At 41.3% G+C, this 57,671-nt stretch carries 41 protein-coding genes, 1 tRNA gene and 2 pseudogenes (2 of these 44 only partly in view); 17 read left to right on the forward strand and 27 right to left on the reverse strand.

From position 1 onward, the window contains the following. Together BN4609_RS09950 and BN4609_RS09955 are read left to right on the forward strand one after the other, a co-directional pair. Positions 1-63 carry the final stretch of a DUF1015 domain-containing protein gene (locus tag BN4609_RS09950; RefSeq protein ID WP_068856551.1) on the forward strand. The gene continues 1,185 nt to the left of window position 1, outside the view, so the window shows 63 of its 1,248 coding nt (coding positions 1,186-1,248); its start codon lies off the left edge, out of view; its stop codon occupies positions 61-63. A gap of 85 nt (positions 64-148) precedes the next feature. Next, a complete protein-coding gene (locus BN4609_RS09955; protein ID WP_068856552.1) occupies positions 149-769 on the forward strand; it encodes an IMPACT family protein in 621 nt (206 codons plus the stop codon). Between the two features lie 1,148 nt (positions 770-1,917). Here BN4609_RS09955 and BN4609_RS09960 read toward each other — a convergent pair. From BN4609_RS09960 to BN4609_RS09995, 7 genes are all read right to left on the reverse strand, one after another. Continuing rightward, positions 1,918-3,957: a M13 family metallopeptidase gene (locus BN4609_RS09960; protein WP_068856553.1), complete on the reverse strand. Its 2,040-nt coding sequence runs from the start codon at positions 3,955-3,957 to the stop codon at positions 1,918-1,920. Between the two features lie 69 nt (positions 3,958-4,026). Next, positions 4,027-5,976 (reverse strand): ABC-F family ATP-binding cassette domain-containing protein, encoded by a 1,950-nt coding sequence (locus BN4609_RS09965; protein ID WP_068856554.1) that lies wholly within the window; start codon positions 5,974-5,976, stop codon positions 4,027-4,029. A 440-nt stretch (positions 5,977-6,416) separates the two neighbouring features. Next, on the reverse strand, positions 6,417-7,517 hold the full coding sequence (locus BN4609_RS09975) for a zinc ribbon domain-containing protein (protein ID WP_021994023.1): 1,101 nt from the start codon (positions 7,515-7,517) through the stop codon (positions 6,417-6,419). Between the two features lie 11 nt (positions 7,518-7,528). Then, positions 7,529-8,245, reverse strand: a complete 717-nt coding sequence (locus BN4609_RS09980) for a glycoside hydrolase family 25 protein (protein WP_068856556.1) — start codon at positions 8,243-8,245, stop codon at positions 7,529-7,531. An 89-nt stretch (positions 8,246-8,334) separates the two neighbouring features. Continuing rightward, on the reverse strand, positions 8,335-9,153 hold the full coding sequence (locus tag BN4609_RS09985; RefSeq protein WP_068856557.1) for a hypothetical protein: 819 nt from the start codon (positions 9,151-9,153) through the stop codon (positions 8,335-8,337). 206 nt (positions 9,154-9,359) lie between these two features. Continuing rightward, positions 9,360-10,646 carry a Na+/H+ antiporter NhaC family protein gene (locus tag BN4609_RS09990; protein ID WP_068856558.1) on the reverse strand — a complete coding sequence of 429 codons (1,287 nt, stop codon included), beginning with the start codon at positions 10,644-10,646 and terminating at the stop codon, positions 9,360-9,362. A 5-nt stretch (positions 10,647-10,651) separates the two neighbouring features. After that, positions 10,652-11,716: a LacI family DNA-binding transcriptional regulator gene (locus BN4609_RS09995; protein WP_068856605.1), complete on the reverse strand. Its 1,065-nt coding sequence runs from the start codon at positions 11,714-11,716 to the stop codon at positions 10,652-10,654. Between the two features lie 274 nt (positions 11,717-11,990). Between BN4609_RS09995 and BN4609_RS10000 the strand changes: the two genes are divergently transcribed. Genes BN4609_RS10000 through BN4609_RS10010 form a run of 3 tightly spaced genes read left to right on the forward strand, consistent with a single transcriptional unit; the run spans position 11,991 to position 16,735 of the window. Beyond that, complete coding sequence (locus BN4609_RS10000; protein WP_241033242.1) at positions 11,991-15,395, forward strand: sensor histidine kinase; 3,405 nt, start codon at positions 11,991-11,993, stop codon at positions 15,393-15,395. Beyond that, the gene (locus BN4609_RS10005) at positions 15,374-16,099 is read left to right on the forward strand and encodes a DUF5932 domain-containing protein (protein ID WP_068856560.1); all 726 of its coding nucleotides are present in this window, start codon (positions 15,374-15,376) and stop codon (positions 16,097-16,099) included. The genes BN4609_RS10000 and BN4609_RS10005 overlap by 22 nt, the downstream gene beginning before the upstream one ends. Positions 16,100-16,123: 24 nt before the next feature. Next, positions 16,124-16,735 (forward strand): hypothetical protein, encoded by a 612-nt coding sequence (locus tag BN4609_RS10010; protein WP_021993168.1) that lies wholly within the window; start codon positions 16,124-16,126, stop codon positions 16,733-16,735. 254 nt (positions 16,736-16,989) lie between these two features. Here the strand turns inward: BN4609_RS10010 and BN4609_RS10015 are convergent, their stop codons facing one another. From BN4609_RS10015 to BN4609_RS10035, 5 genes are all read right to left on the reverse strand, one after another. Next, positions 16,990-17,532 carry a TlpA family protein disulfide reductase gene (locus tag BN4609_RS10015; protein ID WP_068856561.1) on the reverse strand — a complete coding sequence of 181 codons (543 nt, stop codon included), beginning with the start codon at positions 17,530-17,532 and terminating at the stop codon, positions 16,990-16,992. 20 nt (positions 17,533-17,552) lie between these two features. Beyond that, on the reverse strand, positions 17,553-18,491 hold the full coding sequence (locus tag BN4609_RS10020; protein ID WP_021993166.1) for a ribose-phosphate pyrophosphokinase: 939 nt from the start codon (positions 18,489-18,491) through the stop codon (positions 17,553-17,555). A 27-nt stretch (positions 18,492-18,518) separates the two neighbouring features. Continuing rightward, on the reverse strand, positions 18,519-19,127 hold the full coding sequence (locus tag BN4609_RS10025) for a thiamine phosphate synthase (RefSeq protein WP_068856562.1): 609 nt from the start codon (positions 19,125-19,127) through the stop codon (positions 18,519-18,521). A gap of 222 nt (positions 19,128-19,349) precedes the next feature. Then, positions 19,350-20,003, reverse strand: coding sequence for a DUF4230 domain-containing protein (locus BN4609_RS10030; protein ID WP_068856563.1), 654 nt, complete (start codon positions 20,001-20,003; stop codon positions 19,350-19,352). Then, positions 20,000-20,668: a DUF4230 domain-containing protein gene (locus BN4609_RS10035; protein ID WP_021993163.1), complete on the reverse strand. Its 669-nt coding sequence runs from the start codon at positions 20,666-20,668 to the stop codon at positions 20,000-20,002. Before BN4609_RS10035 ends, BN4609_RS10030 begins: the two co-directional genes overlap by 4 nt. 19 nt (positions 20,669-20,687) lie before the next feature. Between BN4609_RS10035 and BN4609_RS16210 the strand changes: the two genes are divergently transcribed. Together BN4609_RS16210 and BN4609_RS10045 are read left to right on the forward strand one after the other, a co-directional pair. Further along, positions 20,688-20,984: a hypothetical protein gene (locus BN4609_RS16210; protein WP_241033243.1), complete on the forward strand. Its 297-nt coding sequence runs from the start codon at positions 20,688-20,690 to the stop codon at positions 20,982-20,984. A gap of 126 nt (positions 20,985-21,110) precedes the next feature. Then, positions 21,111-21,506 (forward strand): DUF4890 domain-containing protein, encoded by a 396-nt coding sequence (locus BN4609_RS10045; protein WP_068856565.1) that lies wholly within the window; start codon positions 21,111-21,113, stop codon positions 21,504-21,506. 1,027 nt (positions 21,507-22,533) lie between these two features. Here the strand turns inward: BN4609_RS10045 and BN4609_RS10050 are convergent. From BN4609_RS10050 to BN4609_RS10085, 8 genes are all read right to left on the reverse strand, one after another. Next, positions 22,534-22,719: a hypothetical protein gene (locus BN4609_RS10050; protein ID WP_068856566.1), complete on the reverse strand. Its 186-nt coding sequence runs from the start codon at positions 22,717-22,719 to the stop codon at positions 22,534-22,536. Between the two features lie 102 nt (positions 22,720-22,821). After that, on the reverse strand, positions 22,822-25,020 hold the full coding sequence (locus BN4609_RS10055; protein WP_068856606.1) for a peptidase domain-containing ABC transporter: 2,199 nt from the start codon (positions 25,018-25,020) through the stop codon (positions 22,822-22,824). Positions 25,021-25,038: 18 nt separating this feature from the next. Beyond that, on the reverse strand, positions 25,039-27,120 hold the full coding sequence (locus BN4609_RS10060; RefSeq protein WP_068856567.1) for a TonB-dependent receptor: 2,082 nt from the start codon (positions 27,118-27,120) through the stop codon (positions 25,039-25,041). A gap of 349 nt (positions 27,121-27,469) precedes the next feature. Further along, a complete protein-coding gene (locus BN4609_RS10070; protein WP_068856569.1) occupies positions 27,470-28,795 on the reverse strand; it encodes a radical SAM/SPASM domain-containing protein in 1,326 nt (441 codons plus the stop codon). Positions 28,796-28,908: 113 nt separating this feature from the next. Further along, complete coding sequence (locus BN4609_RS16555) at positions 28,909-29,196, reverse strand: hypothetical protein (protein ID WP_164071637.1); 288 nt, start codon at positions 29,194-29,196, stop codon at positions 28,909-28,911. Between the two features lie 415 nt (positions 29,197-29,611). Continuing rightward, positions 29,612-30,403, reverse strand: a complete 792-nt coding sequence (locus tag BN4609_RS10075; RefSeq protein ID WP_164071638.1) for a hypothetical protein — start codon at positions 30,401-30,403, stop codon at positions 29,612-29,614. Between the two features lie 477 nt (positions 30,404-30,880). Beyond that, the gene (gene ispE / locus BN4609_RS10080) at positions 30,881-31,723 is read right to left on the reverse strand and encodes a 4-(cytidine 5'-diphospho)-2-C-methyl-D-erythritol kinase (RefSeq protein ID WP_068856571.1); all 843 of its coding nucleotides are present in this window, start codon (positions 31,721-31,723) and stop codon (positions 30,881-30,883) included. A gap of 64 nt (positions 31,724-31,787) precedes the next feature. Continuing rightward, complete coding sequence (locus tag BN4609_RS10085) at positions 31,788-34,076, reverse strand: NADP-dependent malic enzyme (RefSeq protein ID WP_068856572.1); 2,289 nt, start codon at positions 34,074-34,076, stop codon at positions 31,788-31,790. Between the two features lie 116 nt (positions 34,077-34,192). Between BN4609_RS10085 and BN4609_RS10090 the strand changes: the two genes are divergently transcribed. Next, on the forward strand, positions 34,193-34,825 hold the full coding sequence (locus tag BN4609_RS10090) for a TetR/AcrR family transcriptional regulator (RefSeq protein WP_021993154.1): 633 nt from the start codon (positions 34,193-34,195) through the stop codon (positions 34,823-34,825). Here the strand turns inward: BN4609_RS10090 and BN4609_RS10095 are convergent. Then, entirely contained in the window at positions 34,820-37,030 is a 2,211-nt protein-coding gene (locus BN4609_RS10095) for a RelA/SpoT family protein (protein WP_068856573.1), read from the reverse strand. The two genes, BN4609_RS10090 and BN4609_RS10095, sit on opposite strands and share 6 nt — an antisense overlap. A gap of 124 nt (positions 37,031-37,154) precedes the next feature. Between BN4609_RS10095 and BN4609_RS10100 the strand changes: the two genes are divergently transcribed. From BN4609_RS10100 to BN4609_RS10135, 8 genes and pseudogenes are all read left to right on the forward strand, one after another. After that, positions 37,155-38,672, forward strand: a complete 1,518-nt coding sequence (locus tag BN4609_RS10100) for a DUF4301 family protein (RefSeq protein WP_068856574.1) — start codon at positions 37,155-37,157, stop codon at positions 38,670-38,672. A gap of 898 nt (positions 38,673-39,570) precedes the next feature. Beyond that, positions 39,571-40,506: a helix-turn-helix transcriptional regulator gene (locus BN4609_RS10105; RefSeq protein WP_042519994.1), complete on the forward strand. Its 936-nt coding sequence runs from the start codon at positions 39,571-39,573 to the stop codon at positions 40,504-40,506. Positions 40,507-40,646: 140 nt separating this feature from the next. Beyond that, positions 40,647-41,765 carry a site-specific integrase gene (locus BN4609_RS10110; protein ID WP_057259280.1) on the forward strand — a complete coding sequence of 373 codons (1,119 nt, stop codon included), beginning with the start codon at positions 40,647-40,649 and terminating at the stop codon, positions 41,763-41,765. A 242-nt stretch (positions 41,766-42,007) separates the two neighbouring features. Further along, complete coding sequence (locus BN4609_RS10115; protein WP_068856575.1) at positions 42,008-42,838, forward strand: transposase; 831 nt, start codon at positions 42,008-42,010, stop codon at positions 42,836-42,838. 210 nt (positions 42,839-43,048) lie between these two features. After that, complete coding sequence (locus BN4609_RS10120) at positions 43,049-43,423, forward strand: helix-turn-helix domain-containing protein (RefSeq protein WP_007758558.1); 375 nt, start codon at positions 43,049-43,051, stop codon at positions 43,421-43,423. Positions 43,424-43,428: 5 nt separating this feature from the next. Further along, positions 43,429-44,583 carry an AAA family ATPase gene (locus tag BN4609_RS10125; protein ID WP_057259283.1) on the forward strand — a complete coding sequence of 385 codons (1,155 nt, stop codon included), beginning with the start codon at positions 43,429-43,431 and terminating at the stop codon, positions 44,581-44,583. Positions 44,584-44,762: 179 nt separating this feature from the next. Continuing rightward, positions 44,763-45,875 carry a DUF6371 domain-containing protein gene (locus BN4609_RS10130; protein WP_068856576.1) on the forward strand — a complete coding sequence of 371 codons (1,113 nt, stop codon included), beginning with the start codon at positions 44,763-44,765 and terminating at the stop codon, positions 45,873-45,875. Positions 45,876-46,156: 281 nt separating this feature from the next. Beyond that, positions 46,157-47,560, forward strand: a pseudogene (locus tag BN4609_RS10135) (mobilization protein). 92 nt (positions 47,561-47,652) lie between these two features. Here BN4609_RS10135 and BN4609_RS10140 read toward each other — a convergent pair. Both BN4609_RS10140 and BN4609_RS17190 read right to left on the reverse strand, forming a co-directional pair. Then, a complete protein-coding gene (locus BN4609_RS10140) occupies positions 47,653-48,618 on the reverse strand; it encodes a CfxA family broad-spectrum class A beta-lactamase (RefSeq protein ID WP_057259305.1) in 966 nt (321 codons plus the stop codon). 514 nt (positions 48,619-49,132) lie between these two features. After that, positions 49,133-49,336 (reverse strand): annotated as a pseudogene (locus BN4609_RS17190) (transposase); the annotation flags it as partial. A 2,333-nt stretch (positions 49,337-51,669) separates the two neighbouring features. Between BN4609_RS17190 and BN4609_RS10150 the strand changes: the two are divergent. Beyond that, positions 51,670-51,744 (forward strand) — tRNA-Arg (locus BN4609_RS10150). Between the two features lie 1,225 nt (positions 51,745-52,969). Here BN4609_RS10150 and BN4609_RS10155 read toward each other — a convergent pair. The 4 genes from BN4609_RS10155 to BN4609_RS10170 all read right to left on the reverse strand — a co-directional run. Further along, positions 52,970-54,130 (reverse strand): aldose epimerase family protein, encoded by a 1,161-nt coding sequence (locus BN4609_RS10155; protein ID WP_068856578.1) that lies wholly within the window; start codon positions 54,128-54,130, stop codon positions 52,970-52,972. Positions 54,131-54,172: 42 nt separating this feature from the next. After that, positions 54,173-55,333 carry a galactokinase gene (gene galK / locus BN4609_RS10160; RefSeq protein ID WP_068856579.1) on the reverse strand — a complete coding sequence of 387 codons (1,161 nt, stop codon included), beginning with the start codon at positions 55,331-55,333 and terminating at the stop codon, positions 54,173-54,175. Positions 55,334-55,428: 95 nt separating this feature from the next. Beyond that, positions 55,429-56,763, reverse strand: a complete 1,335-nt coding sequence (locus BN4609_RS10165; RefSeq protein WP_021993748.1) for an MFS transporter — start codon at positions 56,761-56,763, stop codon at positions 55,429-55,431. Positions 56,764-56,818: 55 nt separating this feature from the next. Further along, positions 56,819-57,671 carry the 3' portion of an aldose epimerase family protein gene (locus tag BN4609_RS10170; RefSeq protein ID WP_068856580.1) on the reverse strand. 236 nt of this gene lie beyond the right edge of the window, so the window shows 853 of its 1,089 coding nt (coding positions 237-1,089); the start codon falls outside the window, past its right edge; its stop codon occupies positions 56,819-56,821.

Raw genomic sequence — 57,671 nt, forward strand, 5'->3', positions numbered from 1 at the left:
CCAAAGGCGACATGGTTTGAGCCTAAACTGCGTTCTGGGCTTGTCATACACAAGTTGTCTTAATGTAACAGAACACAAATTTACGAGATTTATGTCTCATTAATAATGGAGGGGCGAACCGCAATTCGCCCCTCTACAATATCATAAGATGAGTAATATTTCAGACGAGTATAAAACTGTCACATCCGAGGTAGCTGAAGGGTTTTATAGTGAAAAGCGTAGCAAGTTTTTTGCTTTTGTCCATCATGTGACGTCAGAAAGTGATATAAAAAACATAATCTCCGCTTATCATAAGTCACACTATGATGCGCGTCATATATGTTATGCATATGTATTAGGTCCGGATAAAGCTCATTTCAGAGCAAATGATGACGGGGAGCCCAGTAGTACAGCAGGGAAGCCTATACTTGGACAGATAATAAAAAATGACCTGACGGACATTCTTGTTGTTGTCATTCGCTATTACGGAGGTGTTAATCTTGGTACAAGCGGACTTATAGTAGCATACCGTACTGCCGCAGCAGATGCCATTTCGTCGGCAAAGATTGTATCCAAACAAGTTGAAGAGACTGTTAAACTTAAATTCCCTTATGAGTTGACCAACAGCGTTATGAAGATCGTGAAGGAATTATCCGCACGTATCTTATCAAATGAATATAACAATGATAATATGTGTGACATGACTTTATCAGTAAGGAAATCTCAGGCTGAGATTTTGAGAAGCAAATTCAAACATTTGACATTACTTCGTAATCTTGATGTCCGCTAAAATTATCTATATATAAAATGTCTGTTCGCAATACATAAACCACGTTCCAACAGACTTCATCTGTATTTAGTGTTGCTGTAATACCGCCTTCCGCTTTTCCCATATTCAATCCAACTAATCTTCTATATAAACAGAAAGCTTTCATTCAAAAATAAGTATGAAATTTGATAAAAGTGACGGTCGGTTCTGATAAGACATAAGATGTATATTTATGCAAGTGGAGCAGGCTATTTGAATATTTATATAATGTAAAATCGCTGAGAATCGAATAAAAACAAACAATAAAACATCGATCGTCATATACACTGTTTTCAGCATGTCAATATAACGTATTGAATATCAGTATTTTGGCTGACGTGACACTTCCGATATGTTTTTTCAACATACGACAAAGCCTTTTCCGGTATGCGAGAAAGCCTGTATGGACGTGCGAAAGAGAACGTTTGGGAGTATGATACAGTCTCTTTTGTAGTAGGAGAGCGATGTTGTAAGAGGGTTGGAATGATAAAAATTTATCATGATATAGCAAAATAATATTATTAAGACGGATATAGCTGTATAAGATGTGGGGTAGGATAGGACACAGACTAAAATAATACTGTTGTAGAAACGTATCCGGAATGTAAAGCCCTTTCTATTTTGTAAAAATTATATGTAAAGATTTTTTACTGTCTGTTCTGTATAAATATTCATTCTATTGAGTTATATTTAGATTACATATATGGCTGTATTGAACTTTATAATGCTTCCTGACTCTTAACCACGAATCTGCCATCAGACCGCCATAGTCTTGTTCTCACTTAATTTATATGCAGTTCATCCGTATTCCGCACAGCTGACTCCCATTTTGCTTGCCGCCTCTTTCCGATGTAGCCCGCTACATCTTAGACAAAACCAGGAACAAATCTGTCTGAAGACAACACGTAATACGGATGAAGTCTGATGACAGGTTCCGGTTAATCATAATAGAAATATGTTCTGTTTCCTTTGATTTATTATATATCCATCACGCATATCCGCTGTTCACAATTATAAATGTTTTATACAGACTTATCAATACTAAGTTTTATAAAACAAACAGTCTGCAGACGTTTTGTAATCACATCTGCAGACCGTCGTACATTTGTTTGTATATTATGTTATGTATCTTACCAAAGATTCAAACGGTTCTCTTTTGGAATAAACATCTTATCAGTGGATTTGATGTTAAACGCATCGTACCACGCGTCAATATGTGGCAGAGCACCGTCTACGCGCCAACATCCAAGAGAATGCGGGTCACTCTTGGTACGGTTTCTGATTTCCTCCGTAGTTATATTTGCAGCCCAGACACCTGCATATGCAAGGAAGAAACGCTGTTCTGGAGTAAAACCGTCAATTGTCGGTAGTTTCTCGTTCTTTGTGGCATTCTTGAACGCATTGAATGAAACCATCAGTCCACCGTGATCGGCGAGATTCTCGCCCAATGTCAGTTTTCCGTTCGCGTTAAGATCAGGAAGTACTTTTATCGAAGAGAAAAATTTATCACACAGTTCTGCACGCTTATTGAACTTCTCGGCATCTTCTGCTGTCCACCAGTCTGTCATATTGCCGTTTTTATCATAGTTACGTCCCTGATCATCAAAACCATGTGTCATCTCGTGACCAATGACAACTCCAATAGCTCCGTAGTTGAACGCATCATCGGCATTCATATCGAAGAACGGAACCTGAAGTATTCCTGCCGGGAAACATATTTCGTTTGTTGTCGGGTTGTAGTATGCATTCACTGTCTGCGGTGTCATGAACCATTCATCTTTGTCTACAGGTTTGCCCGCACGATAGTTGATGTCCCACTTTCTCCAGAAAATCTTGCAGTTCTGTACATTCTCATAATATGACAGATTCGGATCTATGGAAAGACCGGACATGTCTTTCCACTTGTCAGGGTATCCAATCTTGACATAGAAAGAATTGAGCTTGTCAAGTGCCGCCTTTTTGGTGTCCTCGCTCATCCAGTCCTGTTCTCTTATACGTTGTGCCAGAGAAATCTGTAGATTTTCAACAAGTTTTTCCATTCTTGCTTTGGCTGCTGCCGGGAAATAACGTTCCACATACATTTTGCCGAGAGCCTCACCCATCTGACTTTCAACCTGACTTGTGGCACGTTTCCAACGCGGATAGTTTTCCTTGCGTCCAGACATTGTTTTACCGAAGAAATCGAAATTGGCGGCAATGACATCATCACTTAGATAGTCCACGGCAGAAAGGATGACATCCCATTCCATATATGCCTTGAGCTCATCCGCTGTCATCGACTCTACTATTTTATTGGCTCCGCTGACAAAATCCGGCTGACCTACGACAAGTTCCTTGAAGCATGAATTGTCCACATCCAGCTTGCTCATATAGGCAGACAGCTTTATGGCAGGATAATTGCTTTCAAAGTCTTCAATTGTCATTTTGTTATAATTGGCTGCGACATCCCTCAACTCAGCACGTGACTTTGACACTTTGGCAAGTGCTGTCTCTATTTTCATGATGTTCTCCATTTTCTTTGTGGCTGATTTTTTGTCAAAGCCGAAGAACTGGAACATGCGTATGATGTGTTTTTTGTACGCATCACGTATGCCGGCTGTCGCAGAGTCATTGTCCAGATAATACTCTTTTTGTCCAAGAAACAATCCGCCCTGGTATATGTTAAGAATATTCATCCTTGAGTTTTTCTCGTCCGCTCCAAATCCGATTCCAAGAGGAATGCCGTATCCGAATGTAGCGTATTTAAATTGTATATCACGTAATGCTGACGTATTAGAGGCTTTCTCAATCTCGTTAATCAGCGGCATTACCGGTTTTACGCCATCTTTATTGCGACGTACAGAATCCATCGCCTGTTTATAGAAATCGCTCAATTTCTGTTCTGTACTGCCCGGTGTGAATGTCTTTGACGCCAGTTCTGCAAGAATAGTGTTTATACGCTTGTTGTTGGCTTGTGCCAGTTGGTCGAAGCTTCCATATCTGGAATATGCAGCCGGTAATGGATTGTTCTTCATCCATCCACCACAGGCAAACTGATAAAAGCTCTCACCGGGATTGGCTGTTCTGTCGAGATTCTCCAAACTAATACCCGATTTAAGCTGTTCTTGAGCAAATCCGAGTAACGGAGCACTTGCTATTACCATAATCGGAATGATTTTTTTGATTTTCATTTTAATTTATATATTATGTTTATGATATTTATACGAAATGATTAATTGACGTTTTGTATATCCGTAACATTAGTACGACAACTTGTTCTGTTCTTCCTCCAACTTTTCAGACAGACTCGTCCATGTGTTTTCTTCTTCTTCGAGCAAGCCTTTAAGAGAGGTATATTCTGCTATAAGATTCATATCTGCGGCACCTTCCGGAGTACATAATTTGTCGTTGATTGTTTTAATCTTATTTTCAAGGACTTCGATTCTTTGTTCAGACTCCTTTATTGTTTTCTCTATTCTGCGTATTTTTTTCTGTATTTCCTTGTGTTCTATATAATTGTTCTTTTTCTGTGATGATATTGTGTCTTGCAGAGATTCGCCTGCATTCAGATTCTTTTTAGGTGCTGCAAGTTCGTCAGGAGATTCAATGTTACGCTTGTATAGATAGTCATATATTCCTCCGAGATGTTCCGTAACGCTGCCATCTGCAAATTCATATACTTTAGAGACAAGTCCGTCCAGAAAATCGCGGTCATGACTTACGATAATGGCTGTACCGTCAAACGCTTTGATTGCTTCTTTCAACACCTCCTTCGACTGCATGTCAAGGTGGTTGGTCGGCTCGTCGAGAATAAGCAGATTAACCGGCTCCAACAGCAATCTTATCATAGCCAATCTGCTACGTTCTCCACCACTGAGCATTCTTACTTTCTTTTCAGAAGCCTCGCCGCCAAACATGAACGCTCCAAGAATGTTATTTATTTTCAGTCTTATTTCTCCCTTTGCCACATTGTCAATTGTCTCAAAAACAGACAGACTGCCGTCAAGCAGTTGTGCCTGGTTTTGCGCAAAGTATCCTATCTGCACATTGTGCCCTATCTTTAATGTTCCTGAATAGGGAATCTCTCCCATAATACATTTTATCAATGTGGATTTTCCGGATCCGTTACGTCCTACAAACGCTACTTTCTCACCGCGTTTTATAGTAAATGTAACATTTTCGAAAACGGTGTGTGTGCCGTATTGTTTGCCTACTTCATCACAGATTACCGGATAATCGCCGCTGCGAAGACAAGGCGGAAACTTCAGATGCATGGATGACCTGTCAACTTCATCTATCTCAATAGGTACGATTTTCTCAAGTTGCTTTATACGACTCTGGACCTGCACCGCTTTTGTCGCCTTGTATCGGAAGCGCTCGATGAAATCCTTTATGTCCGCAATCTCTTTTTGCTGGTTTTCGTATGCACGTATTTGCTGTTCTCGTCTTTCCGCACGCAGTTTTATGTATTCATCATATTTTACCTTGTAGTCGATAATCTTGCCGCATGATATTTCCAGAGTCCTGTTTGTCACATTATTTATGAATGCCCTGTCGTGACTTACAAGTATTACTGCTTTACTGCTTTGCTGCAAGAAACGTTCCAGCCATTGTATGCTTTCAATGTCAAGATGGTTTGTCGGCTCATCAAGAAGCAGGCAGTCAGGTCTGCTCAATAATATCTTCGCCAACTCAATGCGCATGCGCCATCCACCGCTGAATTCTGAGGTAGGGCGGTCAAAATCAGATTTATAAAAGCCAAGACCGGTAAGTATTCTTTCTATCTCAGCTTCATAGTTTTCTCCTCCCAACATGAGATATCTGTCATGTTCCTGAGTATATTTATCGACAAGGGCAATGTATTCATCGCTATCGTAATCGGTGCGTTCCGTAAGTTCCTTGCTCATCGCATCGATTTTATCTTTCATGTTTATAATGTCGGAGAATGATTTTCTTGCCTCATCTCTCACTGTAGTGTCATCCTGCAATATCATTACCTGTGGAAGATAACCGATTCTCATGTCCGATGAAATTGATATTTTACCGTCTGTAGGCTGTTGCTGACCACAGAGTATCTTCATTAGAGTGGATTTTCCGGCTCCATTTTTTCCTACAAGCGCAACTTTGTCATTATCGTTTATTACAAATGACGCATCTTGAAAGAGAGGTTTTATTCCAAATTCTACTTTTAATTTTTCTACAGAAATCATTTTATATGATATTTAAACATGCAAAAGATAATGAAAGATGAGTGCGACAGCAAGGAGGGAAAACTGAGTTTTACCGGACTTGATACTGCCGAATCGAATCTTATCTTATGCAAAGATGATGCAAATGAGCGGAAAGCGAGCTTGCTCTTAATTTCCCGAGTGCAGCTTATCTTATACAAAGATAATGCAAACGAGCGGAAAGAGAACTCGCTCTTAATTTCCCGAGTGCGGCTTATCTTATACAAAGATAATGCAAATGAGCGGAAAGCGAGCTTGCTCTTAATTTCCCGAGTGTAGCTTATCTTATACAAAGATACAAAATTTCAGATATTATATACTCAAAACATATTATATATGAGATACATGCATACTGAATATTAAAACTGTCTATAAAAACGCCTGATCTTGATATATGTGATCAGGCGATATTTATTAATAAACTATTGTTCTATTATTCGTCTCATATTAAATTCTTGTATTTTACCATCCGGACTGACTTTGGATAGGATTCTGAAATTGTGACGTTCTGTTGTTTCATCCGTATATTGAATGTCTTGAATGGCATTGAATTCTACGGTGTATTCGTATTGTTGTTCACCAATCTCCTTTTTCGATATCTTATAGTCTCCATTTGTATGCCAGTCCATGTGTGATACGTTACTCTTATAAATTTTGTTCATAAAAGAAAGTACATCCATGCGGGTTGCCCCCTGTTTACCCAAGAATGATGTCAGGACCGGATTGACGGAGTCTGACAGTGTGTTTTCATCTTTTGTGTTAAGACTTTGAAAGAAATTCCTGAAAATCATATCAATCATTATTTCTTCCTCCGGCTGCACTGTTTGAATCTTTATTTTCCTAATACAATCGGAAGCCTCATCATAATATTCGCCATTTGGCTGGTTTTGTATGTAAGTTTCGTACGATTCTATTGTATTTGATTGTTTAGCAGCAAGCCAATCGATTGAGTCGATTTTATGAACTGCTATGTTCTTATATTGAGAGTTTGGATATTCTTTAAGATATTGCTCCAAAGCACTTTTTGAATTGCTTACAATTGCATTTGTCCATGCGATGTTTGCCTCCTGCAATTCATTGAGCCGTTTTTTTATCATTAATATATGCTCTGTAGGAGCATCCGTGTCAGAATATGTCTCTATATATTTCTCTAAAACAGATATGTCACTGCTGGACAAGGCGAATTCGTACTCGCTTTTTTCCTTGTTTATATCATTTTGATTATTGTATATATATACTGCCGTAGCAGCTATCGCAATCAACAAAACAATTCCGGCAAAAACGGCAATAAGAATGTTTCTCTTATTTTTATTACCACCGGTTTCTATCTTATTTTCTATTGCAGATTTTTCTGATGTATTCGGATGATGGCACTCAGGGCAGCTCTCCTGGCTTGAAAGATATCTGCATCCGCATTGAGGACATACGGTTATGTTTCCAGATATTTCAACTCCACAAAACGGACAGCATGGTGCTTTGTCGCTTACATCATGACCGCACTCCGGACATTTTATTACTGACATCTCGTATGAATTTAATGTTTAAATCTTATTTCTCTCAAACTGTGCTTGCCCATGAACCTGCTTTTATCTACATATCCGTTTACACCGTCAATATGCCCTTTTCCGGTGTATTGCCACATGGTGTAATCCCGGTCGTCTTTAAGCACCGGCTCTCTTTCTGTATATTGGGCTATCATTATTTTGTAGTCATTTATTTTCCCGGCAAGATAATTATTATAGAAATTGGTAAAAGTGTATAATAATGGTTTTTGTTTATATGCAACCTCAACCATTTCAAGGAACTTAAACAGAGAATCACAAAATTCCTTTGTAGAAAGACCGCTTTTCGTTTCAATGTCTATCATCGGTATCAAGTCCTGATCGTCGGGTCTGCATTGAGTCATGAAATTTTCCAATTGTTTTGCCAATTCTGTCTTAGGACGGAAGAAGTGATACGAGCCGACTTTTATACCGTGTTTTTTTGCAAGTTCAATGTTGTATTCATATTTTTCATCAATGTTGTCGCCTCCTTCTGTAGCTTTAAGATAGACATACGCCATTTTCTTGTTATTTCCTACAGTTTCCCAAAAGACTTCTCCCTGATAATGGCTCATATCAATGCCATGTATATGTGTGCATGTGTCTTCACATTGCACATTTTCAGTATAAAACTCCTGAGCCGATGCTGTTGTCGGCAGGACAATATATAAAAACAGAATAAAAGATAAAACAGAATATACAGTCTTCATGATTGCAAAGTTAATAAAAAGGGAATAGAGTATTGGTTTGTCAATTGTAATTTTACAAATATTAATATATCCGGATGACAGTGTCTGGTCTATTCTTCTATTTCAGATAAACTGTTTGCCATTCTGTTAATCAGATTACTAATTGTTTCAAGAGGAGCATAATTGATATATTTCATAGAATGCCATATGTTATTGCGCAACAATACAGAATTGTTATGTAGAATTCCGCTTTTGCTTTGTCGGAAGTGCCACTCTAACTCTGAATCATTCTTGATTATATTATCCAATGCCTTTAATGCTCTGTTGTATGCTATTCTGTCTATATTGTGCACAAATGGAACTTCCTGCATATCGAAGCATAGAGTCGTGATAAGAATACTGCCTTCATACTGTGCCATTGCATGTAGTTTCAGATATTGCAACCAATGTTCCAATTTCACAAAATCCACCTTATCTCCTTTGTTTCTTAAATATTTGCCGATAAGCAGCAGATTGTTGTATGCTATTCCGTGAGTAAGAATTTTATTTGTGTTATATATTATAATATTTAGCAGGTCTAATGTTTCAATGGATGTGTCAATAGAATGCAATTCTTTGTGTCTTAGATTTGCCAGTCTTTTATTTAAAAACATGTTATTCAAATCAGAACGCGGAATGCAGACTTTCTCGTTTGTTGTTTCGTTAATGTCTATATTATAAGTTTTGAAAAATCCGTATACCGTTTCATAAGGAATATTTTCATAATTACAATTCTTCATTCCTTTTATGGCTACAGATATGACGTTCTGTGATATTATTATATTTAATAATTTGTTCCATTTGAATATGGACATAGCTTCAAATGGTTCTGTATCATTAAATGCCCCAGAACGTATAGCACGAAGAAAGTTTCTTTTTATGATATCCATTTTAAAACTACAGTGCGTTTATATATCCGTATACGGATGATGGTTTTATATTTATATATCAGTTGCGGCAAGCATATGTATACGTATGTATTTCTTATGTTATATTATGAGCCATGGTACAAATATATTGAATAATTTCGAGCTTTCAATAACTTGTCCATTGTTTTATACATACTTTTGTATTTGAACAAAATACAGCAAACTCTTTATTTCTTATTATATGACGCAGGAAATCTGAAATATATGCATAACAGTGCAAACACCCCCAATGCGTATGGATAATATAGATAAGGCATTATGTCTATTGGATTTATCCGTGCAAGATTCGCAACTGTCAGTATTTGTGCGCCATATGGAATTATGCCTTGCATACAGCATGAGAAAGTGTCGAGAATACTTGCTGTTTTTCTATTGTCAACACCGTATTTCAGACTTATTTTTCTGGCTATGCCTCCCACCGTTATTATTGCAACCGTATTATTTGCCGTGCAGATATTTACGGCTGCGACCATTATTCCGATTACTAATTCAGCTCCACGTTTGCCGTGTATATGTGATGTGATTTTACTTATTATATATTCAACACCTCCGTTTTTATTTACGATTTCGAAAAGTCCTCCGGCAAGCATTGTTATAATAATCAGTTCGCTCATTGATTGAATCCCTGTTCCCATTGACGCGAACCAGCCGAATATGTCATACGAACCATTAATAATTCCTATTATTGCTGTCAGGATAAGTCCGACCATAAGTACTACTATCACGTTTATTCCCAGTAATGCCGTAATAAAGACAGCCATATAGGGAAGTATCTTGGAGAATTCTGTTTGAGAAACAACCGGCGGCTTGTTTATGTCAAAGCCCAGAATAATATAGACAATGAAGATTATAAGCGCGACAGGAAACACGATGTATGAGTTTGCCCGGAACTTGTCTTTCATATTACATTCTTGAGAGCTTGTCGCTGCAACGGTAGTATCTGAAATAAATGACAGATTGTCTCCGAAGAACGCTCCTCCAATTACAATTGCAACCATGAGATTTATATTTACTCCGGTTGTCTGTGCCAAGCCTATTGCAATCGGAGTCAGAGCAACTATTGTCCCAACACTCGTTCCTATTGACAAGCTTATAAAACAGGTTGAAATAAACAATCCGGCAAGAATCATATTGTCAGGTAATACTGACAGCATGAAATTTACAGTAGCGTCAACGCATCCTATATCTTTTGCTGTATTGGCAAATGCACCAGCCAACATGAATATCCATATCATTAACATTATATTCTCCGTGCTGGCTCCTTTGCTGAATACACGTATCCGCTCATTCAGATTCCCGCGGCGGGATGACATGATTGCGTATATTCCGGAGATGAGAAACGCAGTGCTTATTGGAACTTTATAAAAATCCTGAGCTATGATTGATGTTACCAAATAAATTAATATAAAAACAATCAATGGACTCAGGGCAATGATACCTTTTTTATTATTCATATCTACTATAATTGAGTCCTACGATAGAACTCCATGTTTTCTTTTGTCAGCAATTCTATCGGCATATAGTTCACTGGCTGTACTTTTTCTTTCAAGACTACGGCTTTGAATAATGTATCGACACAGTTGAATCCCTGCTGATAACCATGTTGTGCAATAAGAAAAGAAATGCTTCCTTCCTTAAGGCACTTGGCGTTCTTTGCTACCATGTCGTATCCCATAATCTGTACGTTGCGTATATTGTTTCGTAAAAGATATTCTCCAACGATATGAGCTTTTGAATTAAGGGTTATACAATGATGTATCTGGGGATGGGCATCAAAGAACTCCTTCAATATTATGTCATATTTTCTTTTTGTACTTTTAAATGGAATCTGTAGCTCAACTATTTCTATATTTGGATAGTGATCCTTCATGTAATGCCTGAAGCCTACTTCTCTGTTACGTTGCTGTTTGCTTGTTACTTGTCCGTTTTTTACCTGTTTCAAAAGCATTATTTGTTTCTCTTCCGATGCAATAAGCATAAGCATTTTTGCGGCAAAATATCCGCTGCAGAAAGAGTCTTGACCCCAAAATGAAAGAGGCTTAAGGTCCGGCATGTATGAGTCTAATAATATAAATGGAATCTGTTTGTCGTGAAGTGAATCAGTGAATACTTTTGTGACATCCAATTCTACGGGAACTATTATCACACCATCCGGATTCTGTTCTATACATTTTTTATATTGTTCAATGAAAGAATCGTTATTAAAACGCTCATAATACATGATTTTTACATCGATGTGAAAATCACGTCTTGTTTCTATAGCTTTCTGCGCACCTTGTTCTATCTCTTCCCAATACGCTTCTGATTCATGAATCGGCATCAGTAAATAAAATGTGTACGATTTGTTATATGCCAATGCGCTTGCATATACATTAGGATGATAATTCATGTTTTTCAGCGCCTTCTCGACTTTTTCCCTTGCGGACTGCGATACATTGGCGCGATTATGCAATACTCTGTCTACTGTTCCGACTGATACTCCCGCAATCTCAGCGATATCTTTTATCGTAATTTTTTCACTCATATAATATGACTGGAAATACACTGCAAATGTAATAATAAAAAATGAGTCATTAACATTATGTATGTATATTTTATTCAAATATTACATATAAGCTGTCGTTTTTAGTAATTATTTTTTTTATATCGCCACATTTTGTTTACCTTTGCTTTATGACGAATTCAAACAGTAGTTTTATTCAATGTTGTTTATGAGAAAAGGAATCGGAACCTTTCTGTTGCTTTTTATAATATGTATTTTCATCTTTTTTTCATGCTCCAGACCTGAAAACCGGAACATGACAGATAAGTTGAATACAATTTCCTATGAATATCACTACCGAAATATCGATACTTCGTTAGTATATGCCCAACGTGCATACAATGCTTCCAAATCAATGGATTACAGTGCGGGAGAAGCCGAGGCTCTCAATAATCTGGCTTTTGTATATATGGCAAAAATGGATTATGACAAGGCTTATGATTTACTGAACAAAGCCCAGCAGATAACCGATAATCAGATTGAATTGTTGGTCTCTGATGTACAGTTCATGAGATTATGTCAGAGACAATCTAAAAATAAGGATTTCTATTTCTATCGCGAGAGTGCTCTCTCAAGGATGAAGCGCATAGAAGAAGAGTATGCGGGCTTGAGCGAACGCGAACATCAACGTTATGTTTATGCCCAAAGCGAATATTCCATAGTATTGTCTGCTTATTTATACTATATTGGTCTGACAGACCTGTCCGTCAGTGCTATTGAAAGTATTAATCCGAATGGTGACATCGTAGAGGACACAGCACAGTTATTGAATTATTATTATAACATCGGGTCAGGTGGTATAATAAAAAGTGATTCTGAAAAAAGTATATGTCAGGCGGAGTTCAACTATCTTATGAGGTGTTATCTTTTGTCACGACAATACAATTATCCATACTGGGAGGCAAATTCATTACAGGCGATAAGCGAGCATCTTATAAATAAGGAAAACAGAGAATTCATTATAAAAAATAATCCACAGGAAATAGATTTTATAAATGTGGATAAGATGCCGGACTCTCTTTTAGCCGGCAACATCGCAAGACGCTCATTGCTTTTATTCGAGCAATATGGAGACGTGTATCAGACTGCGGGTGCCTATCGCACGCTGGGAGAATGCTATCTTTCAATAAATGATTATGGTTCGGCATTGATTTGTCTCGATAATGCACTACATAAGAATATCGCGATAAACAAAGCTCCTGATCTTGTCGCTTCCATAAGAGAGCAGTTGTCGTTGGTTTATGCAGCGATTGGGGACAAAAACAAGAGTTTTCAAAATCGACGTATCTATCTTGAGATGCAGGAAAAAACCAGGCAGGACAGACAGTTGGAAGCCAGGGCTGAGCAGTTAAGCAAGTCTTCGAGACAGCTTAATATCATGCTTGGTGCTGTTGTTTTGATGATAATACTTGTGATTATTCTTCTGTTTATATTCAATTATCTGCGTCGGAAAAATGAAAATAAGTATTCTGTCAGTGGTTTTCTGCGTCCTTTGGAGGAATGGAAACATAAGAATGAATTGCAGGAAAAGGAATTCAACGAACGTTTTGAAGAATTGAATGAACAGATTGAAATTGCGAAACAGCAGCTTCTGTCAAATAAAAAACGTAATCTTGAGCAACGTGCCAAAATATCATTGGCTAACGGAATACTGCCTCTGATAAACAGAATGGAACATGAGGTAAAGAAACTTATGGCAACGAACGAGACTGAGGCAGTAAGAAAAGAACGTTATGAATACCTTTCAGAAATAACTGATATAATAAACGAATACAACGATGTGCTCACACGCTGGATACAAATGAACCGCGGCGAACTAAATCTTCACATCGAAAGTTTTGAACTTCAGAAAGTTTTTGACATCGTGTCAAAAAGCCGCATGGAATACAGACTGCGTGGCATAGACTTTGTCATAAAACCAACTACGTCTGTTGTCAAAGCCGACCGTGTGCTTACTCTGTTCATGATAAACACTATGGCGGAAAATGCAAGACGTTTCACTCCGCCTGGAGGACGCGTTGTTATAGACAGCCGGTCGGGGGATGATTTTGTTGAAATTTCAGTCACTGATACCGGTTGCGGAATAGAACATACGAAACTGGAGCATATTTTCAGCCATAATTTATTTGAAAACAATAGGGAAGATGCTGTCAAATCCGATGCCGGAAAACGTACTCACGGATTCGGACTGATGAATTGCAAAGGAATAATAGACAAATATAAGAAAATAAGTTCTCTTTTCAGTGTTTGTACAATAGCGGCAGAGAGCGAGCCCGGCAAGGGCAGCCGTTTCTATTTCCGGCTTCCTAAGGGAATGATGCGCGTTATCATAACCATTATGATGATTTCATGTCCGGCACTGTCATTCTCAATGAGAAATGCGAATTTACGCTTGGCTTCATCATTCTCTGACAGTGCTCATGTTGCAAATCTGAATGAAGATTACCATAAAACACTTGTTTATGCAGACAGCTGTATCAAACATCTGAACAAGTATTATTTAAGTCAAAAAAGCGGAGGACGTGACACTATGAAAGTATATTCTGACGCAATGTATCCTCCTGCAGAACTGGTATGGTTCTATGACAGCCTGCATACAGATTATAATGTCATACTGAATATCAGGAATGAATGCGCCATTGCGGCTATGGGATTGTATGAATGGGACCTTTATGAATACAACAACAACGCATACACAAAACTTTTCAGAGAGAGGAGCGCTGACAGCACTATATCTGACTATGTACATGTCATGCAGGAATCAAGAAACAATAAGAACGTGGCGATTATCATGTTGTCATTTTTATTCATCATGATATTCCCGGCATACTATTTCTTATACTATCGTCACAGGATATATTACAATCTTTATGTAGAAAGCATTGTGTCTATAAATAAAGTTCTATTATCGGATGTTACACCAGATTCGAAGTTGGAACAAATAAATGACATCTGGAGTAAGTGTAATAAATTTTCTGTCATGAACACGCGTCTGCAGATGCTTGACGGTGTCGTGAACCAGATAAAACATGCCTTACGTCAGAAAATAAACCTTATTTCAGAGAAACAGACCGACCTCGAGTATGCCAAAGACGAGCTTCAGAAAAACGAACTCGAGAATTATAAGATGCATATAAGTAATAGTGTTCTCGACAATTGTCTCTCTACTCTGAAACACGAGACAATGTATTATCCATCAAGAATAAAACAGCTTTTAGAGGGCAGAGACGGCAATCTGCTTGCAATTAACGAGACCTTGTCTTATTATAAAGAACTGTATACCATTCTCAGCACACAGACTTTGCGCCAGATATATGTCAGCAATGCGGTAGACTATCAGATAGTAGGTTACATGTTCGACATTCTGAAAAAACTGAATGGCGGCGTCAGACCGGATATTACCTTTGATGATTATAATGTGAGATATGTTCTTGTAAAGGTCTTTATGACATCAATGAGACTCTCTGAAAAACAACTCACCGACTTGTTTTCTCCTCTTACGTGCGACATTCGTTTCTTGCTGTGTAAGCAGATAATACGTGAGGTGGGGGAGATTACCAACGCACGTGCATGTGGAATTCAGGCTGTCGGAGGAGACAACGGAAGTACAATTATAGAAATAATACTTACAAAATCGATATGGACAAATTTAAAGTTATAATAGTGGAAGATGTGCCTTTGGAACTAAAAGGTACGGAAGGTATATTACGCAATGAGATTCCTGAGGCGGAAATAATCGGAACGGCAGATAACGAGCAACATTTCTGGCAGCTTATAAAAAAACAGTTGCCCGATCTTGTACTGCTCGATTTGGGACTTGGCGGTTCCACCACCGTCGGTGTAGAGATTTGCCGTCAGATTAAGGACCGGCATCCTGGCGTGAAAGTGCTTATCTTCACGGGTGAGATACTGAATGAGCGTTTATGGGTAGACGCGCTTGATGCAGGGTGCGACGGTATTATACTGAAGAGTGGGGAATTGCTTACACGCAGTGATGTCGCAAGCGTTATGGATGGCAAGAGAATGGTGTTCAACCAGCCTATTCTCAATAAGATTGTAGAACGATTCAAGACCACTATAAACAATCAGATATTCAGGCAGGAAGCACTTATACAATATGAGATAGACGAATATGACGAACGCTTCCTCCGTCATCTTGCTCTTGGTTACACAAAGGAGCAGATCGCTTCCCTGAAAAACATGCCTTTCGGCGTGAAAAGTCTGGAAAAACGTCAGAACGAGCTGATACAGAAATTATTTCATAACGGAAACGGAGGTATCGCCGTCAATGCCACACGTCTCGTCGTGAAGGCTCTGCAATTGAGAATCATAGATCTTGACAATCTCATGCCTGATGATGATTGACATGACAAATATAAAATAAAGCGGATGAGAGACAAAACTGACAAGATAATATCGTGGATGGCATTGTCTGTGCTGATATTGCAGATTATGCTTTTTATTCTGTCGTGGATAGTTACGGCAACCAATCCTGATCTTAAAGTGCGTTCTTTGCTTAGCGGGGAAGGCGTGAGGTGGTTTATCGGTGCTTATGTGGACAACCAGAGTAATTTCGTACTTGTATGGCTATTGCTGCTGTCAATATCGTTCGGGGCAGTCAGGCAAAGCGGCTTGCTCTCTGCTGTCAGGAATATCCGACGGCTCGGATTCCGTGAGCGACTTGCCATCCGGTTTGTGTCCATAGAGCTGGTATTGTTCATTATAGTGCTGTTCTTGCTTACATGCGTTCCTCATGCGGTCTTGCTGAATGTGGCGGGAAATATCTATCCGGGCAGTCTTTCTATGGGATTTGTGGCATTGCTTTCATTCGTTTTGTGTACGTTTGCCATAACATATTATAATGTAGTGGCAAACAGAATCTCTCTTAGCGGTATATTCGGGTTGCTCACTGCCGGTGTGTCTTCCGCGTCTCCGTTTTTTGTGCTGTTTCTCCTTGTCTCGTGTCTTTATCACTCCATTTGTTTTGTGTTCTTTCTATGACGGTTTGCAAAGATTCATATTATCATAATTCTAATTTGGCTTATTCCGCATCCGGCATGCTTTCGGTCATCTTTTTTGTTTTATTATGTTCTGTATGGATATAGATGGAGCACATGCAAATATCCGAAAATATATATAGGAAAAGTTTAAGTATTAATCGTGGCAACTTGTAAGACAAAATGTCTGCAAATATATATGGGTTGCCCATATATATTTACAGACATTATAAGAATACTCCGAATGCAATTCAGATATTAGTGAGGAGTGTTGAAATAATTCTCAATGAACTTCTCCAACTTTTCTCCACGCAGTCCGGTAGCTATGATTTTGGCATTCCGGTCCACTACGATTGTGTATGGGATGGCTGTCACGTTATATTCCTTGGCAGCATAGCTTTCCCATCCTCTGAGGTCAGAGAGATGAGTCCACGACAGGTTGTTGTCTGTGATGGCTTTTTCCCATGCGTTGTAGTCTGAATCAAGCGATATGCCGATGATTCCCAGACCATGGTCTTTATATTTGTTATAGATGTCCACCATTAAAGGCATCTCAGCCCGGCATGGTCCGCACCAGCTTGCCCAGAAATCGATTATGTTTATCTGATTTTTGCTTATCTCGCTTTTCAAGGATACACTGTTTCGTTGCAGGTCACCAAGTTCTATGTCTGTAAGCGTCGGAGCCGATACTTCTTTCTGCTCCTTCTCAGCATTCTCCGGTTTCCCACCATGCTTTATCTGACATGAGAGCAACAGGCACATTGCCGTCGTTGCCACACATAAATTACGGAATATTCTCATATGATTATTTTATTTTCAGTTTATACCAGATACTGTGAACTTATGCTTTCGTTGTTTATGACACGTCTTATTGTCTCTGCAATCATGTCGGCTACAGAAAGCTGTTTCACCTTCGCACAACGGTTTGAGTAAGGGATGGAGTCTGTGAATACAATCTCCTCGAGTGCCGAATCCTGCACACGCTCAGAAGCGGGACCGCTCATGACGCAGTGTGACGCACACGCTCTTACGCTCTTGGCTCCAGCCTCTTTCATGATGTCAGCAGCCTTTGTTATTGTACCGGCGGTGTCAACCATATCGTCCACTATTATAACATTCTTGTCTTTTACATCACCGATAATCTGCATGCTTTCCACCACATTGGCGCGTGCGCGTGTCTTGTTGCACAGAACGAGCGGGCAACCGAGATACTTGGCAAATGTGTTCGCACGTTTTGAACCGCCTACGTCTGGAGACGCTATAACGAGATCCTTCAGATGCAGACTCTGAAGATACGGCAACAGTACGCCTGAAGCATAAAGATGGTCGACCGGTACATCAAAGAAACCCTGAATCTGGTCAGCATGGAGGTCCATTGTTATAAGCCGGTCAATACCTGCCGCACTCAAGAGATTAGCTACAAGTTTTGCACCGATGCTTACTCTTGGTTTGTCCTTGCGGTCCTGTCTCGCCCAGCCGAAATATGGTATTACTGCGATAATTTGTCGGGCAGACGCTCTTTTTGCTGCATCAATCATCAATAGCAGTTCCATCAGATTGTCTGAATTAGGAAATGTGCTTTGTACAAGAAAGACATCGCGTCCGCGAATGGATTCCTCATAGGAAACAGCGAACTCTCCATCAGAGAATCGTGTTACCAACAGATTGCCTAACGGGCAACCTAAGCTTGAGCAGATTTTTTCTGCAAGGTATCTCGTGCTTGTGCCGGAGAAAACCAAAAAAGAGTTTTTTGCACTCATTTCTTTTTTATTAATGATGTATATAAATTAACTGATTATCTTCCTTAGACGTTCAAAGTGGTTTATCAACTCTTTATAGTCATTCTGGTTGTGTATGTCGAATCTGTTCCACAAGTCACCGCATATGACAACGCCTCCGAATCCCAAATCTCTGGCAATCTGCAGATTGTCCGTGTTCATTCCGCCGAGTGCATAGACTTTCTTGTCTATCAGTCCGTTGTCTGCGGCTTTCTCCAGATCGTTCATTGTGAAATCTGATTTCTGCTCCGGCTCTGACTGGCTGTCAAAGATATTTCTCAGAAAAACATAGTTTGACTGTTTCTTCATTTCCTTCAGCTGTTCGAGTTTCGTGCATGTACGGCTGATATGTCCTTTGTAGTTGAGAGGCGGTGTGAGGGTAGGTGTGTCTATATGAATACCGTTAAGCCTGTATTCTTCTTTCAGATAGAAGTGGTCGTGAACAGTTATCTTGTTATAGAAGTCCTCCGGTATGAGTGAGAGCAGACGTTCTGAGTAAACAGGTGAGGTTAGTGGTTTGTAAAGATGCAGATTGTCCATCCCTTCTTCAAAAAGAGTAACAAGAATTTTATCTTCTTCTACGAAGAATGTGGATTTTGTCATGATAATTAACTTCATTGCCTGTTTCTTTTGTGTTGCAAAATTATTAATTTTCTGCCAAACTTACAATCATATTATATGATAAAATCCAAACGGCTCTATATTTTTGTATTGATTGACCGGTATCTGCCGTCAGTCATCATCAGTGTTCCGTGCTGATGTTATGTATATTTGTTCACTTTTTCATCGGATGTGCGGCGGACCGCATTGAGAAATAGTGTAAGACAGTTGCCTCTCGGCTCATTTCTTTTTATGAGTGTCCTGCCGCTCAAATCTTATTTTTATGTGGTTGAAACCCATTGAATGCATGATGTTGTGGAATTGCGTAACCGCATTCTGTTCGGCGCTTCTTATGTTCGACTCTGTGAGGCAGCGTCTCATCATGATGTCTTTCGCCTTTTGATAAAGTGCAGCCCGTGCCTGATGGCTCCATTTCCCGCTTTCAAGAAACGCTCTGGTGCGTGTCTCGTCAATGAAATCATCGTCAAGCAGTCTTATTGGCGGAAGCGTCACAACGACCGAGTCGCCTGATGTCCTTATCCAGTTTTTTCCGGTTTTATGCAAATCAATCCCCAGACGAAGTGTCCCATAATAGATTCTTACCAGTTGGTCGTCCCCGAACAGACCATGCCTTACGGTGTCAACTATCTCCTCATCGCTGACTGCCAGAAACTCCCACTCGCCAATATCTTTTATCGATTCTATCAGATTTGGTGTTATGTCTATTTTGTTGTTTGTGTATATATCCGCACTGTTGTCTTTTCCGCAATGAATTATCGCGGTTATGGTTATCAGCAAAATTACCACACCTCCTGCTGCAAGCAGCCATGGAGCCATTGTCGTACTGATGATGTGATTTATGAATTGTCTTATGCTGTTATTCTTATTTTTCATTGTGTCACATTCTTGTTTTCAATTAACGAACTGATGTCTTCCCGGGTGAAATCCTTTCTGAATGTTATCGTAATGTCGCTTTCTTTATATCCCATTTGCTTTATCAGTGGAATCAATGTGCGTGCCGCACTTTCTCTTGCCATGTCTGTAAGTCCCATGTTCGGTATATCCGCCACTATAGCCTGCCGTCCCTGCCTTTCATAGTCAGACAGTTCCTCGTCACTGAAACGCCGCCGTGTAAAAGCCACATATTCTTTGATTTCGTCGTGGTTGACTGTTGTGCCGGTTATGGTTATTTTAGGATCAGGCAGAATAATATTTATTTTGCCGTTCGATTTTTCCACATTCGCATCCGAAAATCCTTCAAAGTCTATGTACGCTTTCACTGTGGCGTCGATAGGTATTGCTATCTTTCTTTTGCCGAGAGGAAGGTCTATGTCATATTCTTTCTTGAAGAACTTACCTTTAAGGCTTATTTTGTCGTCGTGCGTTATAATCTTATGTATATGATATTCTGTAGTGTAAAGACGCGAACATTTCTTTATCTGCATAATAAGCATCGGGATTGTATCAACAGTCCCGGTTGATGCCGCCGTCTTTTCTTTCCTGCATGAAGAAAAAAATGCAGCCGTAAATAGCATCAGAATAATTAATGTCTTTCTCATTCGGGTATATATTTTTTGTATGGCAAAGATAATGCAAGGCGAGTGCAACGGCAAGATGTGGAAACGAAGTTTTACCAAACTTGACACTGCCGAGCCGCCGCTTGTCTTATGCAAAGACAATGCAAACGAGCGGAAAGAGAGCTTGCTCTTTATTTCCCGAGTGCCGCTTGTCTTATGCAAAGACAATGCAAATGAGTGGAAAGAGAGCTTGCTCTTGTTTTCCCGAGTGCAGCTTGTCTTATGCAAAGATATAAAAAAAACGTCAAATTGGTTTGTTATATCAATTATTTTGACCGACTTGTTAAACCATTGGTGATTTGCGACGTCATATTATCAAAATCGTACGATTATGACAGGAATAAGAACTTATAAAATTTTAATTGATATGAGAAAATATGTAATGGCTTTAGCGTTGTTTCTTTGCATTGGAAACACATGCTTGATGGCACAGACAAAACAGGACAGGAAGATGCCCGACAAGTCGGAAATCATACAGAAACGTACTGACCGCATGGCAGAGCGTTATGGACTGGATGAGAATCAGAAAAAGGAGTTGCTTGAGTTGAATAAGCAATATGCGGACAAGATGTTCATGGGCGGGCGTCCCGGACGTGGAAACAGACCGCGTCGTGCCATTGGCGGAGACTCACTGAGTATGAGGAAACGACCGGATAAGGCTCAGATTGAGGAGATGATGAAAAAGATGAAGGCTACGCGTGAGGCTTATAATAATGGTCTGAAGAAAATAATGAATGACAGCCAGTTCTCTAAATACGAAGAGGAGCAGAAGAAAATGATGCAACGCCGTCCGCGCAACAACAATCGTGGAAACCGTTAAAAATGCATTAAGAATATTTTATTTCAACATTTGTTCATAATTAATTAGTTAGGTTAGATTTTGCCATTTGCCTGTTTCCCTCTTAAAGGTAATGGCGGTGACGTTGTCCTTAAACTTATCGGGCAACGTCACTTTTTAGTATATGTCCTGAATTGATTGGCGTTTAACCCGAACCTGTCATTAGACTCCGGCTCGATTATGCGTTAATGTAGAGTGGATTGCCTGCCGTTCCGACTAAGGTGTAGCGGGCTCCGCAGAGACTGAACGGTAAGCAAGACGCCGACAGAAAAGCGTAAGCAGACCTGAGAGCATGTGAAATAAAGATTTATTAAAATATATACGTTCTAATGACGATTTGGGTTTGATTTTATCATATCGGTAAATTCAGAACGACTGATTATCGTATCGGCAGATTATGACCGGCAGCTTATGAGTTCTATCCTTACGTTTCTATTCCGGTTAACCTTATATTGCATGTTTATGTAACAATATGCTCACAATATGAATATTTATACAATGGCAACTCGCTGAGAATCGCGTAGAATCAAAAATAATTTTTTCGTTACCGTATACGCCTGCTATTCGTATGTTTGTATAATGTGTTGTATGTCAGTATGTTGTGTGGAATACGTTTCGCGCGGCTACGTTCCGTCATGCGAAAAAGGCTTTTCGGGCACACGGGAGAGGCTGTTCCGGCAATCGGAAAAGCCCGTTCGGGAACATGAAACATGCTTTTCCGGAAAACAATATGCCTTACATAAGAGGAGTAAGCGTATGTGGAGGAGACGGAAAAGAGCCGGAATGGCGTATGGAGTATGTCTGTTGCAGACTAAGAGTAGGGGTAGGGCGTGGGCTGTAGGATAGGACTCTCGTTAAATATACGTCTTTCCGGCTTGCCGCGTTTCTGTTTTATAAAAAAACACGACAGTTATTTCTTACCACAAAGACTGTATAAATATTCATTTTATGAATCGTGTTTTTACAAATGCGTACGGCATTCGTACCAAAATAAACGCATTATCCTGATTCACACTCTGAATATGAGCGAGAACAGACGCTCACCGTCTATCCTGACAAGCCATAAGCATACAGCCAATAACGCGCATACAGCGACTATCACGCCTGTACCCACTCTCACCAGCCTCGGAGGTATTTCTCCTATGATGTGGCGCATTTTCTCACTTCTCAATTCTATATTTTCTTTTTCATCCATAGTTGTTTCTATTATCAATAGTCATATTCTGCAATATTCTTATCATACATAACGCACTCGCTGGCTTTGTGCTGTTTATGGCGGCTGCCATGTCATGCCATTTCAATTGCCAAGCTCAAGCTGATTCTTCACAAGTTCATAATACAGTCCCTTCTGACGGGTGAGAGTCTCGTGAGTGCCGGTCTCTGCCACGCGCCCTTTGTCAATTACTATTATCTTGTCCGCATTTCTTACGGTACTCAACCTGTGCGCGACGATGATTACAGTGCGGTCTTTACAGAATCTGTCAAGATTCTCCACTATTTTCCTCTCATTGTTCGCGTCAAGCGAGTTTGTCGCCTCGTCAAGGAATATGAAGTCCGGATTCTTGTACACCGCTCTTGCTATCAGAATGCGCTGCTTTTGTCCTTGGCTCAGTCCGGTGCCGTCACGCCCTATCTTTGTGTCGAACTTAAGAGGCAGGCTCATGATGTAGTCTTTAATGCATGCCGTCTCTGCTGCGTTCACCATCCGTTCCTTGTCAATGTCGCCGTCGTCTACCGCTATGTTCCTCGCTATCGACTCGGAGAAAATCACACCGTTCTGCATCACCACCCCGCACCGCCTGCGCCACTCGTCAAGGTTGAGCCTTGCTATGTCTGTACCTCCAATGTCTATGCATCCCTCGCTTACTGGATAATAGCCAAGCATCAGTTTCACCAGTGTCGTCTTGCCGCTTCCTGATGCCCCGACTATTGCAGTGACCTTTCCTTCCGGGATTTCTATGGATATGTTGTCTATTGTCTTCCATGGAGAATGACGGTCGTATTTGAAGCTGATGTTGTCGAGCCTTATCGTTTGCGGTCCGTCAGGTGGCATGTGCCCGTGACTGTCTGCATTCTCGTCTTTAGTCTTGTGTATCTCGTTGATGCGCTCCAGGCTTATCTTTACGTCCTGCAGGGAGTAGAGGAAAACCATGAGCTGCTCCACCGGAGCGTTGAGCTGTCCTATGATGTACTGCACGGCAAGCATCATTCCGAGAGTCAGTTCACCATGGATTACTGCCGTTGCCGACACCACCGTAATAATGATGTTCTTAAGTTCGTTGATGAATATGCTGCCTGCCTCCTCTGTCTGCTGAAGCTTGAGACTTCTCATCTGCACGTTGAAAAGGTCTGCCTGAGTGTCCTCCCATTCCCAGCGGCGGCGACGGCGGCAGTCTTGAAGCTTTATCTCCTGCATGGATGTGATGAACTCATAAGTCTTGTTGGTGTTTATCGCCTGCTGCTCGAACAGTTCGTAGTCGAGCACCTTGCGGCGTCTGAGAAACGCTGCTATCCATAGGGCGTATATGGCACTGCCAACCATGAATATTGTGAATATCATCACGTTGTACATAAGCAATACCACACCGAATACCACGAGACTCAGCAATGAGAATGCCACCCCGAGCGTCTGTCCTGTCAGGAAACTGTTGACTCTGGCATGGTCGTTCATCCTTTGCATCAGGTCGCCCATAAGCTTGGTGTCGAAGAACGACATAGGCAGTTTGAGCAGCTTTATGAAGAAGTCGCTCACCAGTGATATGTTCACCCTCATACTGATGTGCAGCAACAGCCAGCGGCGTATGAAGTCGAGTGCCGTCCGGCTTACCGTCAGCATGAGTTGCCCGAGCAGCACGAGCCACACGAATCCGATGTCATGGTTCTTTATGCCCACGTCCACTATAGCCTGTGTGAGGAATGGCAGCACGAGCTGCAGCAGGCAGCCGAGGGCAAGTCCTACGGCTATCTGTCCGAAGTGTTTACGGTATTTTTTCAGATAACCTGCCAGAAAACGGAACGACCGGCTCTCTCCTTCGTCGCTTGAAAGTCTCATGCGTTCGTAAAAAGCCGGTGTGGTTTCCATAATCATAGCCACTCCCCGGTCACTGCCTTTCGCGCTTGTACTCACCCAGTGTTCCTCCATGTCTCTCAACGAGCGTGTCACCTGTCCTTTTCCGGGGTCGGCTATGTGGAATCTTCTGCCGTTCCTGCTGATGCGGTGCAGCACCACAAAATGGTTCTGGTTCCAGTGCAGTATGCAGGGTAGGGGAACTGTGGCGAGCTGTTCTATGGTCAGCTTTCCGCACATGCTCTGCAGTCCCAGCTTTTCCGCTGCCTCACACATGCCAAGTAGCGACACCCCTTCGTTGGTGGCGAAACATAGCCGTGAAAGATATTCGGAGCTGTATTCGGCTCCGTAGTGCTTACACACCATGCGCAGGCATGTGATGCCGCATTCCATTGAGTCGTGTTGTCTGTAGGTCTTGAATCTGCTCATTGCCTTCCCTCTTTTCATTTACCTGTTGCCCAGAACGCTTGTCTTGGTGCTGCCGTCGAAGCTTGCTTCGTTGCCGCGCTCGGTCTTGCGTCCGAAGTCGAGAGTATATCTCACGGAAAGACTGAAATATCTGCCTCTCCTCGGGCTTGACACATATTGGCTCCATTGCACGTTGTCGCTGTCAAACCACGATTTATACCATCCTTTTTTTCTCAGTACCGACTCTACCGACAGCATGGCATGCAGATTGCCTGTTGTATATTGCAGGTTTATTCTCATGCTGTTGCATAACCGTGACAATTGTCCGTTGCCGCCGCGCATGAATCCCTTGCTGCCTATGGCACCCATTGCGGTTGCGGAGAAATGTTTGTTTATGTTGTAGCTAAGATATGGATATATGCCGTAGTTGTAGAATGAGAAATGTCTTATGCCGGTGTGCATCTCGCGTGATAAGACTATCTGTGAACGCATGTTGAGTTTGCTGTTCAGTAAAGACAGCGACGGCGTGAGTCTTACGGATATAATGTCGTAGTTGCCGCTGTTCACGATGTCCTGCACCATCATGTTGCCGTCGGGATGCCATGACGGCACTATGTCGTGCATTATCTCTTCCCACGACAGGCTCGCGCTCAGTGAGAAGCTGTTTGATGGCATCCACGAGTAGGATGCCAGTGTCGACACATATCGCTGTGGCTTCAACGTGGCGTTGCCTTTTGTTCCTTCTATCTCGTTGTCCTGACGTATTACAGTGTTATAGAATGTAGGTGTTATCGCCATCTGGTATATCTCTGCGTTAGCATATATGGAGTGCTTTGTGCCGACTCTGCCGTTCAGTGTCAGATCGCCGTTGACGTATGGCGTGGTGTTATATTTTCCGTCATTCACTTTGTATGAATTGACCGGCACCTTCAGAAATGTGCTTGCCGACCAGTTGTCATTGAATCTGTGGTTGTATCTGAGTACTGTGATAAGGTTGTTGTTTATGAGTTTCTGCCTGGTGTTGTCTGTCCCGGTGTAGCGTGTCTTATATATCTCAGAATAGTATTGCACAGAAAGCGTAAGATAGTTGCGTTTGTATATCGGGAAAGCATAAGCCGCCCAGATGTTGGGAAGATACACGTCTTCCTCGGTGGCATTGAATATCGGTTTGTCGAAAGTGTATAGTGATGAGGCGTCGTTGTGATTGTATGAGAACGATGCCTTACCGTAAAGAAAGGAGTTGTGAGGAAGTTTCGGGAACTCGAAATAGGCGTCTGCGTATGGAGCCGCACTCTTCGAGGACGACCTTGTGCTTGCCGTGCCGTCTTCCGGGACGTTGTTGCCGTTGTAGGTTACGCTCATGTCGGAGTTGCTGACAGGCGTGCGGTCATAGCTGAATCCTGCCGATGTGATAAACAGAAACTTGTCACTGTTGTATATGGCTTTTGCTGCTGATACTGTTCCTCTGTTGTGCTGCCGTTTCTTTTCTTTTGTGCTGCGGTTTATTATGTTGTCGGGACTGAATGTGTATCGTGTGTTGGTGTTGCTGATTATGTCGTTTATGTTGCTGTAGGATGCCATTGACATACCGGAAAGAGTCCACTTGCCGGTGTTCACCTTTATAGCCACATTGTAGTCACCACTGACGGGTTTCACAAATGTCTGACCTGCTTCGCCGAGTACATATCCGCCATACTTATATTTCTTCATCACGAGATTCACCACGGCTTCGTAGTTCTTATATTTCGGATCGGAAGGCGATTTAAGGTAATCCACATGCAACACGTCTTTAGGGCGCAGTGCCTTTACTTCCCAATCCTGCGCCTCCACACCGTCGATATAGAAGTGAACGTCGGCTCCATATGTTGTCGACACCTTGTCGCTGCTTAAATCTACAAGCAATCCTGCTACCATCATTCTTGCCAAAAGGTCGCTTATGTTGAAGGCGTGCCTTATAGCCTCCTTTGACGGAATGTATACCACTCCGTCTGGTATGGCATAACTGCGTGTGGCGTTGACCACCACCTCGTCTATATTGTGTACTTTCGCTGAATCTTTCAGCTCCTGTGCGTTGCCTGCAAGATTAAACGATAACAAAGAAATAATAAGAATGTTTCGCATAGTTATATGTTTATGTTGTTTGTAAAGCGTTTTTGGGGTTCCATTTATGTTATGTTGTTTTTCTTAAACAATCACGTATATTCTTTGCAAAATATATCAGTTTATATGGTTCATGCTATTGTGTATTTTTCAGTTATGGGGTTTTGTGTATGTTAATTTGTTATATGTAAATGTGATTAAGGAATTTTTCCATCAGTTTAAATCGTATATTTTTATATGTGACAATGCATATTATATGTTTATGATTACCGAACATTACACTCTTTTGATTGGCGGGATATATGTTCGCGGCATCTGAAAATAAATGTGTAAAACTGTACTTTGATTATTATATGTGTACACTAATAACTTACATGCAATGTTGAAGCACATATCGCATCTCAAATTCCATTTTCAGATAGTCTTCTAATGAAATGTCGATAGATTTCAAAGAACAGATGTTGTCACATATCTGTCCGGTCTCCAAGAGTTTTTGACTGCATGGTCCCAAGCATAAGGGAAGAATCTTACAGTTAAGGCATCTTGCATTGTCGAACGTTGGTTTATTAATGCGTTTTCGAATTTTTTCCTCGTCCCATAGGATGCCACCTTCATCTGTCAATAATCCTTCGCTTGTCTCCGGTGTAAGTGTTCTGCCATTGCATTTATACAGTTTGCCATTGTAATTTACTATCATAAAGTCATGAGTGTCAGACGGACATGAAACTTTCTTTCTCCTGAACACTCCGTGGGTTATAGTATAGCCGGCGTTGATAAATTTTCTGAAAGTGTCAATCAACAATTCACGTTGTTCGTCGTCAACAAGATGGCGTGTCTGCCATACTCTTTCAAAATGTATTATGACATTATTCTTGTTTACACCTTCTAAATCTGCAATAAGACTGTCTATTTTTCTTAGTGTTTGATTGTCGTAGTTTATTCTTATTGTTACAGTCGGATCATCCGTGAAAGTGTTTTTTATGGAATTAGAGATTATTTTAACTGCGTTTATAATTGTATCATAAGTACCTTTATTATCCTTTTTCCATATTCTTACACTGTCATGTTTTTCCTTAGTCCCGTCAAGTGTGATTTGGAATAAAGGGTTTATATCATGCAGTTTACCAATCATATCCTCATTAATTAATGAGGCGTTGGTCACGAAGAATGTAGAGAATTTTATTCCGTTACTCTCGGCAAACTCCTTGATTCTGATAGACAAAGGATATGCAATATCATCAAAGTTGGTTAATGGCTCTCCTCCAAAAAAACCGATTAGAAGTGATTCATAATGTTTTGTTTTTAATTTGTTTATTACTGCATTGTATGTTGTCTGCATTACCTTCGGAGACATTAACGAGTTGGCAACATGTGACTCATAACAATACCAGCATTTGAGATTGCAGTCTTGAGTTGGATAAATCATTATATATAAGCTGTCATCCCCTCTGACTGCTTTATCATAATTTGACTTTATTATTGATAATTCATTGGTGTCATCGTCAATAATCATTCCTAATGATTTTAGATTCTCAAAAACAGCCTTGTGATTATAATGAAACTCACTGAAATCTTTTGTTTCATTGAATTCCGTAGCAATTCGATTCGACAGACCGACAAACTTATCAGTAAATGAATTGTATATTATACAAAAGCCTTTTGCAGGAATCAGTATATTATATTTACTGTGTTTCATATGTATCTAATTTAAAGACATAAATTATTAACGAATACAGACATAAAGTTTATGATATATTTGTAAATAATTTATGTCTTGATTCATAATTTTTTCATGTAGGATAGAACTTCTCACTCGTGTTCTGGTGTACCAGGATTAATTGGTGTACCAGGATTAATTGGTCCAGTCGGTCTGTCTGGTTTAATAATAGGATCAATATTTTTTATAAATCCTCCACAGTTGATGCCGCATGAGGTTCCACAATTTGATCCACAATTGTTTCCACAATTACTTCCACAACTGTTTCCACAACTCATGCCACAATTTGATCCACAAGTAATTCCGTCGCTGACTCCTCCTCGAATGTTAATCAATTCCTCTTCATCAAGAATGATAGAATCTAAAAATTTAAAATCCATAACTTTTGATAGTTTTTTTGCTCTCTAACAGCTTCGAGCGTTGCTACTTTTTTACTATATGTTCTGTTATTATGTTTCTGCATGTATAAACAGTCTGTGCTAATTACAATATTTCTACTTTAAATTTGCGGATGTCGTATAACTTTTCATCGAAATTTTCGATTTAAAGGTAATTTATTTATTTGTTGTATACGAAGATTCTGTGTTTCAATTTCCACGAAATTTATATATAGACTGAAGTTTTGTAATCTTTGATTAATATAGTTTTGGCTTTCTTATATCGCAAAGTAACGTTAAATTCGTATATGAAGCAAATCAAATGTCAGTTTATATTTCACAAAAATTTCACAAAAAGGTATACTATCGGTTGTCAAATGATTAACTGTTAGTAGAGCTTAATGTATTAATGGTTTGATTATAAGCTGATTATATATGTGTCAAAATCTTTAGGAGAGCCGTCAATACCTGTTAATTTCATCAACAGTCTTTTACGGATATTCGATATGTTGGATTGTGACAGGTCTGTCAATATGCTTATGTCTGATGGAGTAAAGCCTGTCCTGACCAGCAGACATATGATATATTCATTGTCATTTACAATGTTTTCTATTCTACGGAATTCAGGTTCGTCAATGACGACTTCTTTCAGCATCGCCATTTCTTCACTTGACATGTGGACAAAATCTTTCCTTGCATGGTGCTTTAATTGTTTTACTATAGTTTTGTCAGCGTATTTGTCAATATTGCAGCCCTTCGCGTTTATCTTTTCATATTTTTTGTTTTTACGGTTAAGCTCTTCTATTAAGGCGTCCTTTTCCTTTATTATATTGATATACTCGGCTTTCTGCCTTTCGCCAAGTCTGTGAAGTCTGTCAATTGACTGTTCAAGTTTGTGTATCTGGCGTTTATTGTCGTCGTTGGTTTTTCTCTGCAGTTCTATTTCTCTACATTTCTCCGTGATTACATGTGCCATAAGCTCTCTTCTGTGTTTATGGATGCTGCACAGTCCAATACGTGTTTTCTTAAGAGTGTCAATTTGTTTTTTATAATTCATCACATCTCTTATGTGTGCCCGCCTTTCTATCCTTATATAAGCCCAAAAGGCTAATGCTACAAGTGGTACCGTGATTATAATGGCAATTGTAGTCCCGGTCCTGTTGAAAGTGTATACATTGGCTGACTGCTTATCTACTGTACATTCATTCATGTGTTTCTGTTGCAGATGCACCGATTTATTATATCTGACATATTGCCGTTGATTCGCTTCTGTCAATGAGTCAGCATATGGCGTGTTTCTCGTCAACGTATTATCTCCACACGAAAATAGCGTAATAAACGCAAGCGATAGTGCTATGTGTGTTATTATGGTTTTATAATATACAAAAAAGTGGGTCTCAGCCATCTTCATACTTTCTTGCTATGATATTATTGTTTACGTTTTGTTTCAAGCAAAGATAGCAATTTTACATCAGATTGGAAATAATATTTACAGTTTGTTAGGCAAGATGTCGTATATCTATCCATCTTTCCGTGTTATGTAACAATGATGTGTGATTCGGTCCGTCGTTTGATATGCTTTCCGGTAAGAATAAGGCAGTATGTCTTGAAGATTGACGCTTCAGGAAACAATAGGTTTTGTCTATAATGAAAGTAATAAGAAAACAGTTATTCTATATGGATTCTATTAATATTGCAGTTTAAGGGTTGTTGTATAATAATGCTTGAACAAACTCTCAACAGAGTAGGGGTGTTCTTTGAAAAGTCCGAACATTGCGCTTCCACTTCCGCTCATTTGTGCATACACGGCTCCATTACTGTACAGCGTGTTTTTTATTTCCTGCAATTCAGGATAATCCTTGAATGCCTGTTCTTCGAAATCATTTGACAGCAGGTCTTTCCATGTCTCCACCGGCTGTCCTACAATGTCACGGCAACACATCTCAGGATAATGAGGGTGTATGTGTGCATATGCCTCTTTTGTAGATATTGCTACGGAGGGCTTTATTATAACGGCATAGTAGCCTGTGAGTGTCGTTGCCATATTGACAGGTGTAAGACAAGAGCCTATGCCGGTTGCAAATGCAGGCTTTGAATCGATGAAGAACGCGCAGTCAGCTCCAAGTCTGGCAGCATATTCTTTCAGTCTGTGGTTGCCGATGTTTAGCCCAAACAAATCATCAAGTGCCCTTAGCATGTATGCGGCATCGCTCGAGCCTCCGCCCAAACCAGCCTGTGAAGGAATGTTCTTGAACAAATGCACATGTATACGCGGTATGTCATAATCAGACGCAATAATATTGTATGCCTTGACAATTATATTGTCCTTATCCTCACAGTCTATTTTATTTCCGGAAATCTTTATGTCACATGCCGTTTCAGAAGGAAAACGTTCGTCCATGACATTTATTTCCAAAGCATCGTATAATGGAACAGGGATAAATACAGTTTCCAGATTATGATAGCCGTCCGCACGTCTTTCTACAACATTCAGACCGAGGTTTAACTTTGCACAGGGTGATACCAGCATGATGATTTAGTATAAGATTATGGTTGAAGCATTAAGCTCCAACCATAATGATGTGATATATTGTTTATTTATTTGATTTTATCTTATCCACATATGCGTCTATTACAGCGATGGCAGTCACATTTACAATGTCGCGTACTGAACTTTCGAAATCTGTGAAATGTATCGGTTTGTTCAGTCCCATCTGTATCGGACCGATTATCTCCGCATCCGGATCTAAAGCCTGAAGCAGCTTGTAGCTTCCGTTGGCACTGCTCATGTTCGGGAAAATGAGCGTGTTCACATCAAGTCCTTTCAGACGTGTGAACGGATATTTGTCGTCTCTTAGTTCTTTGTTTAATGCAAAGTTTACCTGCATTTCACCGTCTATTATCATATCCGGATATCTCTGTTGCAGTTCAGCTACGGCGTTGTGAACTTTCAGCGGACTGCCTATGTCGTCTGTTCCGAAGTTAGAATAGCTTATCATCGCAATGTGTGGCTCCTCGTTGAAGAATCTCACCGTATGTGCGGAAAGCCTTGCGATATCAATGAGCACACTTTCGTCTGGATGACGGTTTATCAGAGTGTCCGCAATATAATATGTTCCTTTCTTTGTATTGAGGATGTGCATAGTCCCAAACGTGTTGTATTCCGGACGTATGCCTATTACTTCCTTTGCAACCTTTATGGTGTTTGAGTATTTGGTGTACAAACCTGTGATAAACGCGTCTGCCTCACCTGTCTCCACCATCATCATTCCAAAATAGTTGCGTTCATACATTTTGTCGTATGCTTCCTGGAATGTGTAACCTTGGCGTGCACGTTTTTCGGCAAGGTGTTTTGCAAATGTGGCACGGCGTCCCTGCTCCTGGTCCGCACGCATATCTATGAGCTGAATGCCTGTCAGGTCAAGCTTAAGACGTTGTGCAAGGCGATTCAGTCTGTCCGGATTGCCTAACAGAATTGGAATGCAGATGCCTTCCGCTTTTGCCTGCACGGCAGCTTTCATCATTGTCGGATGCGCTCCTTCCGCAAAAACAACACGTTGAGGGTGCATACGGGCTGTGTCATGCAGGTTGCGTGTAAGCTTTGTCTCCTGCCCAAGCAACTGCATCAGGTTCTTTTTGTACGAATCCCAGTCAGTTATAATGTGGCGCGCAACACCGCTTTCTATAGCACTTTTTGCAACAGCTGCACTTACTTCTGTGATAAGGCGCGGGTCAACCGGTTTGGGAATGAAATATTTCGGCCCGAACGTAAGGTCGTTTACATGATATACTTCATTAACAACGTCGGGAACCGGTTGTTTTGCCAAATCTGCAATAGCATTCACAGCAGCCAGTTTCATTTCCTCATTTATCGCTTTTGCGTGTACGTCAAGCGCTCCACGGAATATATACGGGAATCCTATGACATTATTTATCTGGTTAGGATAATCGCTTCTTCCTGTTGACATAAGGACGTCGGGGCGGCTTGCCATCGCATCCTCATAACTGATTTCAGGGACAGGATTGGCAAGAGCAAACACAATAGGATTATCATTCATCGAACGTATCATGTCTTGGGTGAGTATATTCCCTTTTGACAATCCTACAAACACGTCTGCTCCATTTATAGCCTCTTCCAACGTATGTATGTCTGTGCGGTCTGTAGCAAACATCTTCTTTTGCGGAGTCAGGTTTTCCCGATCCTTAGTGATGACTCCCTTGGAGTCAAGCATAACGATGTTTTCTAACTTCGCTCCCAATGCAACATACAGTTTTGTACAGCTGATAGCTGCCGCACCGGCTCCGTTTACAACAATCCTTACTTTTGATATGTCTTTGCCGGCAACCTCCAATGCATTCCTCAGACCCGCTGCGGATATTATGGCTGTTCCATGCTGGTCGTCGTGCATTACGGGTATATCAAGGGTTTTCTTTAATCTTTCCTCTATATAAAAACATTCAGGAGCCTTGATATCCTCAAGGTTAATACCGCCAAAGGTTGGGGCGATTTTCTCTACCGCCTCGCAGAATTTCTCCGGGTCTTTCTCGTCTATCTCGATATCAAAAACATCGATTCCACCGTATATTTTGAACAGAAGACCTTTGCCTTCCATTACAGGCTTGCCGCTCATGGCACCTATGTCACCAAGTCCGAGTACAGCGGTTCCATTGGAAATCACTGCGACAAGATTACCTTTATCCGTATATTTGTAAACATCGTTCGGATTTTTTTGTATTTCAATACACGGATAGGCTACGCCTGGTGAATATGCAAGACTGAGGTCTGTTTGTGTATGATATGGTTTTGTTGGTTTTACTTCAATTTTGCCCGGACGTCCGTTCATATGATAATCCAGGGCACTTTCTTTTGTTATTTTTACCATATACTTATATTTGATGATTTTCTTTTTATTTGAATACGAACGCAAAGTTAATAAAAAACTGACAAAGCGATTTCGGTTTCACATTTTTTTATAACTTTGTCACAAAACTAACATGTATGCATAAAAACAGTTCTCAGACAAACTACAGACAACAGCTGCGCGAGAAGATACTGCAAACATCAATGGCTGAGTTTATGAGCAAAGGTATCAGAGCTGTTAAAATGGATGATATTGCGGCACTATTGGGTATATCCAAGCGTACGTTATATGAGATATATTCAAATAAGGAGGAGCTTTTGCTTGAAGGAGTCAAGTATCAGGAGGAACAATATGACGCCCACATGAAGTCGTTTGAAAAGGACCCCTCCCATAATGTTATTGATATAATAATAGAGTTCTATAACAGACAGATTCGGTGGCTGTCCGGTGTGAATCCATTGTATTTTTCCGACATACATAAATATGACCAGGTAATGTCATATTTTGAAGCCCGCGATTCTGAACGTAAGCAAGATAAAATGAAGTTTTATCAGCGCGGGGTGCGTGAGGGCGTGTTTCGTGATGATGTTGATTATGATGTACTTTCACGAATATTGAATGCTTCAATAGAGTATGTGAAGCAGTCGAAGATGTATAAAGAATATGATTTTACCCGTATCCTCAACAATATCATCATTCTTTTCATACGCGGTGTATGCACATACGACGGTATCAGGCAGTTTGACGCCCTGCTGAATTCGCGCCTATAAGCGCACTGCGCTTTTGACGCCTTTTATCGTCCTCAGCTTTCTCAATAGTGATTCAAGTCTTGATGTGTCGTCTATCTGAATTACAATATTGCCCCTGAACAGTCCGTCGTTGCTGTCGATGTTTATAGATCTCATAACGATTTTCTCTTCTTTGGAAATGACGCTTGTGATGTTGTTTACAATGCCGATGTCATCGTTTCCTATTATTCTCAAGGTAATATTATATTGAGAAGAACCTTTCCCGCTCCACCGTGCTTTTACTATTCTGTATCCGAAGCGTTTTCTGAGTTCTGGCGCATTTGGACAATTGGTACAGTGAATCTTTATTCCTCCGTTTATAGTGACAAATCCGAATATCGGATCACCATATATAGGATGGCAGCATTTAGCGAGGGTATAGTCAATTCCCATAAGATCTCTGTCGATAACAAGAACGTCCTCATGTGTGTGGTCCCTGTCATCATTGTGATTCTCATAACTGAATTCCTCGGCAGACCGTATGACTCCCGGACCGTTCAGATTCAGATCATGATTTCTGACATCAATATACGTTTCTATTACATTGTTTATGTCGAGTTTCTCGTCTGTCAGTTGTTTGTAGAAGTCGGAAGTCTCCTTGAACCCTAATTTTTTTATCATGTGAGCCATTATGCTCTCATCCATTTCTATTTTCCTGTTCTTGAGCTTTCGGGCAATCATTTCCTTTGCGTACAATCCTTCCTTAACCTGAGTCTCTCTCAGTGCAAGTTTGATTTTCGATTTTGCCCTTCCTGTCTTTACTATATTAAGCCAGTCGCGTTTGGGAGTCTGATTGCTCTGTGTTATTATCTCCACCTGATCACCGGAATGCAGTATTTCTCTTATCGATACATTCTTGTCATTAATTCTTGCCCCGACACATTTGTTGCCTATACCGGAATGAATATGGTATGCGAAATCAAGTACTGTCGCTCCTTTGGGAAACTTGAACAGGTCGCCCTTTGGGGTGAATACAAACACCTCGTCTTCATATAAATCCATTTTAAACTGATCCATAAGCTGCATGTCGTCGTTTGTCTCGAGGGCATTGCGTATGTTTCCCAACCATTCGTCAAGACCGGTCTCTCCCTTGATGCCTTTATATCTCCAATGGGCGGCAAGTCCGCGTTCTGCTATCTCGTCCATCCTTTCTGTGCGTATCTGCACCTCCACCCATTTGTTTTCAGGACCGAGTACAGTTATGTGCAGACTCTCATAGCCGTTTGATTTAGGCACAGAAAGCCAGTCGCGCAGTCTTTTGGGATTTGGCATATACATATCCGTAATGAGAGAGTATGTCTGCCAACAAAGCATTTTCTCTTTTTCTACGGGCGAATCAATGATAATACGGATTGCAAACAGGTCATATATCCCCTCGAAGGCACATTTTTGTTTTTTCATCTTCTGCCATATGGAATGAATGCTTTTGGTCCGTCCTTTCACATGGCATTTTATTCCCATCCTGTGCAGTTGTTCTTCAATTGGCTGTATGAATCTTTCTATATATGCATCGCGTGATTTCTTTGTGGCGTTGAGTTTTTCCTTTATTGCATAGTATGCGTCATGTTCAAGATATTTGAGACTTAAATCCTCAAGCTCGCTTTTCAGCTTGTATAGTCCGAGTTTGTGGGCGAGTGGGGCGTAGAGATAACTTGCCTCTTCTGATACTTTGCGTTTTGCCTCCTCATTGTCAGTGTCCCTTATCTGTCTCATCAGACACACTCTTTCTGCTATCATAATCAAAATGACACGCATGTCTTCCGCAAAGGACAGCAGCAGACTTTTGAAGTTCTCACTCTCAATGACCGGATTCTTACTGTACAGGTTCTGGATTCTCACAAGTCCGTGTATTATCTGTGCGACGCCCTTGCCGAATGTGGTTTCTATTATTTCTATGGAACTGTCGTCATTCGTGACAATGTTATACAGTAATATAGCCAACACACAGTCACGTTTCATACCTATCTCCTGCAGTTCGATTTCTGCTGTCTGAATGCTTAGCAATATCGGATTGAGTCCGAATACGTCTCTCTCTATACTGTTTTCGTCAATCGCAGTTTTTATGAACTGTCTCAGGTTCTTTTCGTCATCAGGCATCAGAGATTCGCCCAACACATCGCGTAAATACCTTATGATGCGTACAGACTCCGTCTTTTCGTCCTTTGTGAATCTTAATATTTCTGCCATAACTGTGTTTATCTATATTAAGTTTGGACACAAAGTTACAAAAAATACCTTTAATGTTTCGCGTTTATAAAAAAAGTAACTAAATTTGTAACGAGTATACAACAATTTACATAAACTGACTGATATGTTATCTCAAAAAGACCTAAAGCAAATATCATTAATTGGAATCACTGAAGAACAAGTAGAACATCAGCTTGATGATATAAAGAAGGGTTTCCCGTTCCTCAAGATTGAATCTGCCGCTTCCGTCGGAAAGGGCATTATGTCACCGTCGGAAAATGAGATGAATGATTATCTTGCCAAATGGGACGCTTATCTTAACGGAGGACATAAGATTGTCAAGTTTGTTCCTGCAAGTGGCGCGGCAAGCCGCATGTTCAAGAATCTATATTCTTTTCTGGACGCAGACTATAGCAAGCCTGAAACAGAATTTGAGAAGGTGTTTTTTGAAAACATTAAAAAATTCGCCTTTAAGAAAGAACTGTGCGACACATGCAAGAGAAATGAGGGCAAATGTGTGACATGTCTGATTGACAATGGTGAATACAAGGCTATTGTTGAGAATCTGTTGGAGCCGAAGGGCTTAAACTACGGGAGGCTTCCTAAAGGTCTGCTACTTTTCCACAGTTATGATGACGGCCCGCGGACACCGATGGAGGAACATCTTGTTGAAGCCGCGCTATATGCCAAGTCTGACGGGAAAGCAAACGTTCATTTCACCGTATCACACGATCATATTGAGCTTTTTAAACAGAAAGTTGCAGAGAAAGCTGATAAGTATGCGGCTATGTTCAATGTAAAGTATGATATAAGCTTTTCAGAACAGAAAGCTAGCACAGACACAATTGCGGCAAATCCGGACAATACAGCGTTCAGAAATGAAGACGGGTCGTTGCTTTTCAGACCAGGCGGGCATGGTGCCCTGATTGAAAATCTAAATGATATTGACGCTGATGTTATTTTCATAAAGAATATAGACAATGTTGTGCCTGACAGACTGAAGGATGATACTGTTAAGTATAAGAAATTGCTTGCCGGCATCCTTGTTGATCTTCAGTCACGTGCATTTGCTTATCTTAATCTGCTTGATACAGGCAAATACACTCACGCACAACTTGAGGAAATAATTCGGTTTGTACAGAGAGATTTGTGTTGCAGACGTACCGACATAAAGGAACTCGAAGATGCCGAGCTTGTGATATATCTGAGAAACAAACTGAACAGACCAATGAGGGTTTGTGGAATGGTGAAGAATGTGGGCGAACCGGGTGGAGGTCCGTTCCTTTGCTACAATCAAGACGGCACTGTGAGTCTTCAGATTCTTGAATCAAGCCAGATAGACAAGAGTAATGATGAATATGTGCGTATGTTCAAAGAGGGCACTCATTTCAATCCTGTTGACCTTGTATGTGCCACAAAAGACTACAAAGGCAGACCGTTCCATCTTCCGGATTACGTAGACAAGTCGACCGGATTCATCAGCTCTAAAAGCAAAAACGGAAAAGAACTTAAGGCTCTTGAACTTCCCGGTTTGTGGAATGGAGCAATGAGTGATTGGAACACGGTGTTTGTAGAAGTCCCCATATCAACGTTCAACCCAGTCAAGACGGTCAACGATTTGTTGAGAGAACAGCACCAGTAAGCAATTTATAAATACACACACCTATTATAAGTTATATTTAATCCCCGAGAGTCATATTGTTACTTTCGGGGATTTACGTTCTTAATCCATAATCAGCCGTTTTCTTTCATCCGCATTTCATTCTGCTGGAATATAAATATTTTTGGAGATAAAACGAATCAAGTGACTTCTGGATATTCATACACGGACTTGAATCGTATGCTTTTTCCTTATTTTCATTATATTATATTGAAATATTCAGGAAACACAAATTTACTGCGTATGTTTATGATGTCAGTCTTGTCCGTGTGTTGAAATGCATTATGACTGTACGCATGAATGGTTACGGACTATTGTGAAGATATGATAACTTTATGCAAAGTTATATAAATAAATGTTCTGCTGTTTCTGTCATAGAATATATTTTTGTATATTCACTACGTTAAACACACAAACCTCTAAGAAACAAATTAAATTATGAAAACACATGTATTTATGGTTTTTGTCATCACGTCTGTGTTTGCAATTCCTTATGACAATTTGCATTCATGATTTTATTTTATGTATTTAGAAGCGTAGAACAACCAAAAACAATCAGAAATATCCAAACATAAACATTTAATTATCAGTACATTCTAAAAATTAACACTTTTCGGCTGCTTTTTGATGCTTCCCAAATTTCCACATATTTTTGAGACGTATTTCTGACGTGGAGAATTTGCGGGGCTTGTTTTTTGTCACACCGTGCAGACAGTTGACAAGGGTTTACAACCGTTTACGACAAGCGACAATATCCGCCCCGACATTCAGTGACGGTCACATCGTGTAGAAAGGCGACAACCGTTGACTGCCGTTTACATCCGTTCACCACTTCAGGAATATAGGATTGAAGAAATGAACCAGTAAACGATAAAGCAGTATGAAAGCAACCCGAAAATGCAGTTTTTGCGGCAAGTCCTTTGTAACCCGCAGCGGAATGCAAAGGTATTGCAGCGAGGCTTGTCAGGCGGAAGCCCGGCGAGCCAGAATGACACAGAAGAACAACCTCTTCAAAGCCGTCCGGCCAATCATGGAGATACAGCATCAGGAGTATCTCACCTTTTCCAAAGCAGCCATACTCATGGGCTGTTCCCGACAGTACATCTATAAACTTGTAGCCATGGGCAAGCTGAAAGCCTCACGCATCAGCAACCGCATGGCATTCATCCGCAGAGCCGACATCGAGCGGATGCTGGAGAGCAATCCCTACCACCGCATCCTGCCCGGCAGCACTTCCACACCGAAAAAATCCGCTTCATCTTCCTTCCCGGCGAAAAAAGAAAAAAGGGAAAAGGTAACCGATGAAGTGCCGGACTTCTATTCCGGTGAAGAGGTGATGTCCCTTTATAAGGTCAAACAGTCATGGCTCTATACCACCGCCAAACGCAATCGCATTTCCATCTGCCGTATCGCTGGAAAGAACTATTACAGCAAGAAGCATGTTGACGAGTTCTTCGGTACGGCTGTTGATATGGACAGTATCACCGACTGGCTCCTGACCGAAGAAGCGGAAGAGCAGTTCGGCATGAAGCCTGCCGCACTCCGGGCATACGCCTACCGGCACAGGATACCGACCAAAAGAGAATACGGCCGCACCTATTACTCCAAGTCCCATCTGGACGAACTCCGCAGAACCGACCTTGTGAACGACGAGCGTTATTACACCGTGGAACAGGTCCGGCAGATTTACGGACTTTCCTCAGCCAACATCTGCCATATCGTCAAGGTTAGGCACATCGAAAAGATAAAGGTCGGCGTGAAGAACCTGCTTCTACGCTCCGACGTGGAGCGTGTCATGGCTGAAAGGAACAAATAACCGCAAGCAACCGCCATTACTCGAAAATTATTTTAAAATGATTGTCGTGGAGATATTCACGGCTGTTTCACGTTGTTCCTTTGCCACCGTGAACACGGAGACACCTCCGGAAATGTACAACCAGTTAAAACATCATCAATATGAGTAAATGCAAGACAGTAACCTTGCGCAAGCGCAAGATCAAGAACGGTACACAGTATTCGCTGTGTCTGGACTATTATCCCGGCTACCGTGACAACACCACCATGAAAGTGATAACACGTGAAGCTCTGGGTATTTACATTTTTGCCAAACCTGCCAACCAGCAGGAGCGTGACTTCAACGCACGCATGATGAAGAAGGCAGAGATACTCCGCAACAGGCGTTACGAAGCCATCTTCAACGAGAACAACGGCTTCTTTGACAAGGCCAGGATGAAAGGGGATTTCCTCGCCTACTTCAAGGAACTGGCAGACAGAAGGAATATCAAGTGGCAGCACGTCTACAAACACTTTGAACGGTTTGTAAATGGCAAATGCACCTTTGAAGAGGTGGACGTGGACTTGTGCCGCAAGTTCATGGAGTACCTGCTGAACGCTCCCCAGACCATACATACCAACCAAAAGCTGCATATCAATTCTGCGGCGGGCTACTGGTCGGCTTTCCGTGCCGTCCTGCACACGGCCTACCGTGACAGGAAGATAAAGGAGAATCCCAACGGCTTTCTGGACCGTATCGAGAGTATTCCCACCATGAGAGAGCATCTGAGCCAGGAGGAACTGATACGGCTTGCCGAAACGCCATGCGAGGAAGAGGTTCTGAAAAGAGCTTTCCTTTTCGCCTGCCTGACGGGATTGCGGAAGAGCGACATCAGGCAGCTTACCTGGCAGCAGATACAGCCGTATACCAACGGCAAGATGTTCGTGACCACCCGTATGCAGAAGACGAAGCAGATTGTACACAACCCCATCAGTGATGAAGCCTACGGACTGCTCGGGGAACGGCATGAAGGACTTATCTTTGAGGGCTTCAAGGACAAGATGCTGCAGGGGCCCCTGAAGCGTTGGCTGTCGGCGGCAGGCATAACCAAGAAGATAACCTTCCATTGTACCCGGCATTCATTCGGAAGCCTGCACGTGGAAATGGGCACGGACATGGCTGTCATACAAGCCTGTCTGGGACACAAGAACATTACCACCACACAAATCTATTCCAAGATGGCTGCACAACAGATGTGCGAGGTGGTGGACAAGATAACCCTGAAACACAAGGAAGCATAGGCCTTGTTTCAGGATATTCAGGGGGAGCGGTTATTGCGTGCAGGCTTTAACCGCTCCCTCAGTTTCTGATGGCACCATTCCTTAAAAAGTCATTATAGTATGATATTTTGGTATGATTCCGGACTTTTGGTGAAAAACATTGAAAAAGAAACCGCCAACCAAGGCTAATGAGCAATAATTGGAAGAATACCATTAAATTTGCAAAGACCTGACAGTTACAAGTAATAACCGAAAAAAACGATATGGAACCAACGATAAAGGACAAATACATCATTCTGGGATTCATCGGCGTTGCCATCTGCCTGATTTCCTTTTTTATCACGCTGATTGTCTCCGCAAGTTTCAATCAGGACAATTTTGTAAGGCTGATAGTCTTTGTATGCAGCAACATTCTCGGTTGGCTGCTCTATCTCTCTTTCCAGACGGTCATTTTCGACTCATACGAGATCTGGAAACTCAAGTCCAGCAAGAAAAAGGCATCTGCCGGAATCATAAGGGCTCAGGAAGAACAGCTACAGGATGCAAATGAACCTGCAGCTCCGACACCAATGCCGACAAACAGGGAAGCAATCCCGGATATAAAACCGGTAGAGATTGCCATTGCCCCGGAACTGCACGAAAAGAATCGTGCCAGCTATGAGGACAGACAGAAGCAGGAAGAGGCGGAACGGATCCGCATGGTCATGGAGTACATCCACTTCGTCATGCCCCGTATTGCCGACAAGGAGACCGTCAACCATATCTGTGCCGAGGTCAACAAGTGGATGTGCCTTCACAGCTACAAGCCCAAGCCGATAACAGGACGGCTGACCAGGGAGATTACCAACATTCCGCTCCGCCATTTCGTGTGGAACATCTCCGAGCGTTTCATGTACAAGAAATACTACAACGGGGACAACCGTGCCAATTTTATCAAGACCCTTTTTCCACGTGAGTTTGCCGACACGGATATAGCGACCATAAAGAACTTCAAGGTCGATCCGTCAAAGACGCTTATTCCCATTGACGAACCCGAAAACGGCAGTCTGGACTTCCATTATCCCGAAGATTATGCACGGAAAGTGAACAGTTGACCGTTTCCCGGGGATATAACAACAATAACGACAAGTATCAGGCAACACGTAACAGCCTGTATCTCATTGTTTCCCGAATAGCTTTGCCCGTCATTCACGGTTGGGCATCGTTATTTGGGAATTATTTTGCAATGACATCCCGTGAATATCTTCACGGCCATATCATTGCGGTCCTTTGCGCCAAGCCTTACAAAAGAGGCGAGTACGCAAATGGAAAAAACAGTGATTACATTCAACGACCTACCGGAGGTCGTAGCCCAGCTTCGGGACGAAGTGATGAGCTTGAGAAGCCTGCTTACCGAGCAGCGCAGTGTGAACAATGCAAAGGCGGTGGACACCCATGTCCCCATGTCCGTGGATGAAGCGGCGGAATATCTCGGTATTCCCAAGGGAACGCTCTACATGAAACTGTCGGACGGAAGCATTCCGGCCACCAAGCCCGGCAAACGCTATTGCCTTTACCGTGACGAACTGGACAGATGGCTGGAATCCTCCCGCAAGAATCCCGTACCCCTGTCCGATGAGGAACTCAGCGAGTCCATGTCCTCCTCCCATCGCCGCAAGCCCGGCCAACGTAACTGGTAAAAGCCATGGAAGAGGACAAGAACTATATCAGCATGATCCATGGCGACCTGACAAGGGCAGCCCAGATGCAGAACGGTATGCCGGAAAATATCGGCGTGATGAGCATAAAGACCGCCAACCGGACCATACTCGAAGCATCGCAGCTGCCCACGCCCCGTGCGTTGTGGGACAGTTTCTGGTACGAGGGGGAACTGTCCTGCCTCTTTGCGGATTCCAACGTGGGGAAATCCATCCTTGCCGTGCAGATAGCCGACCGTATCGCCCGGACTGACAACGTGCTTTATCTGGACTTTGAACTCTCTGAAAAGCAGTTCCAGCTCCGCTATACCGACGAGTACGGAAAGCCTTACACCTTTCCCGAAAGGCTGTACCGGGTATCGCTTGACAGCGACGCCCTTCTGGATGCCGACTTTGAAGGGACAATCATCGGCAGCATCGAACAGATGGCACAGCAGACCCGCTGCAGGATCTTCATCGTTGACAACCTTACTTACCTGTGCTGTGCCATGGAGAAAGGCGATGCGGCGGGACGGCTGATGATACAGCTCAACAATCTCAAAAAGAGATACGGGCTTTCCATCCTTGTCCTGGCACACACCCCAAAGCGTTCACTGGACTGTCCCATCACGTCCAACGACCTTGCCGGAAGCAAGCGGCTCTACAATTTCTTTGACAGCGTGTTTGTCATCGGGAAAAGCGCACTGGACGGGGGACTCCGCTATGTGAAGCAGCTTAAGGTCCGTTACGGGACATTCTCGTATGATGCCGACAATGTGATTGTCTATGAGATTGAGAAAACGGATGCCTTCCTGCAATTCGTGTTCAGGGGCTATTCAACCGAAAAGGAACACCTGAAGAAACCGGGTGACAACGAATCGGGACAAAGGGATTGCCTTATCCTGCAACTGTCCCAATCCGGGAAGTCAGTCCGGGAGATAGCCTCGCAGGTCAATTGCGGCAAGTCCACCGTCAGCCGGATAATCCAGCGCAGCAAGGAGGACAGGAACGCAGCTGTCCCTGCTGTCCCGCTGTCCCGTCCCAAGGAGAACGGGACAATGGGACAGGTGGGACAGCATGGGACAGATGGGACAAGCGGGACAGCAGGAGAAGCAAGGCAGGCGGAGCTGTTTGCAGGACATGAAAAGGAGGACAAACCATGAAAAAGCAGCCTGCACACGGCTGTATGCCAGCCGACCGTATCATTTGCAGAACATGGGAGCATACAAACCGGGCCCTGATTTTCCAGAGTGTCCCGGGGTGTCCCAAGTGTCCCACTGTCCCAGCCTTTAGGGGACGGGACAGCGGGACAACAGTAGAAAACCAAACATCAAAAAAAGTCATGAGCAACTATTCATTACAGAAATATAAAGGAACGTCAACACGGCATACCTGTCCGAATTGCGGGGACAGACGTTCCTTTGCCTACTATGTGGACGAAAGCGGTACGCCCCTTCACCCGTCAGTCGGCAGATGCAACCACGAAAGCGGTTGCGGGTATCATTATACGCCCAGACAGTATTTTCACGACCACCCCGAATGCCGGACCGCCGGTGATTTCTCTTCCGGCAGACAATGTATGGCGCAGAAGCCCAAGCAACCGCTGCAACAGACAGCCATCGGTTACATACCGCCGCACTATGTGGAGAAATCGCAGAGCGTGCATAGCAACTTCTGCCGTTTCCTTTCAGTACTGCTTGATTCCTATTACGGCAGCAAGGCAAAGGAAGTGCTGGAACGGTTGATGGAGGATTACCGTCTGGGAGCTACCCGTGACGGTGCGGTCATCTTCTGGCAGATTGACCGGGAGAACAAGGTGCGGACTGGCAAGGTGATGCAGTACAATCCCGGGGACGGACACCGTGTAAAGGACGGACATGCATCGGCAGTGAACTGGATACACAGCATACTGAAAAGGCAGCGGGTGCTGGCGGAGGAATGGCAGCTTTCCCAATGCCTTTTCGGGGAACACCTGCTGAGTGTCTATCCTGACAAGGTGGCGGTTCTGGTGGAATCCGAGAAGAGTGCCGTTATCGGTTCCGCCCTCTTCCCCGATTATGTATGGCTGGCGGCAGGAGGCAAAAGCCAGTTGCGGGAGGAAAAGCTCCGTGTACTGAGCGGACGGACCCTACTTCTCTTTCCAGATGCCGATGCCTATGCCGAATGGAAAGAGCGTGCCGACGGCATGACCTTCTGCAAGGTGATGGTGTCTGACCTCATAGAGAAGAACGCAACGCCGGAGCAGAAGGCGGCACATATCGACATAGCCGACTGGATAATTTACCAGATACGGGACAGCAGGATAAATTGTACAGCTGACCATCTGGTGGAAGCGGAAAGAATCCTGCTAAGAATGACAGGAAAGAACCCCGCCCTTCAAAAGCTGATAGATGATCTGGGGCTTGTGCTGGTCAGTGCATCCCTAATCGGCAGCGGTGACGGAAACCCTCCTTAACGGAGGAGAGCGGAAACCGGAGGTTGTAGTGTCGGACAATGGCTTGCCATTGATATAGCCCACTATAACTACACGCTTCGCTTACGTAGTTGTGGGCTCTCCCGAGAGGATTAGGGTTTTACCCTAATAACCCACTCAGGGCGTTTCTCCCCTGAGAACCCAGAGCAAAGAGTGACCCTCTCTTTGCAATCTCCGCTTATGGGTTGCACCCCTAAGAACCCCATGCGTTTACGGACAGCGGAAAAGCTAACAATAAAGTACAAACCAAAAAACAAGTATCTATGGCAACAAAATCAAGCATACATATCAAGCCCTGCAACATCGCATCGAGCGAGGCTCACAACAGGAGGACTGCCGAATACATGCGCCACATCGGAGAGTCCAGAATCTATGTCGTTCCTGAACTATCCACCGATAACGAACAGTGGATAAATCCCGACTTCGGCAGTCCGGATTTGCGGACGCATTATGACAATATCAGACAGATGGTAAAGGAAAAGACCGGACGTGCCATGCAGGAAAAGGAGCGTGAACGCAAAGGCAAGAACGGTAAAATAGTCAAGATTGCGGGATGCTCCCCCATACGTGAAGGAGTGCTGCTTGTCAGGTCGGACACCACACTGGCAGACGTGCGTAAATTCGGTGAGGAGTGTCAAAGACGCTGGGGAATCACACCGCTGCAAATCTTCCTGCACAAGGATGAAGGGCATTGGCTGAACGGTCAGCCGGAAGCGGAAGACAGGGAAAGCTTCAAAGTCGGGGACAGATGGTTCAAGCCGAACTATCATGCCCATATCGTTTTCGACTGGATGAACCACGAAACAGGAAAGAGCCGAAAGCTCAATGACGATGACATGATGCAGATGCAGACCCTTGCATCCGACATCCTGCTGATGGAACGCGGGCAGTCAAAGGTTGTCACTGGTAAGGAGCATCTGGAACGGAACGACTTTATCATTGAGAAGCAGAAAGCTGAACTGCAACGCATGGATGCAGCCAAACGGCACAAAGAAGAACAGATAAATCTTGCCGAGCAGGAACTGAAACAGGTGAAATCAGAAATACGCACTGACAAGTTAAAGAAGACAGCCACCACGGCAGCGACAGCCATAACTAGTGGAGTTGCTTCTCTTTTCGGGAGTGGAAAACTGAAAGAACTGGAACGTGCCAACGAAAAACTGCAAGACGAGGTTTCAAAACGGAACACCAATATTGAAAAATTGCAGAGCCAAGTACAGCAGATGCAGAAACAGCATGATACGCAAATCCACAATCTCAGAGAAATGCACAGGCAGGAACTTGACATGAAAGAAAAAGAACTGTCACGGCTCGCCAGAATCATAGACAAGGCTTTTAGGTGGTTTCCGATGTTCAGGGAAATGCTGCGCATGGAAAAGTTTTGTGCCATGCTGGGATTCTCTAAAGAAATGACTGAAAGTCTTATAGTCAAAAAAGAAGCCCTGAAATGTAGCGGTAAAATCTATTCCGAGCAACACAGGCGGAACTTTGATATAAAGGATGATATTTTAAGGGTGGAAAATGACCCTGACGATGAAAGCAGGCTGAACCTGACAATAAACAGGAAGCCGATTGCCGACTGGTTCAGGGAGTAATGGCACAGGCTTAGATATGGAGCAAGAGTGCCGCAACAGGAAGAAAGAAAAAGTAGAGGATTCAAATTATAATAGAAGCAATTTGATTAGTAATCTAAAAGCACTCCGATAACGATTAGAGTGCTTTTAGATTACTAATCATTAATTATCAAAGCAAGTGCAGTTTAAGATTTTACTGAAGTTTGCATTAATAAAGAATATACTACAGCTGATATATGCGCAACATATTGTGACGCTTGTGATTCATTTCCCTTGAAATCCTTAACAAATACCGCTAAGGTATAACTGATATTATTAGGCAGACATATATAGGCAACATCATTGTGAGCTGCAAGAACACCATTTTCATTAACATAACCTGAACCTGTCTTATGCGCTATAACAACCCCTTCTTTATCAAGAAGTGGAGCTGCTATCCTATCTACACCTGTTTTGCATTCTTTTAACGTATTCTTAATGAAACTTTGTTTCTCATCATCGATAAGACCTTCAGTAAACAAACGATTCATCAACATTGCAGCACCAAGAGGAGATGTATAGTTAGAGTAAGCCTTGTTATGGTCAGCCGACATTTCCTCTTCCGTATAAGCTATCTGAAAACTTGAACGAGGAATGAGTGTGGCTATAAAACTATCTGTTTGAGCGACATTAACCATATCCTTAAACATAAGGTTGCTTGCATTGTTGTCACTCTGAGTAAGAGTATAACGCAGCAAATCTCTCACTGTCAATGATATGACTGGCCCTGAATAATCTTTCAGCATAGGACTCCAAGTCTTTGGGTCAAGTTTATCCCTATTTATATTTACTAAGGTATCAAGTGAAATTCCTTTATTGTCAAAGTCATTACAAAGAGCTAATGCCTGATGAACCTTAAACACACTCATCATAGGATAAACACTCTTATTATTGACCTTAACCGTATCTCTGTTATTAACAATAACCGCCACACCAATTTCGCCAGGACAAGCTGAGACAATTTGAGAAATGCTATCAGTCAAAACATTTGTTAAAGGAGGATTTGCGCTATCTTTTGTCGCTGATTTATGGAACAATGAAAATACCAAGATGAAAATGCAAACTAAAGCTATACACAAAACTACGATTTGTTTTTTTCTGTTTTTTCCCATGTTTATATTATTTATATTTGTTTGACGAGAATATCTTTATTTGCCGACAAAGGTACATAACTTTACGGAAAAATATGTTTCTAAAATATATAAATAGACAGCTGTGGGGAAAAATTAGATAATTAAAAAGGCTAAATGACTGAAAATAATCACTTAGCCTTTTAATCCGTACCCAGACCCGTACTTCGTAATTGCTGCGCCCATCATTCAAGACTGTCAAATCGGGTCTTTCCTGTCAAGCCAATGATGCCTATGCGTATGCCAAACACATGGATTACGGATTTCTCGTTCCGTGAACAAACACTTTATCCGCAACTCTGCTATGTGGTGTATTGGCTTAACTCCATTTCTATGGGCAACACTTTTGTTGCAGATTTCAAGCAGCTTTTATCGAAATACCCATCAGTAAGAACCCGTTTATTAGGCTTTCCTCATAATTGGGAACAAGAGCCTTTGTGGAGATAAAATAATTGCCCTGTTTCTTAAAACAATAGTTCGTTAAATTTTCCAGGCCCTAAGCGGCCCTGGCAGTAAATAAAACCAGTTCTTTGAAAAGTTTGTCAATAACTTGTGAGTCCGGTTGCAGACCGAACACGCAAATAAATCGATTGAGCATATAAGCGTTATGGATGATCGACTTGCAGGATGATATTGAGAACGGTATTCCCAGTTCCTTGCAGGCGACCTTGGCGATATTGATGCTAGCGAATGATGCGTTCCTANAGCGACTTATGCAATACTTTTATTGCCTAATTATCAATATTTTAGACAATTTTTCAGAGTCTTTTCTAGACCTTTTACAGCTTGCTCAAGCGATAGTTATTGACAGTATTTCAATGAACTTTTATATAGTGAAACCGGATAGCCGGCTTCAAATGTTTAACTTTTAGCGCGGTAAATTTTTACCGAAGTATTGTTAAAAAGCACTGGGGCAAACCAGCTCCGTCTTTAATTGTTTCCAATAAATGGATTGTTTCAAGCCCCTATAGAAAGAGAACAAAAATTCCTGTGTGAAAATTAATCTACGACAAGGAGCAAGCAAGGAGCAATATCAAACAAAAATCAATACCTTTGCAGTACATATGAGATAGACCAAAACAAAAGTGGAATATCGGAAACGAATAGCAAGGAAAAGAGAAGAAACGACCCAAGTTGATGTCCTTTTTGAGTTAATAATCAATAAAAGCGTTAAATCTTCACCTTTTAGAATGTGCAATTAAAAATAACAACCATATTTCTGACTTATTATCTATAAAATATTGAGTAATAATCGGTTGTAAATACATTGACTGTATGTAACACGTTTTATTATGTATGGAACAGAGTATTTTATTATATGTATTTGTTGCATTATCGTATCAAGATTTTGGGAAACAAATAATTTACCCATAGCAGTTATTATGATTGTAGGATTAGCTTTTAACATAGCGTCCATAATATATAAAAGTATAGTTTATAAAAAAATGACATAAGAAACATTATAGAGAAATGCTTTATATTGATTGGAAGTATAATATTGTTTGTGGGAATTATATTACTATTTAAAAATTGAGAAATTCTTATGGATATAAAACATATTCCTCACAGAATTATATGCTTTCCAAGATATTATAAAAAATGGAAATGTAAAATATTCAGCACCGGTCTAAAGATATGACAGGTTCTGTTTTCAAAGAAAAAGTTATGAGTGATTTAAATATGACAATAGGAAAGCTATTAAACTTTTACCGATATATTTTGGGAAACACCCATGTTTTCAAAGTCTTCCGGTCAATGTCTTAACAGGAAATTTCCTTGAGAATAATATCGTACAAAAACAATTCGATATGCCGTATTTACTGATGTGACAATTTGTAATTATGAGTTTATTAATCGTATATAATTTGTTTTTACTATGTATGAAATAGAGTATTTCATCCTATGCATAACTTTCATCGTTGTATTAAGATTTTGGGACACGAATAATTTACCCATTGCAATTATTATGATTATAGGATTGACATTTAATATAGCATCTGTAATATATAAGAGTATTTTTTATAAAAAGAATGATATAAAAAATATCATAAGAAAAATCCTGATATTGATTGTAAGTATTGTATATTTAGTGTCAATCATATCATATCTTAACAGCTGAAAACTTCAGGGAGGGAATAATACTCCTCCCCGGGTCATATTTACTGTTATGCTTAATATCGTTAATACGTATTTTATGTTTGGAAGACGACTGCAACTCATCATAATAATGTGTTCATTTCGTGTGTCAAAAAAGTGCAGATATTATATAATACTTTCCTTGAATTATCGGAGCGAATTGAAATTATAATACAACATTTACAGTTATGATTACTGTCAATTCCATGCTTCACGCCTGTTTGATTCATTGGGGTATTGTGGATGTTTCTTTTTATTTTTCGTAAAAACAGTACCAGCAAACGCGATGAGAACTTGCTTTTAAATATCCGAGCGCAGCCTGTTTTATTTTAAAACAATGATGGCGTACGCCCAGTAGAGACGCAAAATCTTGCGTCTCCAGGGCAAAAGTCGCAGTAATGACGTGCTTCCCTTCACTTCGGTTTTTGCACATTCCTTCTTGTGAGACGCAAAATTTTGCGTCTCTACTTTGGATAGTCCGCGTATAATATCGCGTTACTTTTATGTATTAGACGGTGTCGATGGCGCAATAAGTTCTTGCTTTTAAATTGTCGAGCGCATCCTGTTTTATTCAAAACAATTATGGCGTATGCCCAGTAGAGACGCAAAATTTTGCGTCTCCCGGGCAAAAGTCGCATCAATGACGTGCGTCCCTTCACCTCGGTTCTTGTACATCCTTTCTTGTGAGACTCAAGATTTTACGTTTCTACTTTGGATGGTCCGCGTATAATATCGCGATATTTTCATGTATTAGACAGTGACTGCGACGCAATAAGAGTTTGCTTTCATATTTGCCATGTGCGCCTGTTTGTCAAAAAATACAGTCTATAAAAGAAAAACTTTTTTATTCAAATTTTATTATATCGTATATTTTTATTATCTTTGCACCCGAATTAAGGTTTCGTAGCTCAGTTGGATTAGAGCAACAGCCTTCTAAGCTGTGGGTCCTGGGTTCGAATCCCAGCGAAATCACCGAAAGACTCCCGAAATCAGAAAATACACTGACTTACGGGAGTTTTTTGCGTTAATATCGGACATAAATTATTCATTTTCAGATAATTCAAATTGCCATATGTCATATTGTTTTATCCTAAATATTGTATAAGAATCACTTTTATTAGTTTTATATATGTATTAGTCATTACATGAGTTCGGGATTAAAATAAACTGAAATAAGTTCGAAATCCTTTAAATAAGGCGTTTCTTTATCTTTTGAAATTTATCCGTCACAAGAAAAATAAATCTTGACCTATAAGAAAAGTCATATCATATGAACAGCCTTCTTGATTTTGTTATAGATGTGTAAGGTTACGTCAGGACGTAGCTGAAAATAGTATGGCTTAAGCAGGATGGAGTAGGGATGAGTAGCTTTCAAGCAGGCTGAATTTATTTTACTGCTGTTTGATGACGGTGTCTGGCTTAAATCGTATACCGTGATGTCTCTATGTATGAAGTAAAAAATATTGACAAAATATTTCAACGAAACAGATTTGTGCGACAACCTGAAAATAGGTTTAAAGCACGTTTGCCTATACTGTTTTTCGATATAATTGATATAATGGAGAAATCGTGGATTACTTTTCCAACAGACACATCTTCTCGTAATTTCGTAACAAACTATATGTTGCACCGTATCTTTCGACAGAAATTCGTGTATTCTGTCTTTTTTGAGAGATGTCGGGTTATTTCACTATGCTTCAAATAAAATATCTTACCATCGGAAAGACTGTTTCATACCTCCATATAGCCTTTATTGTGAGCTCATATGGGCATTCCTGTCACATGAGAAAGCCTTTTCCGTAACGTATAAAATTGTTTTCTAAGATATAAAGCATGCGATATGCCTATATCCGGTGTATTATGTTGATGTGTCAAAAAACGCGCGTACGTTTACAGATGGGTTTCTGTTTGAGTCTGGGCGATTCTCAGCGACTTCACGCTGTCCGAATATTCCTTCTTTATCAACTATATCGTGATTATTTGTCATGTGGTATTTCTGGTAGAGTTATATTAATCCGCACGTCATAAGCGTAAGCGAAAGGTTGTTGTTATACAGTCCTAAAACGATACGATTAGTGTCAGTGCATGAGTGCAATAGATGTATACAATATAAAAAAACTCGACCATTAATCTATAATGGTCGAGTTTTTTATTGTCATTTTACTGTTTTGCCAGATTGTAAGGATAAATATTCCTATTATCTTACACTGAACTTATATGCGACATGACTGTAGTATTTCTCTCCAGGTTTCAGATAAGGAGACGGCCAGCCTTTCTTGTTTGGTGAGTCCGGATATTTTTGTGTCTCAAGACAAACGGCAGATTGTTTCGGATATGCAATACCCTTCTTGCCTTTTATTGTCCCATCCAGGAAGTTGCCGGTATAAACCTGAATGCCAGGCTCGTTTGTGAACACTTCCATAAAGATGCCGCTTTCGGGAGAGTACAGAGAAGCTGCAACCTTCTTGTCATCGCCCTTTCCGTCCTTATATGTATTCAGACACCAGTTGTGGTCATAGCCTTTGGCATTTTTGATTTGTTCAAATGTAGTATCTCCGATTGTCTCGTACAGAGCATGGCGCTTTGTGAAATCCATAGGCGTACCATATACGTCTCTTATCTCACCTGTTGTCATGAATGTGCTGTCAGCAGGAGTGAATTTATCTGCATTTATATATAAAACCATATTTGTACCAGCCTTTGACGGGTCACCGGAGAGGTTGAAATAAGAGTGGTTTGTCATGTTTACGACAGTCTCCTTGTCTGTTGTCGCCTCAAATTTCATGTCCAGAGTGTTGTCGCTCAGCAATGTGTATGTTACAGTAGCAGTGACGTTGCCGGGGAAATTGTTGTCACCATCAGGTGAGTTCATTACCAGCCTTAAGGTAGTATCATTGAGCTGCTCTCCTTCATATACCTGATATTGCCATCCTGACGGTCCTCCATGCAGACAGTGTCCATAGTTGTTTATTGGAAGCTGTACCTTTTTACCGTCGATGGTCAGCTGTCCTTTGTTTATACGGTTGGCATAACGGCCTATAGCTGCACCGAAATCGCTCGGACTGTTTACAGAGTCTGCATATTGTGCAATGTTGTCAAAACCTAAAACTACATCCGTTGGAGCGTTGTTCTTATTGGGTACACATATTGAAACAACACGTGCTCCAAAGTTTGTCACACATACTTCTGCTTTCTCGTTCTTGAGTATGTACAACTGCACTTTTTTGTTGTTAATTATAGTGTCAAACTTTGCCGGGTCAAGTCCTGATTCTGTTAGATTCGCGTTACCACCGGCGCATGAGGATATTAATGTAACGACAGAACCCAATCCTAATAAAATGTTTTTTATATTCTTCATATTATTAAATCGTAGATTTATTATTAACTGATTTAAAGACCATTAGCATATTTTGCGTGAACCGTCGCCGATAACAACATCGTATACTTTAGGCTCTTTACCGTATTTGGCGTAATACTTTTCTTTTGCGTCTGCAATGAATTTATCATACAACTCTTCTTTTACAAGATTGATTGTGCATCCGCCGAATCCGCCGCCCATTATACGGCTGCCGGTAACACCATTTTCTTTTGCTATGTCATTAAGAAAATCAAGTTCTTCGCAAGATACTTCATATTCTTTGCTTAAACCGTAGTGAGTCTCATACATCTTTTGTCCTACAGTTTCATAATCACTGGCATTCAATGCATCACATACAGCAAGTACACGGTCTTTCTCGCCAAGAACAAAATGAGCGCGCTTGTAATCCTCCTCGCTTATCTCTTCTTTCACCTCATCAAGTTGTTCCCATGTGCAGTCGCGAAGAGTCTCAAACTTAGATTCTGGATGTTTGGCTGCGATGTGTTTGACTACATTCTCACAGCTGTTGCGTCTGTCATTATAAGGTGAGCCTGCAAGTTCGTGCTTAACGCAAGAATTAAGTAATACAAGTTTATAACCGACAGGTTTGAACGGGAAGTACTCGAATTCACGGCTACGGCAGTCAAGGCGCATCAGACAGCCTTCCTTACCGAACACGCTGGCAAACTGATCCATTATGCCGCAATTTACTCCACAATAATTGTGTTCTGTTGCCTGTCCGGCAAGAACCATATCCCATTTGCTTACTTTATTGTCTCCGAAAAGATCGTTTAATGCAAATGCAAAACAACTTTCAAGCGCGGCGGAGGAAGACATTCCAGCGCCTAATGGCACGTCACCGGCGAATGCAGTGTTGAATCCTTTCACGTCAACGCCCAATTTTTTCATTTCCTGTACAATTCCGTAGATATACCGTGCCCAGCTTGCACGTGGTCCGTTCGGATCGTCGACTTTAAATTCCACACGGTCTTTGAGATCGATGGAATAGCACATGATTGTGTCAAGTCCATTCGGGCGAATCTCTGCCATAATGCCTTTATCTACCGCACCTGGGAAAACATAGCCACCGTTATAGTCAGTGTGCTCGCCTATAAGATTTATCCGACCGGGTGACGTGTATATATTTCCTGTCTTGCCATCAAAGTGTTTAATAAAACGACTTCTTACATATTCAATATCCATAATAATAAATTTTAAAGTTATGTGTTAGTAATTCTGAAAATCGGTTTATAATATAAAGAGGATGTGTCTGTGCGAAGCATCCTCTTTACTTGTATTTACACTGGAATATCCTTGTTTACATTTTTACATCCGCTTACTCCGTAATAGAGAATGTAAGCAAGCATCGCAATAACAAGCCAGTAACTTGTTATGTATCCAGCAGATGAAGCGATGAGATTCTGAATGAGAGGCATCACACCTCCACCGACTACCATTGTCATAAATATACCTGATGCCGCAGCTGTATATTTGCCCAAGCCTTCTACTGCAAGGTTGAATATTCCACCCCACATGACGGATGTGCAGAGACCGCAAAGAACAATAAACAGACACTTTACTGGAACTTCAAACATTGCGAAACCGTCTGCCGCACTATATCCGGGCATCGACATTTGGAGATTTGCCGGAAGGAATATGGCAATAAGCAATAATATTATGGCAGTTGCCGCAACCGTAATAATCTGTGCTCTTGTAGATACATAACTGCTGATAAAGCTGCTTGAAAAACGTCCTACCAACATCAGCATCCAATATATTGCGGCAATGGCGCCTCCAATGGCGGCTCCGTTTGGAATGCCTATACCTCCGTCGCTTACCGGATTAGCCAAATAGAATGTAAGCTGTGATGGTATTCCTACTTCGATACCGACATAAAAGAAAATTGCTATAACACCCAATAATGTGTGACGGAAAGCCAATGGAGAATGCTCCATCTTTTCCTTTTTGTTTTCTCCCTTCTTCCTGAGGTGAGGCTCTGGTATTGTAGCGAATGAAATGACAAGTATTGATACTGCAAACACACCCATTGCAATGAACAGCAGTGGAGATACGTCACTCATGGCTGTCTTGTCAGTTACCTGACCGATAAGAACTCCAACAAACAGAGGGGTCAATGTCGCTGTGAGTGAATTGAGAGAACCACCGGTCTGAATTAACTGGTTACCTCTGTTTCCACCTCCTCCAAGCAGATTGAGCATTGGGTTTACAACTGTGTTGAGCATACATACGCAAAAACCACAGATAAATGCTCCAAGCATGTAAATGATGAAATTTAACATTACAGACTCACCATTTACAGTAAATACAGCGGTGTCGGCTCCGACTATACTTGAAAGGTATTGTACGGCAAGACCAATAAAACCTACTGCCATTGCTAAAATGGATGTTTTCTTGTAACCTATTCTTTCAAGCATCATGCCGGCAGGAATTCCCATAAACAGATAGGCAAGAAAGTTCATCATATTACCCATCATACCTGCCCAAGAATACTGGTTACCCCAAATCAAACCAAATGGAGCTGCAAGATTTGTTACAAATGAAATCATTGCAAAGAGAAACATCATTGTTATAATGGCAATAATGCTGCTCTGTTGTTTTGTTGAATTTTCCATTTTTCCTTTAAATGTTTTTGTTATTATTGTTTAAAATATTTATTATTATAATCGCTTATTTGTCAACTCCGAATTTATATATGGTTTTTTGAGTATATCGTTCATCCGGCATTAATATAACTGAGGGGAAGTAAGGGTGGTTCGGGGTGTCTGGGAAATGCTGTGCCTCAAAACATATTGCGCTTCTGCGCGGGAAAGTAGCGCCGAATTGTCCCTTATATCCGTCTGCCCAATTGTCTGTATACAATTGCATTCCGGGTTCTGTAGTGTACACTTCCATTGTGCGTCCGCTTTCTTTTTCTGTTATTCTGGCGGCAAAACTTAATTCTCCTTCTTCTTTCTTGTTTAATACATAGCAGTGGTCGTATCCGGCTCCATTCCTGATTTGCTCATCATCTGCATCTATGTCCTGACCTATTGTTTTAGGTGTTCTGAAATCGAAGGGTGTGTTTTTGACGAATCTTATTTCACCTGTAGGTATTGAAGTCTCATCTATTGGCAAATAATAATCTGCATTTATTTCGCAGATTAAGTTTTCTATTGTGGGTGTAGGATTCCCAATACCGGCAAGCGAGAAGAATCCATGGCTCGTAAGATTGATGACTGTTTTTTTATTTGTTGTAGCCATATAATCAATAATGAGTTCATTCTCATCATTAAATGTATATACAACGGTTACTTTCACTTCACCGGAAAATCCTTCTTCACCGTATGGACTTACATACTTTAACACAAGTGTCTGGGTGTTCATCTGTAATGCGTCCCACACTTTGGCGTTAAATCCATGCTTTCCTCCATGTAAGGAATTTGGTCCGTTATTTATGGGAAGATTATAGACCTTGCCATTTAGCTGGAATTGTCCCTTACAGATTCTGTTTCCGTACCGTCCTATTAATGTAGACAGATAC

The organism is Leyella lascolaii (genome assembly GCF_900079775.1).
GTDB lineage: Bacteria > Bacteroidota > Bacteroidia > Bacteroidales > Bacteroidaceae > Prevotella > Prevotella lascolaii.

Bases quoted from the DNA above. Each gene is read 5' to 3' on its own strand.
- BN4609_RS09955 (WP_068856552.1), top strand. From the start codon at position 149: ATGAGTAATATTTCAGACGAGTATAAAACTGTCACATCCGAGGTAGCT.
- BN4609_RS09960 (WP_068856553.1), bottom strand. From the start codon at position 3,957: ATGAAAATCAAAAAAATCATTCCGATTATGGTAATAGCAAGTGCTCCG.
- BN4609_RS09965 (WP_068856554.1), bottom strand. From the start codon at position 5,976: ATGATTTCTGTAGAAAAATTAAAAGTAGAATTTGGAATAAAACCTCTC.
- BN4609_RS09975 (WP_021994023.1), bottom strand. From the start codon at position 7,517: ATGTCAGTAATAAAATGTCCGGAGTGCGGTCATGATGTAAGCGACAAA.
- BN4609_RS09980 (WP_068856556.1), bottom strand. From the start codon at position 8,245: ATGAAGACTGTATATTCTGTTTTATCTTTTATTCTGTTTTTATATATT.
- BN4609_RS09985 (WP_068856557.1), bottom strand. From the start codon at position 9,153: ATGGATATCATAAAAAGAAACTTTCTTCGTGCTATACGTTCTGGGGCA.
- BN4609_RS09990 (WP_068856558.1), bottom strand. From the start codon at position 10,646: ATGAATAATAAAAAAGGTATCATTGCCCTGAGTCCATTGATTGTTTTT.
- BN4609_RS09995 (WP_068856605.1), bottom strand. From the start codon at position 11,716: ATGAGTGAAAAAATTACGATAAAAGATATCGCTGAGATTGCGGGAGTA.
- BN4609_RS10000 (WP_241033242.1), top strand. From the start codon at position 11,991: ATGACAGATAAGTTGAATACAATTTCCTATGAATATCACTACCGAAAT.
- BN4609_RS10005 (WP_068856560.1), top strand. From the start codon at position 15,374: ATGGACAAATTTAAAGTTATAATAGTGGAAGATGTGCCTTTGGAACTA.
- BN4609_RS10010 (WP_021993168.1), top strand. From the start codon at position 16,124: ATGAGAGACAAAACTGACAAGATAATATCGTGGATGGCATTGTCTGTG.
- BN4609_RS10015 (WP_068856561.1), bottom strand. From the start codon at position 17,532: ATGAGAATATTCCGTAATTTATGTGTGGCAACGACGGCAATGTGCCTG.
- BN4609_RS10020 (WP_021993166.1), bottom strand. From the start codon at position 18,491: ATGAGTGCAAAAAACTCTTTTTTGGTTTTCTCCGGCACAAGCACGAGA.
- BN4609_RS10025 (WP_068856562.1), bottom strand. From the start codon at position 19,127: ATGAAGTTAATTATCATGACAAAATCCACATTCTTCGTAGAAGAAGAT.
- BN4609_RS10030 (WP_068856563.1), bottom strand. From the start codon at position 20,003: ATGAAAAATAAGAATAACAGCATAAGACAATTCATAAATCACATCATC.
- BN4609_RS10035 (WP_021993163.1), bottom strand. From the start codon at position 20,668: ATGAGAAAGACATTAATTATTCTGATGCTATTTACGGCTGCATTTTTT.
- BN4609_RS16210 (WP_241033243.1), top strand. From the start codon at position 20,688: ATGGCAAAGATAATGCAAGGCGAGTGCAACGGCAAGATGTGGAAACGA.
- BN4609_RS10045 (WP_068856565.1), top strand. From the start codon at position 21,111: ATGGCACAGACAAAACAGGACAGGAAGATGCCCGACAAGTCGGAAATC.
- BN4609_RS10050 (WP_068856566.1), bottom strand. From the start codon at position 22,719: ATGGATGAAAAAGAAAATATAGAATTGAGAAGTGAGAAAATGCGCCAC.
- BN4609_RS10055 (WP_068856606.1), bottom strand. From the start codon at position 25,020: ATGAGCAGATTCAAGACCTACAGACAACACGACTCAATGGAATGCGGC.
- BN4609_RS10060 (WP_068856567.1), bottom strand. From the start codon at position 27,120: ATGCGAAACATTCTTATTATTTCTTTGTTATCGTTTAATCTTGCAGGC.
- BN4609_RS10070 (WP_068856569.1), bottom strand. From the start codon at position 28,795: ATGAAACACAGTAAATATAATATACTGATTCCTGCAAAAGGCTTTTGT.
- BN4609_RS16555 (WP_164071637.1), bottom strand. From the start codon at position 29,196: ATGGATTTTAAATTTTTAGATTCTATCATTCTTGATGAAGAGGAATTG.
- BN4609_RS10075 (WP_164071638.1), bottom strand. From the start codon at position 30,403: ATGAATGAATGTACAGTAGATAAGCAGTCAGCCAATGTATACACTTTC.
- ispE (WP_068856571.1), bottom strand. From the start codon at position 31,723: ATGCTGGTATCACCCTGTGCAAAGTTAAACCTCGGTCTGAATGTTGTA.
- BN4609_RS10085 (WP_068856572.1), bottom strand. From the start codon at position 34,076: ATGGTAAAAATAACAAAAGAAAGTGCCCTGGATTATCATATGAACGGA.
- BN4609_RS10090 (WP_021993154.1), top strand. From the start codon at position 34,193: ATGCATAAAAACAGTTCTCAGACAAACTACAGACAACAGCTGCGCGAG.
- BN4609_RS10095 (WP_068856573.1), bottom strand. From the start codon at position 37,030: ATGGCAGAAATATTAAGATTCACAAAGGACGAAAAGACGGAGTCTGTA.
- BN4609_RS10100 (WP_068856574.1), top strand. From the start codon at position 37,155: ATGTTATCTCAAAAAGACCTAAAGCAAATATCATTAATTGGAATCACT.
- BN4609_RS10105 (WP_042519994.1), top strand. From the start codon at position 39,571: ATGAAAGCAACCCGAAAATGCAGTTTTTGCGGCAAGTCCTTTGTAACC.
- BN4609_RS10110 (WP_057259280.1), top strand. From the start codon at position 40,647: ATGAGTAAATGCAAGACAGTAACCTTGCGCAAGCGCAAGATCAAGAAC.
- BN4609_RS10115 (WP_068856575.1), top strand. From the start codon at position 42,008: ATGGAACCAACGATAAAGGACAAATACATCATTCTGGGATTCATCGGC.
- BN4609_RS10120 (WP_007758558.1), top strand. From the start codon at position 43,049: ATGGAAAAAACAGTGATTACATTCAACGACCTACCGGAGGTCGTAGCC.
- BN4609_RS10125 (WP_057259283.1), top strand. From the start codon at position 43,429: ATGGAAGAGGACAAGAACTATATCAGCATGATCCATGGCGACCTGACA.
- BN4609_RS10130 (WP_068856576.1), top strand. From the start codon at position 44,763: ATGAGCAACTATTCATTACAGAAATATAAAGGAACGTCAACACGGCAT.
- BN4609_RS10140 (WP_057259305.1), bottom strand. From the start codon at position 48,618: ATGGGAAAAAACAGAAAAAAACAAATCGTAGTTTTGTGTATAGCTTTA.
- BN4609_RS10155 (WP_068856578.1), bottom strand. From the start codon at position 54,130: ATGAAGAATATAAAAAACATTTTATTAGGATTGGGTTCTGTCGTTACA.
- galK (WP_068856579.1), bottom strand. From the start codon at position 55,333: ATGGATATTGAATATGTAAGAAGTCGTTTTATTAAACACTTTGATGGC.
- BN4609_RS10165 (WP_021993748.1), bottom strand. From the start codon at position 56,763: ATGGAAAATTCAACAAAACAACAGAGCAGCATTATTGCCATTATAACA.